The sequence below is a fragment of the Bacillus cereus group sp. BfR-BA-01331 genome, assembly GCF_022663915.1.
Lineage (GTDB): Bacteria > Bacillota > Bacilli > Bacillales > Bacillaceae_G > Bacillus_A > Bacillus_A mycoides.
The window spans coordinates 1-57,671 of sequence record NZ_JAKUGJ010000008.1; the positions used below are offsets into that span (position 1 = coordinate 1).

A 57,671-nucleotide genomic window follows, 5' to 3' on the forward strand; every position below is an offset into this window, starting at 1 on the left:
ACGTCATCTCGTATGCGTCTTCTGGCGGCGCTGCCCATGGATCTTCTAAAATTCCACATTCGTTGCTGCGTCCCCATAAGTTTTGATCGATTGAAAACGGGCTATCTAAATTAATTGGAATCGGTATATCATTTTCTTTTGCATATGCAATTTCTTCTTCACGTGACCATTTCCATTCACGTACGGGCGCAATAACTTCTAAATATGGATTCAACGCTTGAATAGAAACTTCAAAACGAACTTGGTCATTCCCTTTCCCTGTACATCCATGTGCAACTGCACTTGCGCCTTCCTGCTCTGCAATTTCTACTAATTTTTTTGCAATAAGCGGACGAGATAATGCAGAGACAAGAGGATATTTCCCTTCGTATAACGTGTGAGCTTGCATCGCTATCAATGCATATTCATTCGCATATTCTTCTTGAACATCAATCATATATGATTTAATTGCACCTACTGAAAGTGCTTTTTCTTTTACAAACGCTAAGTCTTTACCTTCCCCTAGATCTAAGCAAAGCGCGATAATATCATAATTCTTTTCTTGTAACCATTTAATCGCAACGGAAGTATCAAGACCTCCAGAATATGCTAACACAACTTTTTTCTTCTCCATTTTGCATCCCCCTAAAGAATAAATATTCATTTTATCTTATAATAATCCAAACTTTAACACCTTTCATAAAATGAATCAAGGGGAATCCATAAATTTTTTTCAAACAATTTCGTCGAATTTCTTTCTTTTTTTATGTAAAATAGAGGCAGGAAAATGGAGGGGTTTCTATGAAAAAGTATTTTATATACAATGAACATCTAGGGATTGAATTGCCGAACATACAAGAAAAATGGGAAGACATCTCTGAACAAGCGCAGCATTCTATTTTATTAAAATGGGAGCAAGTTCGCGGAAAAATACCTGATCGTATACAAGAGCTTGAACGTCATATTAATCAAAAACAACATTGCTTAAATAACGAAGAGAATTTCGAAATTTCCTGTAGGCTTAATTCAGAAATTGCCGATCTTGCTTCAATTATTAATGATCTTTGGCTTTGGTATCGTCTAACCCAAAACGTATCTGAGGGAAAAGCACACCAATGAAAAAAGCATGCCCCTCAATTACTTTGGGTCATGCTTTTTTGTCGTAACACGATTTACAATATATTTCTTGTGCTGTTTTCGCCAAACACACATCAAACGGACCAACTAATATACTTCTTTCTTTTGGCAACTTTACAAAAGCAACTAGCTCTTCTTCATATTGAATCTTTTTCTGACATGAAACACATTTTAATTCTTTTCTTTTAAACATGTCTTTTAGCATATCTCCATTCTCCCCTTCATCTATCTATATTAATATACTCTCATAATAGTTAGAGCTTGTAAAAAAATGGCACATTCCGAAACAAATTATTCATATACTATGTACAAAAGGAGGTCTCAAACTTATGCGAGCTTTCATTATTATCGCTTTAACTTTTTTAAGTATCATTAGCTGGGATGCATTTTTTAAAGATAAAAGTGATGAGAACAATACAATTGAATAAAAACCCTTCTTTTCTTACTTATTGGACAAACTTCTAAAAGTTGTCCAGTTCTACGAAATAACTTAGGCTTTTCTACAAAAATATTTAAACATAACATTTTTTGTAGATTCCCTCCGGTTATTGTCGGTTTCCATCCGCATGCATTTTTTGAAAGTATGATATAATAATATAAATCTTGAAGGAAGGGATTTTGATATCATGATCGCTCGAAGGAGCATGTGGCATCGTATTGACGAATCATACACGTAGCGTATTTTTCAGCTCAGATACTTTAGTCTAGCGAAAAAAATACGAGAGTGGGGAAATTATGATTGCCCGAAGGATAATTTGGCAAAAAAAAGACTCTTCTTACACATAGCGTTTTGTTTAGGACTTAATTGTTACTAGCTAAACAAAACAAAGAAGAGCAGGATTGCTAAATGAAGAATCCTACTCCACGTTTTGTTTAGTCGTTTTAAGACTTAAACTAAAACGAAGGTAGGGAGAATTGATGGACGAGAGGATTATTCGTTATTTCTTCAGCGACATATAGCGTAGTTAGTTTTTTTCGTAAACTAACTGAAAGCTACATGTGAGCTCGTAGTTAGTTTACAACACAACAAGGACTACTAACTACGGAAAGAAGGAATAACGATGAGGAACATCCAAAGTCGACAAATTATTAAAGAAGTTTTTATGGTTTTAATCGGTTCATTTATTTTAGCAGCAGCGCTATATCACATTCACTTCCAAAACCACTTAACAGAAGGTGGCTTTGTAGGTATTGCACTATTTATCCAAAATTTTTATGATATTTCACCATCCATTTCAACTGTAGTAATGGATATCCCTATTATTTTACTATGTGCTTCATTTTTAGGTAGAAAAATGGTTGGCTACTCATTCCTAGGTTCGATTTCATTCGGAGTATTTTATTCTTTTATGGAAAATTATTCTCCATTTACGGTCGATTTATCAAATAATTTATTTATAGCTGCAGTAGTTGGCGGTGCGTTAGCTGGTATTGGACTCGGTTTTATATTGCGATTTGGCGGTGCAACCGGCGGAGACGATATTTTAACAATTATATTAAGTAAACGAACTCGGTTTACAATTGGGCAAATTTTCTTCGTCTTTGACGCGATTGTTCTTGCGCTTTCATTATATTATTTAAATTGGACAGAAATTGCTTTTACTATTCTTTCGATTGCCGTACAGGCAAAAACATTGGATTTAATTTATTATCCAAAAGCAGAAAAGAAAGCAGAAAAGCAACCAGTATCTATTCCAATGTCCAAAAAGCATGCAACAAATTAAAAAAGCGAAAGGCCTCGGCCTCTCGCTTTTTTTATGCTCTTTTTTCCTTCTCGACTATGTGGCGCACTTGATAAAATCTATTTGCAAATTCAGTAACGCTTCTTGTTAAACGATAGTTCACTGTAGACCCAATTGCCATTCCAATGACCGGAATACCTTGGAATAATTTACGACGAAGAGCATAAATCGAAAATGTCTTCAAAATTTGTTTTAACACAACCTCAGTAGAAGCTGGCTTTAACACCTCTTCGTCTCCTTCATAAAAGAATGAATCTTTTTGCTCAAGTTCTCTCAGTAAATTGTACCATGCATATTGCTGAAGTCTCGCCGGCAATAATGCTGCGTGGAATACCTTTAACGCAAGCATCATTTCATACGGCTTGTTCACATCATGTCCAAATGATGTTGCAATAAGTTGAACAGCTTTCAAATTTAACGCGATCATAACCGGAAAATCAGCTGTTAATAATAATACCCCCCCAGCACCCGTTGCTCCGCCTTGTACGAATGAATATAGGCGATGTCTTGCTGTTTGCTGCTCTGCTATGTATGTTAATTGATCAATAGATAACGCCTTCAAATCTTCAAGTTGCTCAATTGATTCATCAAATAATCTCGATGTTCCTAAAATGCGATTACGTGCATCTAACTGTGATTGTGAACTTTGAATAAGTGCATGCAAATGAAAGAGCCATCCATCTGCTTTCGTAAAGAAATCTTTTCGTTTTTTCTCAGGCAATTTCGCAATTGTAGTATGTACCCATTTATCAAACATTTTTTGAAAATCGGTCGCTTCTTGCTCAACTAATTGCGATTCCCATTCTTTTATATTGTCTAAAATGGCTTGTTCTCGCTTCGATCGCATCGCAACAACCACCTCGTTCGATTTTTTTCTATTGTAACATATTTCCGCTTGTTCTTTACAAATATGCTTGTCTATCTTTATTCACATACCATTTTTTAGTGACATAAAATATTAGCAAAAAGGACGAGATGAATCACATGAATCTATCCAATATAAAAAAAGAATATAATGCAGTATTCAGCTTAGGACAAAACTGCTGGCCTGCTTGGGCTTTATATCAATTCGAATTATCACCATTTTTTGGTGTTATCGATTTTATGCTAAGCCCTTCATTAGAAAAAGTGAATTTATTATTACAAAATCGATTTGACCGTTTTTTACAGTTCGAAAACTTATCCTTCATCTCATTTTGGGATGATGATGCGAAATTAAGACTACGTGACAGCCTATATGAAATCGACTCCTGTCACGACTTTAAAACAGATGTAAACACACCAACATCCTGGCCTTCTTATACAGAAATTAAGTTAAACTATGAGCATCGAATTAATCGCTTTCTAACTACAATCGAAACGGCAGAATCCACATTGTTTATTCGGACGGGAGGAACATACGAAGAAGCACGTTCCTTGGAACAAATTTTATCTCAAATAGTTAAACATACATTCTCTGTCCTATTACTCATCCCTGAAGATGTACCAACTATCGCCCAAGAAGATTGGGGATTACAAAACATTTGTGTTATAAAATGCCCTATTATGGATGTATATCAGTACAATGAAGCATTTTGGAATGACTTATTTGATGGAATCACGATTCGGCCAAACGCTTAAATACAGGTCACCTTTTATCACACCCTGCCTTATAATCATCCTTATACAAAATAAATAAGGAGTGATTATATATGTATCCACGTGCAAAAGCTTTTGGCATTGCTATACATCACGGTCGCCTTCTCGTACAAGAATATCATACAGGCGATGAAACATATTACCGACCTCTTGGCGGATCAATTGAACTTGGTGAAAAATCAGCACATACTGTTATTCGCGAATTTCAAGAAGAGCTTCACACAGAAGTGGAAATCACCAATTATTTAGGCTGCTTAGAAAATATCTTTCATCTTGATGGAGAAATTGGTCATGAAATCATTCAGCTATATTCTTTACGCTTATTAGACACATCACTATATGAAATGGAAAAAATGAATATACAAGATGAGCAAACCGTATCGTATGCGAAATGGATTCCCATTACAGCTTTCATTCAGAAGGGAAAAGTGCTATATCCAGATGGAATTTTAAACTATATCCAAAAGAAAAAAGACGAAATCCTATAGGATCTCGTCTTTTTTTATATAGTATATTAACCAATATCTCCAAGACGTAATACGTCACGAGCAATCATAACTTCTTCGTCAGTTGGAATTACGATAATTTTTACTGGAGAGTGTGGGAAGCTAATGAATGCTTCTTCACCGAATACGTTATTGCGTTTTACGTCGAAGTATACGCCCATGTACTCAAGGCCTTCTAATACGCGCTCACGAATAATTGCACTGTTTTCACCTACACCAGCTGTAAAGATGATAGCGTCAACGCCTTTCATACGAGCTGTGTAAGAACCGATGTATTTATGGATACGGCTCACGAACACGTCAAGTGCTACTTTCGCACGGTGGTCGCCTTCTTCTTCTTTCGCAATGATGTCACGTAGGTCACTAGAGTAACCAGTAAGACCTAACATACCACTCTTCTTGTTTAATACGCTAACTACTTCTTCTACAGTTTGGCCTGTTTTTTCCATGATGTATGGAATTAACGCAGGGTCAATGTTACCAGAACGTGTACCCATTGTTACACCAGCAAGTGGAGTGAAGCCCATAGAAGTATCGATAGACTTACCGCCTTCTACTGCTGCGATACTTGCACCGTTACCTAAGTGACAAGAAAGTAGGCTTAAGCTTTCAATTGGACGACCTAATAATTCAGCCGCACGCTCAGTTACATATTTATGAGAAGTTCCGTGGAAACCGTATTTACGGATGCCAAATTTCTCATAGTACTCATATGGTAAGCTGTATAGGAATGCAGATTCCGGCATTGTTTGGTGGAATGCTGTATCGAATACTGCTACTGCTGGTACGTTTGGTAGTACTTCTTGGAATGCTTTAATACCAACAAGGTTTGCTGGGTTGTGAAGTGGTGCTAAATCGCTTAATTCTTCGATATCAGCTAACACTTCAGCATCAATTAAAACAGAATCAGCAAATTTTTCGCCGCCGTGTACAACACGGTGACCGATACCGCCAATCTCATCAAGAGATTTTACGATTCCGTTTTCAGTTAATTTCTTAAGAAGCATGTTAACTGCTACTGCATGATCTGGGATGTTTGTAATTTCTTTTTGTTTTTCGCCATTTACAGTAATTGTGAAGATACTATCTTCTAAACCGATACGTTCTACTAAACCTTTTGTTAATACTGTTTCACTTGGCATTTCAAATAATTGGAACTTTAACGAAGAGCTTCCTGCGTTAATCGCGATGATTTTTGACATCTAGTCTTTCGCCCCTTTTTCTCTTGGTAGTTGTGTGGATCATTCCACAAACCGCTCGATTTTATCTAATTAAATTCACTCATTATGAAAACGTTTCATCATTAGTAAATTTTATACTCACGATTTTAATTTAAACATCGTCCGACATATATTTCAAGTGAAAAAATTGTAACACCAAGAAAAAAAATATATTACAGATTTCAAAAAAATTCAGTTAAATCTTGTATATATTAAAAAACATTACATATCCTATAAAACTGTACTACATTAATTACTAACCCTGTTACATATATATCGTATTATTTATGTGTTGCAAACCAAGTATTCAATTGATCCATAATGTTCTCCATAGCCTTCATGTTAGAGAATTTAGGTAATTCCACTAGTAGTGCCTGTTTCGGCATTGTTACACCTTGGCCTTTCTTTTGGAGAACAAATATACTTTTTGCATTTTTCTCGTTTTTAAACATGGAAACAGGAAGCTGTAATAATCCTTGAATAAAACATGTCTCTTTAATGAATGCATGTAGCTTTGGCGCTTGATCACTTTCAAAAATGAAGTTTGGTACTAAGAAGAATAAATACCCGCCTTCTTTCGTATGTTTCACACTTTGTTCAATAAATAAGTGATGTGCATATGACATTCCTTCATTTGCTTTTAATGTATATTCACTTGCAACAATTTCATTTGGATAATAACCAATTGGTAAATCTGAAACGACTGCATCAACTGGATCAATATAAAGTGGTGCTAGTCCATCTTGGTGGAAGAATTCGATTGCATGCTTTTGTAAATTTGCATTTACTAAAGCAAGTTTAATTAACACCTCATCCACTTCTACACCAAATCCACTCATTGTTAGTTCTTCTTTGGCGCTATTAAACAATGTAGTCATTAAGTTACCAGTTCCAATTGCAGGGTCCAAAACAGTAATTTCTTTTTGACCTTGCATAAATTTATGGAATAAGTAGCTCATGAACATTCCAACTGCATCTGGCGTCATTTCGTGATTCGCTTGTACGCCCTCTTTCATTCCTTTTAAAATGGCTAGCTGAAATGCTTTACGAATTTCTTCCCCTTTATATGTTTCTTCATTAAACGTACTATATTCACGATTCAACCTTTCAATTGTTGATTCGGATAATTCCTCTTGTAAAATCGCTCCTTCAAACAAGTTATCACCTGTTTCTACAAGCGCCTCTAAATATGTTACATCTAATTCTTTACGTAAAACTACCGTAGAAGAATCAAAAATAGAAAATAATGTTTCTACTGCCTGACTCACGTACATTCCTCCTTCTCTCTTTTACACATAACTTATATCATACCATAATCTAAATTTTTCCCAAAAGAAAAAGCGACCTCTTGCAAAGAGCTCCCCTTCAAGTTGTTTATGATGTAACGTCTTTTCTCATATATTGGTTCGGTTAACAATACATGAGAAAAGACGACCTCTTCTAAAGTAAAACTTTAATGAGAGGTCGTCTTCATTTACATTACTTCGCAGATTTAGCTGCTTCTAATGCTGCTTCATAGTTTGGATGGCTTGTACCTTCGCCTACGTATTCTGCGTAAACTACTTTGTCATTGCTATCTACTACGAATACTGCACGAGCAAGTAAACGAAGTTCTTTCATTACTAAGCCGTAAGCTTCACCGAATGAAAGGTCACGGTGATCAGAAAGTGTCACAACATTTTCTAAACCGTTTGCTGCACACCAGCGTTTTTGAGCGAATGGTAAATCAGCGCTAATTGTTAATACTTTCGCGTTTTCAATACCTGCTGCATCTTCGTTAAAACGACGAGTTTGTGCATCACATACACCTGTGTCGATTGAAGGTACAACACTAATTAATTTCACTTCACCTTTGTATGTTTCTAAACTTACTGGAGATAAGTCATTTGCTAATACTTGGAAGTTAGGCGCTTGATCGCCAACTTTAACTTCTGTTCCAACTAAAGTCATTGGGTTACCTTTAAAAGTTACATTTGCCACTTAAAAATCCTCCCTTATTTTAAACAAAATATGTACAATGTAAATGATAGTTTGTCCCTATCGATAATGCAAATAAAATCGCTTTATTTACAAAAAAATTAAAGAAGCTAATCCACTGATCAGCTTCTTTATTCGTTAAATTTGAAATTCAGGATCATCTTCTTTTCGTTTATCCATCATTTCTTTCACTTTATCAACAGCTTGTGGCGCTAATTCAATTATTTTATCGATGACGTGTGTTTGCTTATCTAAGTGTAATACTTTCACACCTTCTCCATTTATAACAAGAAAGGCAACAGGATTAATAGAAACTCCTCCACCACTTCCCCCACCAAATGGATGACGGCCTGAATGTTCTACTTTACCAAATTCACTTCCACCAGCAGCAAATCCAAAACTGACTTTCGAAACTGTAAGAATTACACTTCCATCTGCCGCTTTAATTGGGTCACCAACAATTGTATTTACATCAGTCATTTGTTTCAAATGCTGCATTGCGGTTGTCATTAAACCTTGAATTGGATGGTCCATTCTATATCCCCCCTATGCTTGAACAGATTTTTCTGTCATACCAGATCTTTGCTTTCTCATAAACATGAGTAATTTTATCGCTGTTTTTACAGTACGTAATATACGAAAAGATGCTGTTAACTCGCATCTTGATGCAAATCCCTTTCCTTGAAAAACAGGAGTAATTTCAAATTCTGGTATGTCGACAATATGCATATATTGTCCTACAACTCCAGCAGCCATTCCTTTTGTCCCCCATGCATATCCAGTGACAATTCCAGTACTAGCCGCGTCGCCTGCTCCAATTTGCGTATGCCATTTCCAACCATTGATTTTCACTCTTTTGAGAAAATCTTTAACAATAGTATGAACGTCTTGAAGCTTTTTTATCAGTTCCCCTATACTATCGAGTTGTGCCATAATTTTATTATCTATTCCGCCGTCCTCTTCAGCTTTTTTAATTTTTTTTCCTGTCTTCTTCTGCTGTTTTTCAATTCTTTCCAATACATCAAACGTATATCGAATCATCCATATTTTCACTTGAAATAAACATTGTTTTTCCATTTCTGAATATAAAAACGTCACCTTAAGCGATATTTTCGATAATAGTATAAGCAAAATAAAAAGTAGAAGAATTATCATTCCAATTACGAGCCACTTCATTCGTACCATCCTTTCACTCCATACCCATTATCGACAAGTTTATTCATCATTAAACAGACTTTGATAAAATTGAATATAAAAATTTTTCTAAAAATAAAAAGGAATTTTGACAATTTATATCGAAATATACTATTTGAACATATCATCCAGAAACATACTCTGACGATATGTAGCACTAAGACTAGAAAATTTAACTGCAGTGGAGGGATACATAATGGCAAATCGTCGCAATTTATTTTTCTTTTATGGTGATGACAAAGTAACGCTCGTTGAAAAAATGAAACCAGTATATCGTATTTTAGAGGAGAATGGATTTACCATATTAGATCATCCAAAAAATGCAAACGCTATCGTCAGCGTTGGAGATGATGGAACTTTCTTACAAGCCGTTCGTAAAACTGGCTTTAGAGAAGATTGCTTATACGCAGGTATTTCTACGAAAGATGAAATTTCTTTCTACTGCGATTTCCACATCGATCACGTTGATACAGCCCTTCAAGAAATTACAAAAAACGAAATTGAAGTGCGAAAATATCCAACAATTAAAGTAGATGTAGATCACGGTACATCTTTCCATTGTTTAAATGAATTCACATTACGCTCTAGTATCATTAAAACATTTGTCGTAGATGTACACGTCGACAATTTACATTTCGAAACCTTTAGAGGTGATGGATTAGTTATCTCCACACCAACAGGAAGTACCGCTTACAATAAATCATTACATGGTGCAGTTGTCGATCCACTTATCCCATGTTTCCAAGTAAGCGAACTAGCATCTTTAAATAACAACACATACCGTACACTCGGATCACCGTTTCTTTTAAATCACGAGCGCACGTTAACTTTAACACTTAAACCAGATGGTAATGATTATCCTGTTATCGGCATGGATAACGAAGCACTTAGCATTAAGCAAGTGGAGAAAGCCGTTGTTCGTTTAAGCGATAAACAAATTAAAACTGTTAAATTAAAAAACAACTCTTTCTGGGAAAAAGTACAGAGAACGTTTTTATAGTATTAAAATAACCGCAGAATTATGGGATTCCATAATTCTGCGGTCTTTTATTTCCCCCGATTGGTGTGGGTAGCCATCTCTTACTATGCAGTCGCCATTATTGTCAGCTTTTGTCGGTAAGTCGATATATTTTAATAATCGCTGATATATTTCAAGTTATGGTCGATATATTTCAATAATCGCTGATATATTTTCACACGTCTTTTCTATAAACAATCTTCCCATCAATGACGGTCATTTCTGCCTGTACTTCTTTTATTTCTTCCGCCTCAATTTCAAAAACATTGCGGTCTAATATCGTAAAGTCTGCTTCATATCCTTTTGTAATTTGTCCTCGCTTTCCTTCTTTTCCAATTGCATACGCACTTCCTGTTGTAAATAAAGAAACAGCCTCATACACCGTTAATCTTTCTTCTGGGATATAACATACACCATCAATAAAACTTCTACGTGTAACAGCACTATATATACCTAAAAACGGATTCACTTGTTCAATTGGAGCATCAGAGCCTCCATTACAGTGTAATCCTGCGTCCAGTAACGTCTTCCAAGCATACGCATAACGAAGACGATGGTCTCCTAGTTTTTCAATCACTGATGGAAAATCCGATGAAACAAAGACTGGTTGAATATCAATAATAGCTGGCAAGTGTTTCATTCTTTCAATCAACTCTTCACGAGCTAGCTGACAATGAATAATACGGTCACGTAATCCTTCTGCTGGTGGATGTAATTCAAGCGCATCAATGACATATTCAAGCGATAAATCACCAATTGTATGAATCGCAACTGGCATATGTAAATCTCGTGCTTTTTTCACTAAACCTGCAAGCTCTTCACGTGAGAAAATGGCAACTCCATTTGTTTCCTTCGCATCTTCATACGGTTCACTTAATAAAGCTGTTCTTCCGCCAAAAGAGCCGTCAGAAAAAATTTTCATCGCACCAAATTCAATATAGTGCTCATTTTCATATTCTTTTCGTTCATTCGCTACTTCATGGTGAACGAGTAAATGCGCTTTAAACCGCATTTCTTTTATAACGTGTGAAAACGCATTGTACGTTTTTTGAAAGCCGCCATAATAATTTAAGTCTTCCGTATGTCCGCCAACGAGTCCGTATTGCCAGCAGTCTGAAATCGCTGTTTGCAGAGCACTTTGCAAATACACTCCATCTATTTCGGGCTGAACATGTTTAATTAACTCTTGTCCTTGCTCATATAAAAGTCCTGTTAAATTATTTGACGCATCACGGCCAATTTTCCCGCCCTTTGGATCTTGCGTCGCTTCTTTTATATTCGCTTCTTGCAATATGTATGAATTCACCCATGTCACGTGACGACAAACACGCTTTAATAAAATCGGATGTTCTTTAGAGATTTCATCTAAATCACGTACATGAACTTGTTTTGTATCTGTAAAATTATTTTCATTCCATCCTTCTCCGATAATCCAAGATTCTTTTGGCGCTTCTTCTACGCGCTTCTGAACAAGAGTAAGCACTTCTTTATAAGATGTACAATTTGATAAATCTAGACGAAGTAACCTCTCCCCATGCCCAATAAGATGCATATGGCTATCAACAAGACCTGGAATCATCGTTTTCCCTTTTAAATCGTACAACTTCACCGCAGAATATCGGTTCTCTAACGCTTCTTTATTCCCCACATCAACAATGACGCCATCTTCGACGTAAACGGCTTCTACTTTTTCATTCTCTTCTCGCATTGTGTAAATGGTGCCGCCATACCAAATTTCTCCCATATGCCCATCCCCTTTTTCCTTTAGTCTACGAAATTAGTACGTATAAAAAAAGCACCATTTCGATTAAAAATGGTACTTTTCCAAAAATTAATTTTGTTCAGTAGGGTTCGTTGTAATTTGCCATTCAATGCTAAATTTATCTTTTAATTGTCCGTATGCTGGGCTCCAGAACGTTTCTTGAAGTGGCATAATAACTTCTCCACCTTCTTGTAACTTATCAAATACTTCTTTCGCTTTTTCTGCATTATTAATTTGAATTGCGATTGTTACTTGAGATCCGATTGCATGCCCTTGACCTGGGAATGTATCAGAAATCATAAGGTCCGTATTACCAACTTTTAAAGTAGCATGTAAAACGCGCTCTTTCGCTTCAGCTGGAATTGGGTATTCTGGATTTTCAGGCATGTCACCAAAAGTTTGCATTACTTCTACTTTTGCGTCTAACGCCTCTTTGTAAAACTGTACAGCTTCTTGCCCACTACCATCTAAAACTAAGTACGGATTAATACCTAAAATCATACGGACACCTCTTTTTTAAATTTATAAAATCGAACTTATGTTCGTTTTTATAATATCATCGTTTTACATTTCATTCAACTATTTACTTCCCTATTTTCAAAATTATTTTGAAGGAAGCTCCATTTCTTGTTTTCTAAGTTCAATACGGCGAATTTTTCCGGAAATCGTTTTTGGTAGTTCATCTACAAATTCAATTTTGCGAGGGTATTTATATGGTGCAGTCAATTCTTTGACGTGTTGTTGGAGCACTGGAATTAATGTTTTTTCGTTCTTGTCTATATTCTCTCTTAATACGATAAATGCCTTCACGACACTTCCACGAATTTCATCAGGGCTTGCAACAACCGCACATTCTCTTACGTAAGGATGTTTTACAAGCGCATCTTCTACTTCAAACGGGCCGATTGTATAGCCAGAGCTAATAATAATATCATCACCGCGCCCTTCAAACCAGAAATAGCCTTCTTCATCTTTTTTCGCTTTATCACCGGTAATATAATAATCACCGCGGAATTGCATCGCTGTGCGCTCATCGTCTTTATAATATTGTTTAAAGAGTGCTGGTGTTTCAATGTGAACTGCAATATCACCAACTTCTCCTACCTGTACAGGAGTTCCTTCTTCATTTACGATATCAACATGGTTGCCTGGCGTCGGTTTTCCCATTGATCCTGGTCTAATGTCCATCCCTTTCATTATCCCAACGAGTAATGTGTTTTCCGTTTGCCCATAGCCGTCTCTTACTGTAATATCGAAATACCTTTGGAACGTTTCAATGACTTCCCTGTTTAACGGCTCACCTGCCGATACAGCGCTATGTAACGCTTCTAAATTGTACTCACTTAAGTTTTCTACCTTTGCCATTAATCTATACTCAGTCGGTGTACAACAAAGTACATTCACCTTATTATCACCTAATAAATTTAAATATGTTTTTGGTTCAAATTTGCCGTTATATACAAATCCTGTTGCACCTGAACCGAGAGTCGCTACAAACGGGCTCCAAATCCATTTTTGCCAACCTGGACTAGCCGTTGCCCATACAACATCTTCTTCTTCGATTCCGAGCCAGTTCGGGGCGCTTGTACGTAAATGAGCGTATGCCCAGGCATGCGTATGAACAACTCCTTTTGGATTCCCTGTCGTCCCTGACGTATAAGATAAAAAGACCATATCTTCTTTATCCGTCTTCGCCATTTCTAACGTATCACTTTCCGTTTCTAATGCTGTTTTTAAATTCGTCCATCCATCTACTGATCGCTCGCTCAGGACGAATTTTTGAAGAGATTCCACCGCTTCTACGCCGTCAAATTGTCCAATATACGGTTCGTAACTTACGATAGCCTTTACTTCTCCGTGCCCAATACGATACTCGATATCTTTTTTACGCAACATTTCTGAGCTTGGAATAACGACAAATCCTGCTTTAATCGCAGCAATATACGTCATGTAAGCTTCAATTAAGCGCGGCATCATAATAAGGAGCTTGTCCCCTTTTTGTAAGCCACTTTTTATAAAAGCGTTTCCAATTCTATTCGCACCTTGCATTAATTCAAAATATGTAATCTCTCGTCTATTCCCTTTATCATCTTGCCAAATTAAAGCAAGCTTCTCTTTATCACTCGTATATTTCTCTATTTCCGAAACTAAATTATAAGACGGCGGCGCTAACAATTCCTCTCTCTTCATATAACATCCTCCTTTATTTCTATGCCTCCCTTATATAATAAAGAATTTTCAGTAAATTTTGAACCCTCTTCTTTTGACAATTTTTTTATATTTATGTCGAATTGATGTATGAATGTATAGCGACGATGTTTTTAACATAACGATTCATCGGCAAATAACGACGAAAACGACAAAAAGAAAGAGCGGGAGAACCCGCTCTTTCTAAGCCATCGTATATGGGATTATTTTTGGTAACCGCCTAATTGTTGCTCAGCTAGTGAAACTAGACGTTTAGTAATTTCGCCACCAACAGATCCGTTAGCGCGAGATGTTGCATCAGCTCCAAGTTGAACACCAAACTCTTGAGCGATTTCGTATTTCATTTGATCTAATGCTGCTTGAGCACCAGATACTGCTAATTTATTTGTGCTTGCCATGTTGTATCACCTCCTTGTGAGTATAGAGTGTGATAAACAACATGACTTCATGCACATTTGAATGTGGTAATTTATGGGTTTAGAAAAGTTCTTCGAATTTTTCTTCTTCAGCCACTACTTCTACTGTTTGTAATACCATTGTTTCTTTGTTCGCTACAGCCTCTTCAATTAACGGCGCGAAATCGTACTTCGCTTCAAAACGATTTGCTTTCTCACGCTTCGGTTTCGTCGATGGACTTGCTGGTGTAAACACTGTACAGCAGTCTTCATATGGACGAAGTGAAATATCATACGTTCCAATTTCTTTTGCAATTTTAATAATTTCTAATTTATCCATCGTAATAAGCGGGCGAATAACAGGATAGTTTGTCACTTCGTTAATCGTATGCATACTATCTAACGTTTGGCTCGCTACTTGTCCAAGACTTTCACCAGTCGTAATTGCAAGTGCATTACGCTCCTCTGCAATACGCTCTGTAATACGCATCATCATACGACGCATAACTGTCATAGAATAGCTAGATGGAATTTCTTTATTAATCGTTTTTTGCACTTCAGTAAATGGAACAAGATGAAGTGTTACACGTTTACAGTATTGCGTTAACTCTTGTGCTAAATCGATTACTTTTTGTTTCGCGCGCTCGCTTGTGAAAGGTGGACTATGGAAGTGAACTGCTTCCACAGATACGCCGCGTTTCATCGTTAAGTACGTTGCTACCGGGCTATCGATACCACCAGAAAGAAGTACCATTACTTTTCCGCCAACGCCAACTGGTAAACCGCCAGCTCCCATGTGCTCACCACACATAATATAGCTGTAACCACTGCGAATTTCTATACGTACATTCACATCTGGATTATGAACATCTACTGTGATATCCTCTGTATTTTCTAAAATGTGCCCACCGATTTCTGGAAGTAACTCCATCGTCTTCATTGGGAAGCGCTTATCAGAGCGGTGCACTGTAATTTTAAATGTTTTCACATCACCTTTTACTTGTAAGAAAGCTGCTAATGCACCTTTTTTAATATCTTCTAATTCTGATGGTACTTTCATTGCTAAGTTAAACTTATGAATACCAAATACATCTTTCAATCTTTCAGAAATTGCTTCATGGTCTTCACCATTTAACTGAATGTACATACGATCATGTGTTGCATCAATTTTAATGTTTGGGAATTTTTTTAATTTGAATTTCACATTATCTTTTAACGTACTTACAAACTTAGAACGGTTCTTTCCTTTTGTCGTCATTTCTCCATAACGAACTAAAATATATTCATATGTCATCATATTTCTTTACCTCATCACTTCATATAATTTTGGCATCGTCTCTTTAACAATACCTTCAAATTGTTTTACTTCTTCCATCGTGTTGTCTGGTGCTAGACTAATGCGAATCGCACTTGTAGCTGCGGCGTGCGGTACTCCCATTGCCACTAGTACTCTGCTCACTTCATTTGCTTTTGAAGAACAAGCAGACTTCGTCGATACATATACACCATGCTCTTCTAAAGCATGAACGACTACTTCTGGTTTTAAACCGACAAATGATACATTTAAAATGTGCGGTGCCGCATATTCAAGTGATGTATTAATCGTTACAGTTTCCATCTCTTTAAAGAAACGGACCAGCTCTGTTTGTAAATTTTGCAAATGAACTATCTTTTCTTTCACTTGTTCCATCGTCATACGAAGTGCTTTCACCATCGCTACAATACCAGGTAAATTTTCTGTACCTGAACGATACTTGAGCTCTTGTTGACCACCTGATAAGATTGGATCTAATCTTACACCATCACGTACGTAAAGAAGACCTGTCCCCTTTACGCTATGAAATTTATGTCCAGATATTGAACAAAGGTCAATATGAGAAGCGTATAAATCAAGTGGTACTTTTCCTATCCCTTGTACATGGTCCACGTGGAATCTTATTTTCGGATAGTTCGTTAATAATGTTCCAATTTCAGCAACGGGCTGAATCGCTCCAGTCTCGTTGTTCACGTGAATAATTGACACAAGAATCGTATCTTCACGAAGTGCTCGTTTTACATCTTCTACCGATACAACACCGTGCTCGTTAACCGGTAAATACGTTACATCAAAACCGAGATCTTCTAATTGTTTATATGCTTCAAACACAGACGCGTGTTCAATATTTGTTGTAATGATATGTTTGCCGCGCGAACGATTCCTCATCGCTATCCCTTTAATCGCAAGGTTATTCCCTTCCGTTCCACCTGATGTGAAAATAATTTCAGCAGGTTTAACGTGAAGGAGCTGTGCCGCAATCGTTCTCGATTGTGTTAATAGACGCTCTGCCTCTCCTCCAAGCGAATGAATAGAAGAAGGATTACCAAAATATTTCCCTGCAACCGTTACGTACGATTGAAGCGCTTCTGGATATGGCTTCGTCGTCGCACTATTATCAAAATAGATCATCGTTCTTCCCCTTTCAGCGCTATCACATCATATAATCATATCACAAATACGTGTAATTACGCTAAGACTACTCAAAGGTTCCGTTTTTATATAAAAGTGTACATTTCCCCCGGCCATTTGCAGGCATACTGAGTGGTGAAGATTAATAATCAGTGGTGGATGAAACCCCATCACTTATGGTTTCACTTTATTTTGAAACGAACAACCTTACTGTATTCCGCTATTCATTATAGCAACATCGACTTCAAAATTACACAAAAAAACAAACCCTTTATTAAAGGGTTTGCTCATTGTCTACATATTCAGCTATTTTTTGAACAACACCAGGTTCAAGTTGCTCTAATATAGAAGCCGCTTGTTCTAAAGCTGCATCGTATTGATATTCACGGAATAATTTCTCCGCATAATTTAAGCTTTCTGCAAGATTCTCATCATGACTGCGGTATCGGTTACCGTATTGAATTAGTTTTTCAACTAAATAAGCTTGTCCAATTAATTCTTCTGTCATTTCAGATACACCATTCACAACTGTGTACGCTTCTTCTAAACTGCTATTTACAGTATTCATATTTAACGGCTTTACTTCTAATTGCTCATATACAGCTTGCATCGCCATTTGCCCTTTTTGTAAATCTTCCATAATACTCTCTGGAAGACCTGGTAAATTCGACTTTTGCATAAAACGTTTCGTCTCAAAAATTGTATTTCGCATTTCTTGTAACTTCTCACGTGCTTCAAATTCTTCTTTGCGCATCGTTTGCAGCATTTCTTTATATTCTGCATGAAGTACTTTTAAAGTTTCACATTGCTCATAAACCTCTTCTAGTTCCTCACGAATGATAGAGAATGCAATATCTTGTTCAGCAACGCGTATTTGTAACACTTCAAAACGTTTCATTAAAATATGCATTTGCTTTTCAATTACTTTTTGTGACTCAATATCTTTGTCTTGTAATTGATAACTTTGTTTCACAAGTTGTGTTTCTATTTTCGTTTCAATTGTTTCTGTACGAATTTCTTCTAAATCTTCATAAACAGACAGTGTTTTTTGCTCCACATAATGTTTCGCATGCACTTCTTGTTCAAGTTGATCATAAAAACTGTCTAAACGAGTTTTTAAGTTCTCTACTTTTTCTGCAGCTTCTGTTATATGAAGTTCCTGTATATCCATTAAACATGTGTGTAGTTGTGTCGTCATATCGCGGACTTCTTTAGGGATTTCCAAATACTCTAATACATAGCCTTGTCTTATCATATCATCATGACCTTGTAATAAATCTTCCAGCTGAACTGGTAATGTCGCTTGACACTCTACCAATAAATCCGGAATTTGATGAATAACGATTTCTAAACTTGCTAAACCTTCTTCTAAACTAATAACAATTTCTCTCGCTTTTAAATAATCACCATTATCTGTTGCCTCTTCAAAAGTTTTGAACTTCTCGGATTCAACATCTAACATCTCTTCAATTTTTTGCTCAGCTGCTCCATACATGTGTCGATGAGCAAGAACGCTCTTTTTCATACTACGATATGTATCACGTAACCCTTCAATTTCCGCGCTATTTTTCTCATGGCTTTCTAACAGTTGCTGTAATTCATTTAAAATGTCTGTAATACGATTATCAGCGTCATCTAGACCACTTATGGATTCTTTCATCGCATGCTTTGCTTTGCGGAAGGAGAATTGCGAGGCGAATTTTCGCGCTTGCCCTAAATCTTTTTCAGCTTTCGGAAGAGTTGTTGATACAATTTCATCCCACTCTTCACGCCATTTACCAAACAGCTCTTCTGTTTGACCTGTCATATTTAAATCTTTTACCCGCTTTAGTTCATCTGCCACAGGTTTATCTTTTATCTCTTGCTTCCACTGCTCCAGTGCTTCAATATCTTTATATGAACGATTTCTTATCACAAGCTCTATCATGAGCAGCACTAGAATAGAGCTTACTACAATGATAACGATCGTCAGGATAGAATCCATGCAAAAAAGCCTCCTAGTTATATCTCTTTTTTTGTCCGTTCCGTTTATGAAATGGAAGGCATTATGTATAAAAAGGGAATTCCCCTATATTTAACAACTAACAATGTTCTAATCATACCATGTAATGACGTGTTTTTGACCTAGTTTTTTTTAAAATTTCATGTTTCTTTACATGTGATTGTAATATTTCTTAATATTCCACTTTTTCCATTATCCGTCCTCAAACGAATGCAATAAAGGTAAGGCTTTTACGGGCAGTTAATGCAGGATAACGAGCTCTCTTTCATATGAGAGACGAAATAAATCTTTCGCATTAGTGGTGGTTCTACAGAAATCGCACGTACGTTACCTTGCATTACGGGTTACTGTAAAGCGGTTTCCGGAAGCAAGGTTATACCAAGTCCAGCTCCTACCATCGCAATCATCGGTTCTGCATAAGATGTTTCAACCGCAATTATTGGTTTCGCGCCCATACATTGAAACACATTCATAATCATTTTCCTTACATCACATATTTCTAGGTATACAATTAGCTGTTCATTAACAATTATTGCGCTAGTATGCAACAATTTATGGCAAAGAAAACAACATATAAAAATCCCCACCTCAGTTCGTTAGGTGGGGATTTTTCACATATGAACAGCTCTTGGTAGTTCATAATACATACTCGCTTTATATAATGTTCGTTCCATCCATTGCTCAATTTCCTTCGTATACATTTCTAAGAAAAACGTCTCAGACGGAAATGAGTGTAGCACCTCAGATATATATTGTGGATATAAAAACGGCATATTCATCATGCCTTTTAATTGTGTCATAAACATTGTAAAAGATACCTTTTTAAATTCTTGATTCATTTGTCCTTGTTTAATGATTTGCTCTATATAATATCTTTCTCTAGAAAAATAAACGGTCATCACTTCACGAATTAATGTCGTATCAAGCGAAAGCTCTCTATAAAAAAAACGTGTCAGTTCTCTATTATCAAATTGATATCGTAAAATCCCGCGCACCATTTGCACCATCACATCTTTAGCCGATAAATATTCTCTCTGTTCAAATGACGTTTCAATTACGTGAATATATCCTTCTAAAAAATCAGTAATAAGCTGTTCTAATAACCCTTGCTTTCCAGCAAAATAATATGAAATATTCGCTACATTCACATCCGCTCGCTTTGCAATTTCTCGCACCGACGTTCCATCATAACCTTTCGTATTAAACAACGATATTGCCGCATCAATTACTTTTTGTTTCGTCTGTTTCATGCGCTCACTTCCTCTCAATGAACAGCTATAGTCTAAATTTCTTGACTTTTAAGACAAATTCCTTTAATTTTCTATCGACAAAGTCATGTGAAATACATCGTATTTTGCTAATATTTTACACATCTCGATAAAAAGGGAGTTGTTTCCATGTTTACAAAAGAAAGTTATGCAGGTTCTCGCGTGCAGCAATACGAGACAGTAATTAAACAACTGGATGCATTATTAACTGGCGAACCGAACTTAGTCGCAAACTTATCAAATGCGTCCGCACTATTAAATCAATTTTTAGATCACGTTAATTGGGTTGGCTTTTATGTAACAGAAGGAAATCAGCTTGTTCTTGGACCTTTCCAAGGAATGCCCGCTTGCGTGCGTATTCCGTTCGGACGAGGCGTTTGCGGCGTTGCAGCTGAAACAAAAACGACGCAGCTTGTAGCAGACGTTCACCAATTCCCAGGACATATCGCTTGCGATAGTGCTTCGAATTCAGAAATCGTTGTACCGATCGTGAAAGAAGGAACTGTCATTGGTGTACTTGATATTGATAGCCCTGAAAAAAATCGTTTTGATGAAGTAGATCAGCGCTATTTAGAAAAGTTTGTGGAAACACTCCTAAAACATATTTAAAAAAGAAAAGAGCGAGTTATCGATTGAGTACATCACGTACGAAACCGATAGCTCACTCTTTTTTATTGATTACTAACAGTAGATATTTTCTTTAGTGCCTGCTCTAAATCAGAAACGATATCCTCCCATGATTCTAAACCGACAGATAAACGTATTAAATTATCGTAAATACCCATTTCTTGTCTTAGCTCAGCTGGAATCGCAGCGTGCGTCATCGTTGCCGGATGCTGAATTAACGTTTCTGTATCACCTAAACTTACGGCAATTGTAATAAAATGCAGGTCATTGATAAACGACTGTGTTTCCTCTTTCACGCCTTTAATTGAAAAAGAAATAACGCCCCCACCTCGTTTCATTTGCCGAGATGCTAGTTCTCCCTCCGGATACCAAACACCTTCTACTGCTTCATGATTTTTCAAAAACGATACAATTTTTTCTGCATTATCACAATGACGATCCATTCTTACTGCTAATGTTTTTAATCCACGTAACAATAACCACGCGTCAAACGGTGCCATAATACCTCCGATATCTTTTCGCATCGGACGGATTTTGTCAGCTAACGTTTTCGTTCTACAAATTGTTACACCCGCTACAACATCCCCGTGACCACCAATATATTTTGTCGCACTGTGAACGACGGCGTCACAACCAAGCTCAAGAGGTCTTTGTAAATAAGGTGAACAAAACGTATTATCGACAATAACAAGCAAGTCATTTCGCTTCGCTACCCCGATCACCTTTTCTAAATCAATTAATTTCATCGTTGGATTAATCGGTGTTTCAACGAAAATGAGCTTTGTATTTGGACGAATTTTATTTTCAATATCAGTCTCTGTCTCCATATCACAAAACGAATGAGTAATCATAAATTTCTCTTCTAATACTTCTAAAAAACCGTAAGTACATCCATATAATCCATTTGAACAAATAATATGATCTCCAGCCTTTAGAAAACCGATTAACGTTGCTGAAATGGCTGCCATACCTGAACCGAACGCCAGCGCTTCCTCTCCACCTTCTAAAACAGCCATACGTTCTTCAAATAATTTCACAGTTGGATTCCCAAGCCTTGAATAAATATAAGATGGATCTTCTCCCGCAAAACTCGCTTCTCCTTGCTGTGCTGTCTCAAACGTAAATGTAGAAGTTTGAAATAAAGGTGGTGTTAAACTCCCTTTATTTTCATTTGATTCATATCCGTGATGAATTAATGCTGTCTCTATATGTTTCTTTTTCATAAAAACATCCCCCTTATGTCTTTATTTGCACATATCCACCAGGAAAAATCTGATGAACGTCTTTACTACATTTTATGTAAGCGTTTTATTTGTGTTTCTATCTTTTCTTTTATATTGTTTTAAATTCCTTCTTGTTAATTTCCAAAATTTATCTGCATAAAACAAAAAGGGAGTCTCTTGACGAAACTGTAAGTAAAAGATATAATAGCGTTTGTGTAAAATAAAAAGGCAGCCTTGTAATGTGAGTTTATCGTTTGTATTTTGTTCCTCTGCGGAGGTGTATCTCGTAACTCCCTGCTGCTGGAGCGAAGGTACATGAAAACAAAATACCCGTAAATATCGATTACGTCTGTTTTTATTTTACGAAAATAAAAACATTTTTAAAGGAGGAGTCAACTATGGCTCGTTATACAGGTCCAGCATGGAAACTGTCTCGTCGTCTTGGAATCTCTCTAAGCGGCACAGGAAAAGAATTAGAAAAACGCCCTTACGCACCAGGTCCTCACGGTCCTAACCAACGTAAGAAACTTTCAGAATACGGTTTACAATTACAAGAGAAACAAAAACTTCGTCACATGTACGGCATGACTGAACGTCAATTCCGTCGCACATTTGACCAAGCAGGTAAAATGCCTGGTAAGCACGGCGAAAACTTCATGATCCTTCTTGAAGCTCGTCTTGACAACTTAGTTTACCGTATGGGCTTAGCTCGCACTCGTCGTGCAGCTCGCCAATTAGTAAACCACGGTCACATCATGGTTGATGGCGCTCGCGTAGATATCCCATCTTACCGCGTTAAACCTAACCAAACTATCAGCGTTCGCGAAAAATCTAACAGCCTTGTTGTTGTTAAAGAAGCGATCGAAGTTAACAACTTCGTACCAGAATACTTAACTTTCGATGCTGATAAGTTAGAAGCTACTTACACTCGTCACGCTGAGCGTTCTGAGTTAGCAGCTGAAATCAACGAAGCATTAATCGTAGAGTTCTACTCTCGTTAATCTCGGTACTCTGCAAAGAGTATTATTAAAAGCCTTAGGAACCTTGTTTATCAAGGGGCCTGGGCTTTTTTTATTTATATAAATGTCGTATGTATAGTAAGATACTTCAAGGAAGTTTTTTCATGAGTTATGGATAATCGTCCTTACTTCTCTTTTATTCATTCCAACGATTGGATTCTCTTTAATACTGGCTCCGTTTATTGTGCAAAATTTTATAATCCATCTTCATTACATGCTGTTATACTTATTCCCTTAAACATATAATCATTTCGTTTTCAGACTACTCCTTTTTTCATTACTTCCAAATTATATCTCAATAGAAAAAGCTACCAAAGAAACTAAAACTTTCTCTCTGGTAGCTTTTATTTATATATTAAAATTATTTATTTTCCTCTTTTTGAACATATACATAAGCATCTTTCTGCTCTTTATGTACATCAACCTTCGTGCTCTCTGCAAGCTGACCAGCGTTTAGCAAAGAAAAAATAATGAGCGCTTCTAGTGACATTTTGTTTTACCACTCCTTTCTATTTGTTATACATTTATCATACCGCTTACATGTGATTTCCGTATGAACTCGAAAAGGAGATTACAACAAAAAGGTTACAGGAATACGAATGCACGCTATAATAACCATTAAATAGGAGGTTGTTTCATTTTGACAATAAATCAAATGGTTCAATTGGGTAGTGCCTGTATGCTTTTTATTACTTCAGCACTTATGAGTTGGTATCAAGGGAGTAATTTAATAGATAATCCTGATGAATGGAAATATAGCGCTAAGTTTACGAATTATTTTAAAGGGTACGTTTCACATTATGACGATATTTATCAAATCGATTTCTTTATATATGCGGCAAAATTTTATCCCGGGGCATTTGTCATTATGCTAATTAGCTTACTTTACATGCTCGTATTAATTCTTCATATTCTATTTAAAAGAAATCATGAGGCAATTTAAATGCATACATAAAAACCCCGAACGATAGACTTTTCAGCCTACCATTCGGGGTACTATTTGTTTTACATTCGTTTCTGATTAGTAACGAATTAAGAAATATTTCTTTTTACCGCGGCGAATGATTGTGAATTTACCTTCGATGCGGTCGTTTTCTGTTACAACGTAGTCTAACGCTTGTGTACGCTCACCGTTTACGTAGATTGCACCGTTCGTTACATCTTCACGTGCTTGACGTTTAGATGGTGAAATTTTGCTTTCTACAAGTAAGTCGATTAATACTGTATCTTCTGCAGTACGTTCTACAGATGGTACGTCTTTGAATCCTTGCTCGATTTCGCTTGCAGTAAGTTCTGCTACAGAGCCACTGAATAATGCAGCTGAAATTTTAATTGCTTGCTCTAACGCTTCTTCGCCGTGAACAAGTTTTGTCATTTCAGATCCTAATGATTTTTGTGCTGCACGTTTTTCTGGTGCTTCAGTTACTTGCTTCTCAAGCTCAAGAATTTCTTCATGAGATAAGAATGTGAAGTATTTTAAGTATTTAACTACATCGCGGTCATCTGTATTGATCCAGAATTGGTAGAACTCGTAAGGAGTTGTTTTCTCTGGGTCTAACCAAATTGCGCCGCCCTCTGTTTTACCAAACTTCGTACCATCAGATTTTGTAACTAGCGGAATTGTTAAACCGAATGCTTTCGCATCTTCTTCTGATTTACGGATTAATTCAAGACCCGCTGTAATGTTACCCCATTGGTCACTACCACCGATTTGTAGACGGCAATTATGGTTTTGGTATAAGTTTAAGAAGTCGTATGATTGTAAAATCATATAACTAAACTCAGTGAATGAAATACCAGTATCTAAACGAGATGCTACTGTATCTTTTGCTAACATATAGTTTAAACCGAAGTTTTTACCGATATCGCGTAAGAATGAAATTACATCTAAGTTACCAAGCCAGTCATAGTTGTTAGCCATCGTTGCTGGGTTGTCCACGTTTTCGAACTCTAAGAAGTTTGAAAGTTGGTTTTTAATGCTTTCTGTGTAGTAAGCAACTGTATCTTTCGTATTTAATGTACGCTCTGCTTTTTTACCACTTGGGTCACCGATCATACCAGTACCACCGCCAACAAGTGCGATTGGTTGGTGACCAGCTAATTGGAAACGACGTAACATTAATACTGGTAACATATGACCGATGTGTAAGCTATCCGCTGTCGGATCGAAACCACAGTATAATTTAACGCTTTCTTTTTCTAATAATTGCTCAAGGCCCTCAGCATCTGTTTGCTGGTTAATTAGACCGCGAAATTCAAGATCTTGTAAAATACCCATATCCTACATACTCTCCTTTAAGTTCATTACTGGCGTGAAGGTTGAAAACATAAAAAAATCGCCCCTTTAAATAAGGGACGATTTTGATCATCGCGTTACCACCCTAGTTGCAGACAAAAAAAGCCTACCACCTTATTTACATAACGGCTTAGCACCGTCTTTTCCCTTTTGAATATAACTCAATCGAAAAAAGATGCTCTAGGGGCGTAATTCGCGATCATCTATGTGCTGATTTCCACCGACCATCAGCTCTCTAAAACAGGGAAATGATCACTACTTCTCCCTTTCCACGCTCAATTATTCATATACTTTTCTTTATACCATCATTTATATAGGCGTGTCAAATAGAGGTATTAGTTCTTTCCCCACCAATCCTTTATAAAGTCGCAAGGAATATCGTAATAAGAGAAATAACTGGAACACCAACTAATAACGACACATGAAACACAACCGATAAATTATTCCCAATCGTCGCTTCCACAGGATCTTTCGCTGGAGAAGCAAGAAATCCAAGTAATCGCTCGAAGCGGCTTACCGTTTTTGGAAAATCCGGTATTTCTACATGATCGCTATCTAAATGCTGCTTTAATTTATATTCATTCTTAAAAGGATTTTCGCTCAATTTCATCCACCTCCAGCAATTGTTTCAATTTCTTTATCCCGTTATGAAGTCTCGACTTCACTGTTCCAACAGGAATATCTAGTACCTCTGCAATTTCTTTTTGCTGCATATCATGATAATAAGAAAGAATCAGGACCGCTCGCTGTTCTTCAGGAACTTTCAAAATTGCTTCTCTTACCGTAAGCCGGTCTTCGTGGGAAAACTCTACCTCTTGCATTGGTACTAAAAACGGTAAGAGCGAACGCCACTTTTTTCTTCTATTTAATTTATTAATCATAAGACGGTAACCGATTTGAAATAAATACGTTTTAATTTTTCCTTTTCGGGTTTCATACATATGTTTCTTACGCTCTAGAGTCAAAAACGTATCTTGAACGAGATCTATACTCAGTTGTTCATCACGATTAAATCGATACAAAAATGTATATAGCGCTGGTTTGATTAAAACATATAGTTTTTCTCCAGCTTGCTTATCTCCATTTTGGTACGCAAGCATGAGCTCCTCCTCAATCCCAATCTGCGCCATTTTTTTTGATCTCCTTTATTCCTTTTAACGTTAATGAAATACGGGAAATTAAATATACACTTGCGACAATGACCCATGCTTGTGACTGATTCGTAAAAAATTGAACATATGGGTTTTGAATCGTATGGCCGGTTGAAACTAAAATATTTAACGCCAGCACACATATACATGCATACACTGCAAGACAGACCGAAATTGTATCAAATACATTCCAACGAAAATATATTTTTGTTTTTGTAAAATCAATTTTATTTCCATTTTTTCGTACAATATACTTCTTATCCAACGGAATAAGGATTGAAAAAATAACAATCATAATAATCCCAAATGTAATCATTGAAATTTTAAATCCAATTGGCATAGGTAATAACATACCACAAGAAAACACAACTATAATTCCAATTAAAGCAAAAGTCAGCATCAATTTATTAGACATAAAAAAGCCTCCCTCATCTATTCTTTCATAAATGTATACAGACGAGGAAGGCGCTTCGTTCAAATATTATTTTATTTTTTTTATGATTCTTGCAGGATTCCCGCCAACTACTACATTACCTGGCACATCTTTCGTTACAACAGCGCCAGATGCGATGACTGCATTGTCTCCAATTGTTACGCCCGGATTAATGATAGCTCTTCCGCCAATCCATACGTTATCGCCAATTGTAACTGCTTTTCCATATTCTGATCCGCTTATACGCTCTACTGGGTCAAGCGGGTGTGTTGCTGTATAAATGTGAACACCTGGAGCTAACATACAGTTCACTCCGATTGTCACCGGACACACGTCTAAAATTGTACAATCAAAGTTTGCGTAAAAGTTTTCACCAACGTGAATGTTATAACCGTAATCACATCTAAAAGAAGATTCAAGATGAATGTTATCTCCTGTCGTTCCGAATAGTTCTTTTACGATTTCGCTACGCTCTTTTAATTGTACTTCTGGCGTTTCATTTAATTTTCTCGTTAATATACGAGCTTGCTCCCTCTCTTGAATCAAAACAGGATCAGCTGGTATGTACATTTCCCCAAGTATCATCTTTTCTTTTTCTGTTTTCATTTCTTTCTCCCCTTTAACTCGTATGTATAAGTTTATGATACCATAAAAAAAGAAAGGTCTGAACATATTACTTGTTCAGACCCTTCCTTCTTAATCTTCCATCGTTGATAAGTCACCTGTTGGTAAGTTTAGCTCCCACGCTTTTAATACGCGTCGCATAATTTTACCACTTCTCGTTTTCGGTAATTTATCTCTAAATTCAATTTGTCTTGGCGCTGCATGAGCTGCTAGGCCTTTCTTTACAAATTGACGAATCTCTTCTTTTAATTCATCAGATGGTTCGTATCCTGCTCGAAGCGCGATAAATGCTTTAATGATTTCTCCGCGCACTGGATCAGGAATACCAATTACACCAGCTTCTGCAACAGCAGCGTGCTCGATTAATTTACTTTCTACTTCAAATGGACCAACGCGCTCACCTGACGTCATAATTACATCGTCAATACGTCCTTGGAACCAGAAGTATCCGTCTTCATCCATATAAGCAGAGTCACCTGATACGTACCAATCTCCCGGCATAAAGTAAGAATCATATTTTTGCGGGTTATTCCAAACCGCACGCATCATAGATGGCCAACCTTTACCAATTGCTAAGTTCCCCATTGTGTATGGAGGCACTTCATTTCCTTCATTATCAACAATCGCTGCTTTCACACCTGGAATTGGTTTCCCCATTGAACCTGGACGGATTTCCATACAAGGATAGTTACAAATAACTTGTCCACCTGTTTCTGTCATCCACCACGTATCATGAATACGAAGTCCAAATGCGCTCATACCCCAGCGAATTACTTCTGGATTTAATGGCTCACCAACACTTAATACGTGACGCACTTGTGATAAATCATATTTTTTAATTGCGTCTTGTCCAGCTCCCATTAACATACGGAACGCTGTTGGCGCGCTATACCAAACCGTTACACCGTAATCTTGCAGTGCTTCATACCACGCTTCCGGACTAAATCTCCCGCCTAAAATAACATTTGATGCTCCCACTAACCACGGTGCAAAAATACCGTAAGCTGTTCCAGTTACCCAGCCTGGGTCAGCTGTACACCAATATACATCATCTTCTTTTAAATCTAATACCCATTTCGCTGTTTGATAGTGCTGAACCATTGCGTTTTGCGCATGAAGGACGCCTTTTGGCTTACCAGTAGAACCAGATGTGTAATGTAGAATTAAACCGTCTTCACGGCCTAACCACTCGATATGTAATTCTTTTGAAGCTTGTTCAAATAAAGGATTGAACGCTACAGTTTTACCGCCTTCTTCTGCATTGTCTCCAACAAGGAAGACTGTTTTTAAAGCAGGTAAATCATTTAATGGTATGCGCTCTAACAATTCAGGAGTTGTAATTAACACCTTCGCTTCGCTATCTTCTAAACGATCGCGAACTGCGCCTTCCATAAATGCTTCAAATAATGGTCCAACAATTGCCCCTAATTTCACTGCACCTAAAAGTGCGAAATATAATTCTGGGGAACGCGGCATAAAAATAAAAACGCGATCGCCTTTCTCAACATCGCCATAGTTTTTCAGGACATTTCCTGCTTTATTAGAAAAATCCTTCATTTCCTTAAACGTATATTTCTCTTTTCGCGATCCATCTTGATAATAAAGTGCTACTTTATTCTTTCGATCGGATTTCGCATGCTTATCAATTGCCTCATACGCCATATTTACTCTTCTTGTTTCATTCCAAGTAAAATTTTTATTAACCTCTTCCCAGTTAAAATTCGCGTATGCCTCTTCATAATTCGGCAAATTATTTTCTCCTTTAATGACAGGAAGCGTTTCCACTTTCATACTTTACATCCCCCTCCTATGTATTCTATTATCTATTATAATGACATTATTTAAAATTTTCAGTATTTTTGTTGATTTTTAGACAAATTTTTAATGACAAAATTCGATTCACATCGCATATATTATAAAGTACGATATTAATAGATTCACAAACCCTCAAGGTGGTGAGCAATAAATTGATTCATAAAAAAATATATAATGCCAGAAACTTAAAAACAGCGAAAGGCACTTTAATTATTGAAGGTCCTGTCTCTACACATAATCTTGAAATGTATGAATTTCATCCAGACTTAATTGCGTTTCGTCCTGCCGAGCAGCAATATAAAGCAATTGTCGAAATTTCTAAGTTACCAGAAGCTCGTCTCATTATTGCTAGACATGACCAAACGATTGTTGGATATGTTACATACTTGTATCCTGATCCGCTCGAGCGATGGTCAGAAGGAAAGATTGAAAACTTAATTGAGCTTGGGGCGATTGAAGTTGTCCCAGCCTTTCGCGGTTGCTCTGTCGGAAAAAATTTATTAGAAGTTTCAATGATGGACGATCATATGGAAGATTACATTATATTAACGACTGAATATTATTGGCACTGGGATTTAAAACAAACAGGCTTAAATGTTTGGGAATACCGAAAAGTAATGGAAAAAATGATGAATGCTGGTGGTTTACAATGGATGGCTACAGATGATCCTGAAATTTGTTCACATCCTGCCAACTGTTTAATGGTCCGCATCGGTAAACGTGTTGATACAGATTCCATTCAAGCATTTGATCGTCTACGTTTTCACAATCGTTTTATGTATTAATAAAGGGGGCAACTGGAATGATTGTAGAAGAAATTATGAATCAAAATGTAGTAACACTACATCCAGATGACACAATCGAAGCAGCAATCCGAACGATACGTACGAAAGGTATTCGGCACATTCCAATTGTCGATCAAAATAATCACGTAGTAGGCATTATTTCTGATCGAGATGTAAGAGATGCAAGTCCATCAATTCTTGATGAACAAGTTTCACTCGATATGCTGAAGCAACCACTTGAACTCATAATGAAACACCCTGTTATGACTTGTCACCCTCTCGATTTCGTTGAGGAAATTGCTACTTTATTTTTTGAAAATAAAATTGGCTGCCTCCCTGTCACAAAGGCTGGAAAGTTAGTAGGAATTATTTCCGAATCTACAGTGCTACACACATTAGTGAAATTAACAGGAGCACATCAGCCTAGTTCACAAATTGAAATTCAAGTGAAAAATGAACCTGGTATTCTCGGAAAAGTAGTTGCTATTTTTAGTGATTTACAAATAAATATTGTGAGCGTTCTCGTCTATCCAGCAAAAGATGAGAATGATAAAGTACTCGTTTTCCGCATTCAAACGATGAATCCTTTAAGGGTGATTGAAGCACTTGAAACAGAAGGCTATCGTGTTTTATGGCCGAATATAATGGGGATGCAAGCATGAGTAGCGCGTTCATTTATTCGGATGACTTTCGGGGCTATTCTTTTAGCCCTGATCATCCTTTTAACCAACTGCGCGTCACACTCACGTATGATTTATTACAAAAGAGCGGTTTTATCTCTCCCTCTCAAGTCATCGCGCCACGGATGGCTACAGATGAAGAGATTGCCTACGTTCATACAGAGGAGTACATAAATGCGGTAAAACGTGCTGGAGAAGGTAAGTTAGAAAAATCAATTGCGATGACATATGGACTTGGAACAGAAGATACACCAATGTTTCCAAATATGCATGAAGCAAGTGCATTACTCGTTGGTGGAACATTAACAGCTGTCGATGCTGTTATTTCCGGAAAAGTAAAGCACGCCCTCAATTTAGGCGGCGGCTTACATCATGGCTTCCGTGGTAAAGCATCTGGCTTTTGTATTTATAACGATAGCTCTATCGCAATGAAATATATTCAGAAGAAATACGGTTTACGCGTTTTATATATTGATACAGATGCTCATCACGGTGACGGGGTACAATGGTCTTTTTACGACGATCCTAACGTATGCACCATCTCATTACACGAAACTGGGCGTTATTTATTTCCTGGAACTGGCGCAGTAAATGAACGTGGACAAGGAAATGGATATAATTATTCTTTTAACGTTCCACTCGACGCTTTTACAGAAGACGCATCGTTTTTAGATTCATATCGAACAGTTGTAAAAGAAGTGGCAGCATACTTTAAACCGGATATTATTTTAACGCAAAATGGTGCTGATGCACATTATTACGATCCACTTACACACCTTTGCGCAACGATGAACATTTACCGTGAAATACCGAAGCTCGCTCGTGAAATCGCTAATGAATATTGCGACGGTCGCTGGATTGCTGTCGGCGGTGGTGGCTATGATCACTGGCGCGTCGTACCAAGAGCTTGGGCACTCATTTGGCTCGAAATGAACAACATCCAAAACATCTCAGGTTATCTCCCTCCAGAATGGATTGACGCTTGGAAAGGACAAGCAGAAACAGAACTTCCCCTCACATGGGAAGATCCAGACAACATGTATCAACCTATCCCTAGAAAACCAGAAATCGAAGAAAAAAATGCATTAACTGTAGCGAAATCTCTCGAAATTATTCGGAATAATATGACAAAATCTTTATATTAAACAGAGAGGAGGCTCGCTTTTTGAATAGCCTCCTTTTCTTTATTGTCGATTTCTGTCGGTAAGTCGATATATTTTAAAAAGCGCTGATATATTTCGAGTTGCGCCGATATATTTTGATAATCGCTGATATATTTCGAGTTGTGGTCGATATAATCTAATAATCGCTGATATATTTTTATCTACTAATGGACTGGCCCAACTCAAATGAGAAAAGGTAGTGACACTATGTGGAAACAACAAATAATCAATACAAAGCGTGGCACATTCGAAATTTTCACTAAAGGCAATGGCGAACCGCTTTGTATTACACATCACTATTCACAATTTAATGACACTGGCGATTACTTTGCGGATGTTTTTACTTCCACACATCGTGTATTCCTCATTAATTTACGTGATGCTGGTAATTCTGTAAAAGCCAATTCAGAAAAAGAATTGACCATGATTGAAACAATTCATGACTTAGAAGCAATAAGAGATGCTTTACAACTTCCATCGTGGCATTTCGCTGGTCATTCAACAGGCGGTATGCTTGGACTTTTATATACCATTACATATCCAACTTCCTTGCAATCATTAGTCATCGCCGGAGCCGCAGCAAGTAACTATACCGAAACACCATTTTGCATTTATCACCCCGAACATTCGCAGTTTCATTATATGCAACAACTCATTGAAAACTTAAAAAGCCCTCACCTTACAAGTGAAGAACGGAAAGAACTATCTACTAAGAGAACCCAATTATCATTGTATAAACCCGAAAACTACAACTCTTATTTTAGTAAACCAATCCAAAAAACAATGTCCGCTAGCCGGATGAATGTTTTCTCTTATGAATATCCGTTATTTGATTTAAGAAAGTACTTACCTTCTATCCACACAAAGACGCTTATTATTTGCGGAAGACATGATGTGCAGTGCCCGATTCAATATTCTATTGAGATACATGAGGGCATTCGTAATTCTATCTTTGTACCATTTGAGTGCAGTAACCATTATCCTTTTTTAGAAGAAGCCAGTCGGTTTACTTCTATTACTCAAGAATTTTTTGGGATTAAAAAGAAAATTAAGGACTCACAAAGGCAATAAGTCTAGGAAGAGAGAACAAGTTTATTAGTGCTGTTTTGCTAAAGGAGGGAAATAGGGTGAAAGAAAAATTATTAAGAGTTGGAACGACTTATATTCCAGTTACCAACGTAGAACTTTCTTCAAATTGGTATGTGAACAAATTGGGAGCAGAGTTGAACTTTAAAGACGAAGACAAAGCTATTATTAACTTTGCAAATCAAAGCTTTTTTCTAGTTAAATCCCAAGATAATCAAACCTTAAATTTTTTTGATTTTCACGGTGAAGAACGCTTTTCTATAACATTCGAAGTTAATGGATTACATACACTAAAATCAATTCATAGTGAATTTATTGAAAAGGAAATTCTAGTTGGAGGGATTGAAAACAGAGGGCATGCTGGGAAGAATTTTGTTTTTTATGATTTAGATGGTAATAAATTTGATGTTTGGAGTGAATTAAGTCCTATTTTCAAAGAAAAACACCTAATATAGAGTGATTTTTTACAATCAGACGCAAGTATTAAATAACACAGAAAGATACGAGGCTTATTCCATTAAAGCCTCGTTAATGAATATATTAACCTTCAAGAAAAATATTTCACACTAGAAACAACTAAAAGAAGAACAACAAAAACTACTAAACCTAAATCAATAAATACTGACTTTTTATCTCCTTCTTTTAAAGTTATCATAAAATTAGAAATTATTTTAATTCCAAAAAAGACCATCATAAATAACCAACCGAAATGATCATTTGTAGAATCTTCATCATAAAACATTTGTATTGCACCGATAATTAATAAAATAAGTACGATATTAGTTCCAATCTTTACAGCTTTGTTTAATTTATTATCCTTTAATTCAGCCCCCAAAATCTAGCACTCCCTCTCAAACTATCGTGCGTGTTGGCACAGATCTTTTATCCCCTTTTAAATTTTAACATAAATTACCTTATATATCCTTTTCCTTACAGTCATAGGCATTCCGACAATAATGATACTCCCTTCATTACAACATGCTCGCGCTCATAACTTTGCAGAAATAGAAAAGATTTTGTTAGAAGGACGTAAGTAAAAAGCTAACTTTTGCCTTCCTCCCCCACCCTATGCTACATTTAACCCGTTACATCAATATTAATAGGGTGGGAATAAATATGAACAAACCTAAAATTGGGATGATTGGACTTGGAAGTATCGCACAAAAAGCCTATCTTCCAACACTTACAAAAGAAACAGATTGGAATTTTGTAGGGGCGTTTACACCTAACGCGGAGAAAAGGAAACAAGTTTGCCAGCAATACCGCATTCAAGACTTTCATTCTATTGAAACGTTAGCTTCGGAATGCGATGCAATCTTCGTTCACAGTTCAACTGCTACACATTATGAAATCGTTTCTGAACTTCTAAAAAAAGGAATTGACGTTTATGTTGATAAACCGCTAGCAGCTACAGTGGAACAAGCTGAGCAACTAGTTGAGTTGAGCGAAAAGCATAAACGAAAGTTGATGGTCGGATTTAATCGCCGATTCGTTCCTATGTATGTTGCTGCCAAAGAGCAAGCTAATGATATTTCATGGATTCGAATTGAAAAGCACCGCACAAATAAGGTGGGGCCATATACGTATGACTTTACTATGTTAGATGATTACTTACATATTGTAGATACTGCTCGCTGGTTAGCTAACGATGACCTTAACATCGTTCATAATATGATGCAAATCAATGAAAAGAACGAACTTCTTTACGGACATCATACATATACAACTCCAAGTGGACTGTTACTTTCTACCGCGATGCATCGCCATGCAGGTACAAACTTAGAACAAATTGAACTTGTAACGACAGGGAAAATTATTCGCGTAAAAAATATGAACACATTTGAAATTGAACAAGAAAACTCCGTTTCGCAAAGCGGTTCACCATCATGGGATACGACGTTAAAACAGCGCGGTTTTGAAGATGCTGTTCATCATTTTATCGAATGTGTTCACGGAGATACAAAACCTGTTGTAGATGGATTAGAAGGATTAAAAACGCAGCAACTGTTGCAATCTCTACTGGAGAATGCAACTAAAAATTAAAACGGATACATTTTTCAGAATTTACTTTCATTCCCATTTTCCCTTTATTTCTGTCGCAAATTTCTATAGAATATGTTGATAGGAATTATAAATTTCATAATGAATCGTGGAAAGGATGGGATTAACACATGTGGAACGAGTTTAAAAAATTCGCATTCAAAGGGAATGTAATCGATTTAGCTGTCGGGGTTGTAATCGGTGCTGCATTCGGTAAAATCGTTAGTTCTTTAGTAAAAGATATCATCACACCATTACTTGGTATGGTACTGGGCGGCGTTAACTTTACAGATTTAAAACTTACATTCGGTAAATCATCTATTATGTATGGTAACTTCATCCAAACTATTTTTGATTTCTTAATTATTGCAGCTGCTATCTTTATGTTCGTTAAAGTTTTCAACAAACTAACATCTAAAAGAGAAGAAGAAGAAAAGAAAGAAGAACTTCCAGAACCAACAAAAGAAGAAGAAATTCTTGGCGAAATTCGCGACTTACTAAAACAACAAAACTCTTCTAAAGATAGAGCATAATTGAACGGATAAAAGGCATGCCCCTCTCGGGACATGCCTTTTTTATATGCTATAACGTTTCTGAATTCATATGAATAAATAAAATAATACCTGCAACCATAAGTACCATAATACTACCTGCAAATAGTGTAATACCCATGAACATTAAACTTGTGCTCATGTCCACTGATACACTTTCAATAAAAATAGAAATTACATACGTGATAAGGGCGATTCCTGCAAGAATACTTCCTGGAACAAATCGCTTTAAGCCATTTTGTTTTAACGTCATATATGCAAAAATAGCAGTCATGCAAAGCGTAATTATCCAAAGAACGATCATCTCTTCTCCCCCCTCACAAGCCTTTTCTTTCTATTATACATGACATTGCCCTATAATAGTTAAATTTGCACTTGTGTGACATATAACAAGGAATCTCCCCCACTGTAGCGAAAGCATTACAACATACACTTACACAATAAGGAGGCTTTCATTTGGAATACACTACCACATGTAATTTGGAGCTATCCGAAAGATTCGATTATGTTACGATTGACTTAGAAAAACAGTTTTTTTGCATCGACGTTGTAAATTTGCAAAGCGATACAGCTGTACTAAAAATATCAATTAACTTGGAAAAAGATGAAACAATGGTAGAGGGAAATATAATTCAGTACGATACTTTGTACATAGACACATTATTACAAGGATTAAAATGTATTGCTCAAACATGTATTGATCGCAATTTAAGAAACCAAGAGGAACTGTTCGCATTTTTAGAAGAAAATTAGCTCCAATGAAAAAATGGTTATTTTTTCTTTTTATTGATATAATTGTTATATAGAAATATTCTTTATAAGGATGTGTTCATAATGATTTGGATTTCACTAATCGTATTAGCCTATTTCATTATTCTCGTCCCAATACAGTACAACTATATTAAGATGCTCAAGGAAAAACAGAAAAAAATGAACGTGTCTCAAAATGAACTTTACGACAAAATGTCTTATGAAGAATCCCAAATACATTACCATTATCAAAGTAACGTATTTACAATACCGGCTTCACTTATCGCGAGTATTGTTTATAAAGTAAAACATTCAGCATAAGGAGACTCTCCCATATGTACGCTGTAAAATTATTATTTGAATCTGTTCATTCAGGTGAGCCTAATCCTAATAAAATTGATGAACATTATGAAGAGAATCACGATACACTCTTTGAAGAAAGTATCATTCTCGTTAAGGCGAACAGTTTAGAGGAAGCTCATGAGCTAGGTGAAAAGATAGCTCTACAGTCTGAAGATACGTACGATAATATGTACGGTGAGCAAGTAACATGGACGTTTAGAAAAGTGTTGCATGTTTTCGAATTAGATGACACACCATTTGAGACAGGAAAAGAATTATATGCACGCTTTTTACATGTTAAGAAAACTGAAAGTGTAGATACAGTAGTTAAACACCATTATCCTGAATATGAATAAAAGCTCACAGCTATCGCTGTGAGCTCTCTTATTCTTACTTCGTTGAATCTCTAAATTGGATACGGTGAGGTAAGATAACTGAGTGATCTTCTACTTTTTCTTTGTTCATATATTTCGTTAGTAGACGCATTGCTACTGCACCGATATCATACATTGGTTGTACAACTGTCGAAAGTTGCGGACGAACCATTAATGCAAGACGTGTGTTGTCAAAACCAAGCACTTCGATATCCGTTGGTACGTTTAATCCTGCGTCTTGTGCTGCGTGGATTACACCTAGTGCCATTTCATCAGAAGATACGAAGATTGCTGTTGGTTTTTCATCCATGCCCCAAAGTCTTTCAAACGCTTCTATACCTGAATCATATGTGTAATCTCCATCAATTATAAGATTTTCATCATATGAAATACCTGCTTCTTCTAAAGCTTTTTTATAACCTTGTAACTTCTTCGCGCTTCCTGCTTTATTAATGAAAGGACCAGAGACGAAACCGATACGTTTATGTCCTTGCTCAATAAAATGCTTCATTGCATCGTAAGCTGCTTGTGTATAATCAATATTTACTGATGACGTTTCATTTTGTTCATCAAATGACGCTGCTAATACAATTGGTACTGGAGATTTTTTGAACTCTTCAACGTGAATATCTGTAATATCTTCACCCATGAAAACAATCCCGTCCACTTGTTTCCCAAGCATCGTATTTAATAAGTGGAACTCTTTCTCTTTGTTCTGGTCAGAGTTACTTAAAATGATGTTATATTTGTACATTGTTGCGATATCTTCAATTCCACGAGCAAGTTCTGCATAAAACGTATTTGAGATATCAGGAATAATAACACCCACTGTAGTTGTCTTCTTGCTTGCTAGTCCACGTGCTACCGCATTCGGGCGGTATCCTAAACGATCAATTGCTTCTAATACTTTCTTTCTTGTTGTAGGCTTTACATTTGGGTTACCATTCACAACGCGTGATACGGTAGCCATTGAAACATTTGCTTCACGCGCTACATCATAGATTGTTACGTTCATCTCTTCGCACACTCCTTCTATTTATGTTATCTATTTTTATGTATCGGTTCACTTGAATGAAAAAAAGACATCAACTCTATTTGCAGATGCCAACAATCGTCCCGAGTTCTTCCTTTTACTAATGATACGCTAAAAACACAGGGTCATACAATATTTTCCCGCAAAAGTTTCGAAAAAATTCGCTTCTTTTCTCGTATTTTCGTATTTTTTATGCAAAAAAGGTCAATTTTTGTAAAAAAGCTATGTAACAAGGGCTACATAGACTAAGAAATCTTTTTATAAATTACTTCCGAATGCTTTTAATTCTTTCATAAACTCATTGAATTCTGGAATACCCATTTGCTGCGCTGCATCTGATAATGCAACCGCTGGGCCTGGATGTACTTCAGCCATAATAGCAAAAGCACCAATTGCCATAGCCGCTTTTGCAAACGGTAAGAGAAGGTCACGTCGCCCTGTAGAATGCGTTACATCGACAACAACAGGTAAATGTGTTTCTTTCTTTTAAATTGGCACAGCGGAAATATCAAGCGTATTACGCGTTGCTGTTTCATATGTGCGAATACCACGCTTTAATAATATTGGTTTATTTACAGCACCAGCTGCCTTTAACAGTTCAAATTTTTGCATATTGCGAGCGCCAATTTGAATAACATCAACATAATCTGACACTTTAAAGAAGGCACTGAAAGAGTCTATTTCATAAGAAAAAAGAGGTCATTCCCTACTATGTACAGGTAATGACCTCCTTTCTTCTTTCAACATCTTTAGGAAATTCGAAATGTTTTTCTCGAAGTATTCACTTTTTCAGTAGCCTCAGCTTAAAAACTGTCTTTTTTTATTATAGGAAAGAAACAAACGGTTTATCGCTGTTCTTCTCTTTTATAATAACAGCCTCGATTTTATTCTCGGACTTTATTTGTAATTGAACTTTAGCATCTTTAGGAAATTGTTCTAACATACTTTGAGCAGCCGTTTGAGAGAGTGCCATTAATTCTGACTTACCGTTATATTTAACGACAATATCCATCTTTAATTTATCCATCTTATTTTGCTTATAAGAAATCTTAGCATTAACAGGGATATAATCTCCTGGAGAAAATGCCTTCATTGCTTCAGAAAATTTCTTTAGCTTATCATTATCTTCTCCATGTGCCCCCCCAAATTCTTGAGAAGGATACGAATACGACTTTTCATCAATAGTATCCCAATTTCCAAGATTAGTCTCGTTCTTTTGAACAGTAGCGCTTGAAATATAAGTACCATTCTTTAAAGAACTTGTACTTTCTTGCTTGAATATAGCAAATGTAATTGGAGATTTGTTATATTTATCATTTTTATTAATAGCTTCTATAAGCCCCTTAGCGACTTCAGTACCTTTAGAAATAGCTTCCTCATTAGATACACTTGAAGACATAGATAAACCAATAACAACACCAGATAAGCTTAGTTCATTTGAATTTTGTTTGCCGAAGTAGTCCTGTTCTATAATATTAGTCAAAACTGGTACTTCTTGTTTCGTAACTAATTCATCAATTGTTTTCTCTGGAATATATTGATTTAATTGTAATACGTAATTTTCTGTATCGAATTGTTTTGAAGCAATATCCATTAAACCATTTTCATATTCTGCTAAATCTAGTTTAGAATTAGTTTTAACATTAACTGTATTAATTACCTTTTGTTCTTTTAAAGGAATAACAGTTCTATAGTAATCCTTAGAAACAGCATTTCTTGGAATCATACTTTTTTCTTTCGTATCTTTCTGTACAACTTCATCCTTCTTCTCAATAGTATTATTGCTGCAAGCCCCCAGTAATAAACTTAAGCTTGCGATGCATAATGCCATTTTCTTCATTGCTTAAAACCCACTTTCAAAAGTCAATTTACTTAGTTTTAAAGTATCTCTAGTGTACCACTAAATATATTGCAACAAAATAAAAAAGAAGCAAGCCCTTCGCTTGCCTCTCCCTATTTTACATTCTCTTCTAAAGCTTCTTTTTTAATATTCCAGTGCGATGTATGCCATACTACCATTCCATCTTTTATGTATAACACTTGCGGAGATTCATGCTTAATGCTGTACTGCTCTGCAACATGGTTCGAAACATCTCTCGCCTCTTGTACGTATAAGTAATATGCTGGCACTTCTCTTTCTTCACCGCAATACGCTTGAAACTCAGTATATGCACCGTGACTAATTGGGCATGTCGTACTATGCTTAAAAAGAACGTAAGGCTCGTTCTTTTCTACTAACGCTTCAAGTTCTTCAATCGTTTCAATCTTCATCATACTCATCGTTACTCACCTCTCATGCGAAGTCTAGAGCGCTTCTCTCTCTTTTCAGCCTTCTGCTCAGCTTTCTCAAGTTTACGCTCTTCTTTTTCAACCCTTTTCTCTTGTCTCGTAGTACGGTAATGGTTGTATACTTCAATTGCTGCGCTGCTCCACTGTACAACTTGTGCTACTTTATCTGCATTATTTTCAATTTCGTCCGTAACAGACTCTGAAACGTTGCGAAGCTTCGTATTTAAAGAGTGAATCGTCGTTCCGATTCCATCCACACCTTCTACTACTTTATTTAGCGACTGTGACTTCTGTTGAATATCATCAGCTAACGCATTTGTCTTATGTAATAATTGCTCCGTCTCTACGCTTATTCCTTGCATTTGCTTTTCTAAACCTTCTAACGTGCTCGCAACGTTTTCTAACGTCTTCTGAACCGATAACAACGTTCTGCATACATACACTACTAATACTGCGAAAGCAACCGCGATAATAGCCGCACTTACATATAGAAGAACTTGCATTTCATCACTTCCTTTATCTTTTTCATACTTTCCCCTATTATACAATCATTTTCCGTTTCGTTCTAATCCCTATCTTTTCATTAGAATTTTCATACTTATTCGTTAACTTTAACATAAATGATTCAACAAATTCCACTAAGTAGGTTACAATAGGAGAGGATACATAATTAGTAGGGAGGCTTTACATATGAAAGATCCACGCATTGAAAAGTTAGCATACAATTTAATTAACTACTCTATTCGTTTACAAAAAGGCGAAAAAGTATTAATTGAAAACTTTGGCTTACAAAAAGAACTTGTAACTGCACTTGTAAAAGAAGCATATGCAGCTGGTGGTTTCCCATTCGTTTCTTTAAAAGATCATCAAGTAGATCGCTCTTTATTAATGGGTGCTACTGAAGAACATTTCGAACAAATCGCTGCATATGAAGCGAGCGTAATGAAAGATATGGATGCTTACATTGGCCTTCGCTCTGGCGATAACATTAACGAACAAGCTGACGTTCCAAGTGAACGTATGAAAGTTCACGGCCAAACAATTGGCAAAAAAGTTCATAGAGACATCCGTGTTCCGAAAACACGCTGGGTTGTTCTTCGCTACCCAAATGCTTCTATGGCGCAGCTTGCTAAAATGAGCACAGAAGCTTTCGAAGACTTCTACTTCGAAGTTTGTAACTTAGACTACGGTAAAATGGATAAGGCGATGGATAGCCTTGTTACATTAATGAATAAAACAGATAAGGTTCGCTTAACTGGCCCTGGAACTGATTTAACATTCTCTATTAAAGACATTCCAGCTATTAAATGCTCGGGTCATTTAAACATTCCAGATGGTGAAGTATACTCTGCACCAGTTCGCGATTCTGTTAACGGTACAGTTTCTTACAACACACCATCTCCTTACAACGGTTATACATTTGAAAATGTACAACTTAAATTTGAGAATGGCCAAATCGTTGATGCAACTGCAAACGATTCAGAGCGCATTAACAAAATCTTCGATACGGACGAAGGCGCACGCTACGTTGGTGAGTTCGCAATCGGCGTAAACCCATACATCTTACATCCAATGGGAGACATTCTATTCGATGAAAAAATCGATGGCAGCTTCCACTTCACACCTGGACAAGCTTATGATGATGCATGGAACGGCAACAACTCTAACATTCACTGGGATTTAGTATGCATTCAGCGCCCTGAATACGGCGGCGGTGAAATTTACTTCGACGACGTATTAATCCGTAAAGACGGACGCTTCGTTGTAACTGAACTAGAAGCTTTAAATCCTGAGAACTTAAAATAATATGAAAAGCGCTCGGATAGAATCCCGAGCGCTTTTTTATTAATACTCTAATAATTTTTTAGCCACATCTTCTGGTACTTTAAAACTATTTTTATTTTTTATTTTATTAATTTTCAATTCAACCTCAACATAAGGGACATCTTTATATACTGTCATAGTACCAATTTCATATAACTCTTTTTTATCTTTACTCGAATCCAATAATTCCGGTGTATCCTCTTGATACATTTTAAACGTTTTCCCTTGCGGAGTATCTAAAGGAGCCGATTCCATTTCCCACTCATCCATTTTGATTGATTCAAACAACTTTGTGATTTCTTTCTTATCAGTAATTGTTTTTTTATCACTCGAATCAATAAGGGATTCTATTTCAATTTTTTGTGCCTTTTCTAAACTAACATCAGACTTCTCTTTCTTCGCACTACATCCTATTAAAAGAATCGATGTCGTTAATAAAAATAAACAGAGCGCACATATTTTTTTCATTCCAAATCCCTCCCTACACTATATAGAACTACTTTCCTCACTTTTTGTTTGCTGAAAATGAAAATAAAATAAAAGCGTCACTGCGATAGTACCTATTAATATTGGAACATATAAGGGCAGATCCCATTTCATATATACTCTAGTGCAACCAACAAGCACAAACAAAATAAAGGTTTTACATATTTCATTTTTACCCTACCATTTCTATTTTTACACTTGGATTCTCTTTTTCTACAAGCGATAAAAACTGCGTCATATGTTGCGGCATCGCGATCATATGTACTTTATATGCATTCGTCGTAATTTCAAGGGATTTCCCAACTTGACGAACAATTATTATATCTTTTAATACAACATCATCATTTAAAATACCGTACTTTAATACGCCATTTTCCACCTTATGTTTTTTAATAAATATTTCCCAAACGATTGGTACATTTACAATGAAGCATAAACCCATTCCAATCAACGCTGACATCCACTGCTCTTTATTTGTGAAAAGCATGACAATTGGATACACAAACATAAAAGCTAACGTGAGACTAACGAAAATTACTGCTGACTTACTTCTTTGAATTGGAAAATCCATACACGCACCCCCTAACTAAATTATACCATTTTTTCCATTTTAGTTCATAAAAAAAAGGCCATTTATGAATGACCTTTTTAAACAGTATACCTATAAAATTTCTTATCTACCTCTAGCACTGGAAAACTTTTTGGTAACTCTTCTATACTCACGCTTTGAAAACCATTCTTTTCGTAGAAACGGTGTGCTGCTAGAAATTTAACTGTTGTTCCTAAATAAATGTCTTCCAAGTTCTTTTCCTTCGCCCAAGAAATTGCTGTTTGAAGTAGCGTATGTGATGCGCCCCATTCTTTTCCGCGGAACTCTTTCTTCACGAACATTTTTCTTAGCGCTACTTGATGCTTTCCAATATCTAATAAAGCTACCGTTCCAACTACTTTCCCATCATAAGTTGCTACCCAAAAATTTCCGTTGTCCCTTTGATAGAACGTTTCTATTTCAAGTAAGTCAGGCTGCTCTTCTTTCGTAATAGGGACATTGTACTCTTTTCGCTGAATATGAACGATGAGATCTACTACTTCCTCTTGAAACATACTTTCATACGGAATAATACAAATCTTCTCGTTCATCGAATCTTTTTCCATTCTGAAGCTAGTAAACTATACACAGCGATATCTTGGAAATGATCGTATAACCATTCTTCATCTCTTAAAATGCCATCTAATTTAAAACCTAAACGTTCTGGAATCGCACGGCTTTTCGCATTTTCAACACCGCAACGAATTTCAATTTTATTCAGCTTTAAATTATCAAATGCATAATGAAGCACAGTCTTCACACTTCGCGTCATAATACCTTTCGCACCAGCATCTTCTGCAAGATAATATCCAAGACTCGTAGCTTTCTTACCCCAGCTCACCGGATGAATACCTACCATCCCAACGAGCTTTCCTTTATAGCGTATACCAGCCTCAAACCCATCTCCCTCTGCAAATTTCTTTAACCACATCGGAAAAATCTCATTATACGCATCAGCTGATTTCGTCCCATCTACCCAAGGGAGCCATCTTCTTAAATGGTTACGGTTTTGATCTAATAATTGATATAATTCCTCTTTATGATGTTTTTCTAATAGTTGTAGTTCGATTTCGTCATCTACTCGGAGTGTGAACATGTTTTTTAGCCCCTTTTTATTTTTCTTATTATTCTAACACTTACAGATACAAAATGTTAAATATTCACACTTTTTTCGGTTTTATATAAGAACAATCACTATATATGATTGATACCTAGATATGAATCATATATAGTTAAAGTATGGAAAAAAATGATAATTTTATAATTCAATTACGTAAAGGTGTTTTTGATCTCGCTATTTTGTCTTTAATAAGTAGACAACCTATGTACGGATACGAAATTACAAGTGCCTTACAAGATATCCCTGTGTTTCATATCCCGAACGGTTCGATTTATCCTATATTAAATCGAATCACGAAAAACAATTGGGCTGTTTCCTATTGGGAAGAGTCCGGTGATGGCCCAAAAAGAAAATATTATCGAATTACAGACGAAGGGAGAGAAATTTTAAATAGTCGCTTACATGATTATGACGCAGTGTATCATGCCCTAATGTTACTAGCTAAAGGAGAGGATAAAAGATGAACAAAGAACAATTCTTTTCAAATGAACTCATAGCTTCTTTCTTACATGATCTTCACAAAGGCTTAATGAACTTACCTACGTCAGCAAGAGAACAACATGTGCTAGAAATCAAATCCGATTTATATGAAAATGCATTAAGTAAAGAAAGTGAAGGGATACCATCAGCAAGTATTCCTTCACAAGTGATTGAAGAATTTCTTCCTCCAAAAGAATTAGCAAAGGAAATTGCAGTAGAATATACAGATGTTATTCAAGATGCACAGCAATCGACAAATACATTTATTAAATATTATTCCGGTCTATCTATCGGTCCACTGGGTGCTCTATCAGTTCCTATCGTATTAGGTTTCATCAATATTTCATCTAATTTACCATTTGTACTAGCATTTATTGCAAGCAACATTTGGTTTATCTGTAGAGAAAATCATTGGAATACAGATTTATTAAAATACTTTAAAACAATTATTTTCATCAGTTCAAGACTGTTAATCGCTCTTCCATTCACCTTTTTCGCGATTCGAATTATAATAACAAAACAATTCGATATGTTTTCATTCTATTATTTAATTGGATATGTACTTTTTAGTTCAATTTATATCGTTTTGTTAAAACAACTATACAAAAAGAATAAACAATACCAACATATCAACGCTTTTTAAATGTATCGAACACAGCAAAAAAGACGCACAGCCAAGCTATGCGTCTTTTCTATTACTTCTCTGCAACTTGAACTTCTTTTACGTAAGCTGCTTCGAATTTTTGGATGTCTCCTGCGCCCATGAAAATAAGAACGCCGTTTTTATGTTTCTTTAACACATCCGTTGTTGTATCTGTAATCAGCTCTGCGCCATCGATACGTTTTTGCAGATCTTCAATTGTTAATTCACCTTTGTTTTCACGTGCTGATCCGAAAATATCACATAAGTATACTTGGTCAGCTTTACTTAAGCTTTCCGCGAACTCATCTAAAAACTTCTCTGTACGTGAGAATGTATGTGGTTGGAATACAGCGACAACTTCACGCTCTGGATGTTTTTGACGTGCTGCTTCAATCGTTGCATTAATTTCTGTCGGATGGTGTGCATAGTCATCAATGATAACTTGTTCTCCCATTGGCTTTTCATTAAAGCGACGTTTTACGCCTTCAAAAGTTGTTAGCTGATGCTTAACTGCTTCTACATCAACGTTTTCATAATGGCAAAGCGCGATTACTGCTAATGCATTTAATACGCTGTGATCGCCGTATCCTGTAATTTTGAACGTGTCATAATACGTATTACGAACGAATACATCGAATATAGTACCATCAGTTCTCTTTTGAATGTTACGTGCTTGGAAATCATTATCTTCTCCAAATCCATAGAAAATAACAGGTACTTTCGCTTGAACTTTTTGAAGTTCTTCATCATCACCACATGCAATAATACCTTTTTTCACTTGCAATGCCATCTCTTGGAATGCATTAAATACATCATTGATGTCTGCAAAATAATCTGGGTGATCGAAATCGATATTTGTCATGATTGCATAGTCTGGATAGTAAGACAAGAAATGACGACGATACTCACAAGCTTCAAATACAAAATACTTACTATTTTCTACCCCATGCCCCGTTCCATCTCCAATAAGGTATGATGTTGGGTGTGCACCTTGCATTACATGGGCTAACAAACCAGTTGTTGATGTTTTTCCATGTGCACCAGTTACAGCAACACTTGTGTACTGATTCATAAGATCACCTAAGAAGTGATGGTAACGATGTACTGGGATATTTAATTCTTTTGCTGCTACGATTTCTTCATGCGTATCAGGAAATGCATTTCCTGCGATAATCACTTGTCCTTCTTTAATATTATTCTTATCAAAAGGAAGGATGGAAATACCACGCTTTTCCAATGCTGTTTGTGTAAAGAAACGCTTTTCATAATCAGACCCTTGAACAGTATGCTTCATGTCATGAAGAATTTGTGCTAATGAACTCATTCCTGTTCCTTTAATTCCTACAAAATGGTAAACTGTCATCTTAAAGAACCTCCAACATTTCGAACTAATACAACGGCCTATCTATAAGACAGTATATGAATCTTTTCTTATTTTGGTAATCATCATACATTTCTGATGCAGTGAATTTCTTTTTATATTCACTTATCAGTGATAAACTCGTACGTACTTCTTTTATGTCCATAACACATTTATTATAGCAAAAAACAAGCCGCTATACTATGATAACAGAAAAACTGATAGGGTCAATCACCTATCAGTTTTTCTCGCTTTTACATATCTTCTTTTGTTTCTAATTGAACACGCTCGAGACGTGAATTTGGACGGTATTTACGACCAGCTTTTGCTTCTGGTTTTCCATTTAATTCTACGTTATCACCAGTAAAACCAATATTCATTTTTAATAAGCTACTTCCTACTCCGTATATATCGACAGGAACATTTTGAGCTTCAAATTCACGAATACGCTTCTCATCAAACCCACCAGTTACAACGATATCTACATGTTGGAACCCTTCCTCATCAAGAGCCTTACGAAGTGCAAATACAAGTGATGGATTTACACCACGTGGATCGAATGTTCCAAGTACTTCTGGATGACGAATGAAGTATTGATCAATCATTGTGCGAGACGTATCGACACGTACACCTTTTAATGTTGATCCAAATTCACGCGCTACGCGAAGTGCATCTGTAATGACATCATTGTTATAATCAATTAGTACGACTAATTCATCTTCTGGGAATTTTTTATGATATGCCTTTGCAGCTTCAACAACATCACCATTAAACATTTGAATTAAAGCGTGAGGCATCGTCCCCATACCACTTCTGCCCCACCATTCATTCATTGCATGCGTCGCTTGCGCGCTCATACCTCCGATGTATGCCGCATAGCCGTCACCAGCTTGTTGCGTATAATGATCGTCACGATCTCCCATGAAAATAACCGGTTTTTCTTTATCTACACTACGTGCAGCTTGGACAACGTTATATACGTTTGTCGCAACTGATGTACGACGAGCTAAAATCCCATCAATTACACCTTCTAAAAAGCCGAAGTATTCATAAGGACCATGAATTGTTAAAACTGTTTCAAACGGACTAATATTATCGCCATCCTTTAAAGAATGAATTTCTAATTCCTCAGGATTTTTGGCAAATGTTTGTAGCAATGCGATTACCTCATCTGCTCCGCAAAGAACTGCATGTTCTTTTTGAAAAAACTGCATTGTTACAACACTTTTCGGGCGAAATTCTTCAATGATTTCTCTAGTTTTTAAAAAGTAAACGGCAGAGAACCAGCCTTCTCCAACACGTTCATCAAATTTAAATGTTTTATTTGTTAGTCGATTTATTTCACCTTTTAATTTTAATTCAATTTCTTTCATGTCGCTTTACTCCCTACTTTACTATCCAACATTTTCTATTAGTATACAGCAAAACCGTTTCCTATACATTTGTTTCCTGCATAGCAGCGAATTCATCCTCAGAAATAAGGACATCTCTCGGTTTCGTTCCTCTTCCTTCAGAAATAATCCCTTGCGACTCCATCTCTTCAATTAGACGTGCCGCGCGATTATAACCTATGCGGAATTTTCTCTGTACAGAAGATGTGGACGCTCCCCCTTGCTCTACAACAAATTGACATGCATCAAAAAATAGTTCATCTTCAGACTCACTCTGCTCTGATTTTGCTAATAAATCCTCTTGCTTAAATAAGTAGTTTGGCTTCATTTGCTTTTTCACATGATCAACTGTTCTTTCAATCTCATCATCTGATACGTATACACCTTGTACACGAACTGGTTTAGATGTGCCGTTTCCTAAAAATAGCATATCACCACGACCAAGTAACTTCTCCGCGCCCCCAATATCGATAATCGTACGCGAATCAACTTGAGATGATACTGTAAACGCAATACGCGTTGGAATGTTTGATTTAATTAAACCTGTAATAACGTCTACAGATGGACGCTGCGTCGCAACTAATAAGTGAATACCACAAGCACGCGCTTTTTGTGCAATACGACAAATCGCTTCCTCCACATCACCAGGAGCAACCATCATTAAGTCCGCTAACTCATCAATGACAATTACAATATACGGTAATGTCTCACCTGGGATTTCTCTACCACTTACAATCGTATTGTAACGAGTTAAATCACGAGCACCAGCATGAGCAAACAATTCATAACGACGTTCCATCTCTTCAACCGCCCACTTTAACGCAGCTGTAGCTGCTTTTACGTCAGTAATAACAGGTGCTACAAGATGTGGAACAGAATTGTATGGTGCAAGCTCAACCATCTTCGGATCAATTAGTATCAACTTCACTTCATGCGGCTTCGCTTTATATAAAATGCTCGTTAAAATCGCGTTAATGCACACACTTTTCCCTGAACCAGTTGCACCCGCAATAAGTCCATGTGGCATTTTTCGAATATCCGTTACAATTGGATCACCTGAAATATCAAGCCCCAGCGCAACTGTAAGCGGTGATTCACTCTTTGTAAATACAGGACTTCTTAAAATTTCACGCAGGAATACTGGCTTACTTTCCTTGTTTGGAACCTCAATTCCAATTGCACTCTTCCCTGGAATTGGCGCTTCAATTCGAATATCTTTCGCAGCTAAACTTAACTTAATATCATCACTTAAATTTGTAATTTTATTTACTTTCACACCTGGGTCTGGTTGTACTTCAAAACGAGTTACCGCCGGCCCTTGTGACACATTAATAACATGTGCTCCAACATGGAAATTATTAAATGTCGTATTTAATAATTCTTCCTGTTCTTCTAGCCACTCCGTATTATCTAATGCTGCCTGCTGTGGAATTGACAACAACGTTAATGGCGGAAGTTCATACTTCGGTGGCGCTTGTAGTACGTTGCGCATATCGTTCTCTTTTTGATTTACAACATATGCTTTCTCTTGTACTTCCGTACTTGAAATTGGCTCTTTTACTTGTCCAGCCACCACTACTTGTTGCATCGGTTTTTCTTCCACTTGCGGTTCCACTTCCACTTGAGCTTCTACCGCTACTTGCTGCATTGGTTTTTCTTCCACTTGTGGTTCTACTACCATTTGCTGCACTGGACTTTCTTCCACTTGTGGTTCTACTACCACTTGCTGCATCGGTTTTTCTTCCACTTGGGCTTCTACTACCACTTGCTGCATCGGTTTTTCTTCCACTTGCGGGTCTACTACCATTTGCTGCATCGGTTTTTCTTCCACTTGGGCTTCTACTACCACTTGCTGCATCGGTTTTTCCGTTACTCGTTCACCGACAGTAGATTGTGTTACGTTCGTTCTTACCGCATGTCTTTCCATTAACTTCTTTCTGTCTTGTTTTAACATGACAACGTTAAATGGAACATGACGCTTTTTCTCGCGTTTCGGCTCTTCTTTTTGTGCTGCAGGCTGTTCTTCGACAACTTGTTTCTTTTCATCAGCTTCTTCAATTAAAACATTCGCAAAGCTTTGAACATCTCTCTTCGTTTGCTCATCTGCTTCTGAAACTGGTACGAATACTTCACTTTCTTCCATGAACTCAATTGTTTCTTGCTGAGAAATCACTGGTTGCTCTGCAACTGGTGTATTTTCCACTAAATCTGTATTCATCGTTTCTTCAATTACTGTTTCTTGAGAAGTTGGTTCTTCTTCCTTAGTACCCTCTAACTCCGCAACTTCTTCTGTCGCTTCCTCTAATTCCACAACTTCTTCTGTCGCTTCCTCAGATTTCTCTAATTCTACAACTTCTTCTGCTGCTTCCTCAGCTTCCTCTAATTCTGCAACTTCTTCTGTCGCTTCCTTAGTTTCTTCTAATTCCACAACTTCTTCTGTCACTTCCTCAGATTTCTCTAATTCCACAACTTCTTCTGCTGCTTCCTCAGCTTCCTCTAATTCCACAACTTCTTCTATTGCTTCCTCAGTTTCTTCTAATTACACAACTTCTTCTGTCGCTTCCTCAGTTTCTTCTAATTCCACAACTTCTTCTGTCGCTTCCTCAGATTTCTCTAATTCCACAACTTCTTCTGCTGCTTCCTCAGCTTCCTCTAATTCTGCAACTTCTTCTGTCGCTTCCTCAGTTTCTTCTAATTCCACAACTTCTTCTGCTTCCTTAGCTTCTTCTTCAAAAGCATCTGGTATTTCTATAGTAATTGTTTCTTCAAGCTTTTCATCTGCTTTTACAATCACTACATCTTCTAAAGTTTCTTCTTCGACTTGATTTGCTGCAACTTCAGCAACAGTTTCTTCTATTTCTGTATTACATTCATTTTCTTCTGTTAATATCGAATACACATGCTCTACTTTAGAATCTATTGACTCTTCTTGTAAAGTTTCTTCGTTATCTTCTGTAGATGATAACGCCACTACATCTTGCTCCTGCTTCAAGGCTTGTACAATTGTAGCCTCTTTTTCCACATGCTGTCCTACTGTTTTATGAAGCAAATCATCACTTAGGCTTTCTTCTAATGAAGGGGCTTGACGTTCAACTTCGTAACCGTTTTTCTCTAACCATGTATCCACAACCGATTTTTCTTCTACTTTATTACTTCGTTCGTTCACTCCGTTCTTAACAGATGAACTTCCTTGTAGAACTCCCGAAAAGTCAGATAATGTATATCCCTTTTTCTCTAACCATGCGTCAACAACAGCTTTTCCTTCAACAGATATTTCAAGATCTTCTCTTTCCTTTTCTTCCTCCTGCACAACCTTCGTTTCTACTGAAGGACGGTTATATCCATAAATCGGAGAAATCATTTCTGTTGGACGAAATGGTCTACGGTTACTTTCTTGCGACGGTACGAATGCTTTTTTTACGACAGGCTCTGGTTCCGGTTCATATTGCAATTCCGGTTCCTCATATGTAGGTGCTTCTGTTTCCACATACGGTCGTCTCCTTCTTTCCACTTTTATTCCTCTTTGAGTAGGCTGTTCTTCATATGCTCCTCTTTGAATAGGTTGTTCTTCAAAGTTAGGCAGTTCTCTTACATCCTCCTCATCGAAGCCATTATCTGGTATTAATGGAAAACGACATTTCCCTGCATTCCGACTTGCCATTTGTGCTTCTCTTGCTTCAGTGTAGTGGTTTACACGAGGAATTTTCGGCTGACTTTCAATTTGTGCCGGTACTTCTTTATTCATCACTGTTTTTTCTTCCTCTTTGTTAAACAGCTTTTTCATCCAATCTAACATGTTTACCACTCTTTCTACTAAATAGTAACATCCTTTATTGTATCAGCATTCGGCAAAAAGTGCAGGTAAAATTAAGCATATTAGTTTTATCCATAATATTCTAATCCACGATTGTTTTTCATATAGAAAAACGAGGTCTTACATGTAAGACCTCGTTTAATCTTTACCCTTCCGATATTCATCCACACTATCCGTTACACTTTGCAATAAAGAATTTACATACTGTGGGTCAGATAATTTTTTGTCTTCTTCAGGGTTTGACATAAATCCAAGTTCTAATAGTACTCCTGGAACTTTTGACCAATTAAATCCAGAAAGATCATCCCTAAATTTAATTCCATTTACTTTCACTTGATGATTCTCTCTCATTTTATTTACTATCATTTGAGAGATTTGAAGACTTTCAGCATAAATCTCTTTCGTATACGGACTTCCTTCTGCCGGTGTCAATACAGCAAATCCACTTTGATTTGGATTTTCAGAACCATCTGCGTGAAGGCGCAAAAATAAATTCGCTTTATGATCATTCGCGAATGTTGCTCGTTCCTTATTACTTATATCAACCTCATGTGACGTTCTCGTCATCAATACTTGTATACCTTTTGCTTCCAGTTTTTCTTTCAATATAAAAGCCATCTCTAATACAAGAACTGATTCCCTCTTTTTCGTTACAACTCCCGCTGTTCCGTCTGTTACTTTATATTTTTGCGTAGTTGCTCCTGGACCAATTGCCTCTAAATTTAAATTCGCTTTTTGTTGATGCCCTGGATCAATAACGACGAGAAACTTTTCTTGTTTTTCATTACTCTCTACTTTTTGTTCATTATTTTGCAGCGGTTGCTCAGTTGGCTGCAGCGGCGTAGTTTCCTCTTTCTTTTCCTCGGTCGGCACTTCCTCCTGCTTATGTTCCACTTTCTCATTCGTTTGAATTGCTTGCGCCTGTTCTGTCTTTTCTTGTTCTTCTTGCTGCTTTTCTACCGGTGCGTCTTCCTTATTATCTTTGTTTTTTTCTTGTATAGAAGATGTTGTTTCTTTTTTCGGCTCTTCTTGCGAACAACCTCCCATATATATTCCAATGACTGCAATAGCGCTCATTATTTTTATATACTTCATTTTTCTCTCCTATCACTTTGCACCGGTCTCAAAGTTTTTCTTATAATTGTTTTATAATTTCATCCATATTTCCAATATGAACGGGTTGCCACGTTTCTGTACCACGCTCTGCGGTATAGACTAGATAAGCATCATCAGCTACATTTACGAAAATAGGATCCCCCATATCCGTTTCATATCCGATAACAATCCATTCCTCTTTCCATTTTCCACTTTCTTCACTTATTAATGAATTTTTATATTTATCATATCGATAACCGATTTGTCCTTTTTCTAATTCATTTTCGCTAAACACATATATTTCATAGGAACCTAGTTCGATATCTTGCTGTTTTGAAGTTTCAATTCGTTTCAGAAGTTCTACAATTTTTGGTTGTTGTTTCATACGTCTACCCCCTTCTTTTTTCTAAATTTTACCTAATCCACTTTTGAAATACAATATAGATTTCGAGAGGAAACGTTACAATCCTAGGAATTTCGCACAAAAAAATAGCCTCACATATGCGAGACTACTTTTTCTAACATCAATTAAAATTTAAATTCTTGTCCAACTTCAAAGCTATCTTCTAATACAAGAATACCTTTTTCTTCTGGAGCATCTGGAAGCTCTAACTCACGTGCAGAGCAAATCATTCCAGAAGAAGGAACACCGCGAAGTTCAGCTGGTTTAATTAACATACCACTTGGCATTACAGCACCGATTTTTGCAACAACAACTTTTTGTCCTGCGTCAACGTTTGGTGCACCACATACGATTTGTAATGTTTCTGTACCGATTTCTACTGTACAAATGTTTAATTTATCAGCATTTGGATGCTTCTCTTTTTCAGCTACATAGCCTACAACAAATTTCGGCGTGAAATCAGCTTCTACTTTTTCTTCAAAGCCATTCTTCGCTAAAATTCCGTTAATTTTTTCAACAAACTCTTTCGTTAATGTAACGTTTCCGTTGTCTGTTACTTCTACATAAGAAGACGCATTAAAGATGTTGAATCCTGCTGTTACGTTGCTTTCACGATCGTATACGCGAGCAACATCTCCTTTGCGGTCAAATGTACGGTTTTCTAAAGTAATATCTTGTAAGGTAACAATTAAAGTGTCACCAATTCCTTCAAGGTTGTAAAAAACGTTCACTTCGTTCATCCTTTCTCTTTTCCATCTGTCTTCTTCCGATTCTTCGCTAAAATAAAGATTGGTTCGAAGTCCCCATCTTCATATACGAATGAAAGTGATGTAATCGGAACATGCCCTTCGGCAAAAAATTTCATTGTCATTTGTGCAATAATATCATAACCGATTTCGTTGACGATATCAGCAATAATTAATACATCTTGGTGAGGAACTGCAACAACCATATCACCAGAGATCTTTTCACGCATCGAGTGTAGTAACGATTCGTTTAAAATACGACTCGCATCGTATCCATCATTTGTGTTTAAAAAGTAGAATGTATTACCTGCTACTGTCTCCTGCTTAAATTCATAGCCTAATGAGCGAGCATTAAATAATGCCATTTCACGTACTTGTTCCTCTGTAAGCTCTAATTTTTGCAATAAGCGCTCATCAATTAATCGATACGTTTTATTAGAATCTAGCGCATAGTAAATACGTGTTTCCGCCGTATGGTCCGTCATAATAAACGGATTTCCTTCTTCTGATTGTTTCGGGAAAGAAGTAGAGCGAATAACAGGTAAAATTTTCGCCGTGCTATTTTCTTCTTTATGCATTGCAATTAGCGCTTCTTGTACGTAATAAGCGACCTCTTCAATTGCTTTTTCTTTGTTCACTTCCCATTTTGCAACTACTCCTGGAAGTGATACGTTAATACCTTTTTTCGAGTCTGTTTGTTCAATACGAAGAACTTCTTTCTCGCTATCATAATGAAAGTCCCATTCTGGTCGAGATAATTTCTTCATTAACTCGTCTTTCATCTTTTTACTTGTCATTTTCATCTCTTTTTCCTCCCTTCCAAAAAAATAACCTCCCCCGCGAAGGTAGAGGTTGTTTTTACAATTCAATTGGCTAATTGTCTTATTTTAAACCTTCAATAAACTCTTCGATTTGCTCTTGTGTTTTACGATCTTTATTTACATAGCGTCCAGTTTCTTCACCTTTATTGTACGCTACAAAGCTTGGAATGCCAAATACGTCTACTTTCACGCATAAATCAATAAATTCATCACGATCTACATAGTAAAATGAGAAATCACTATACTTCTCTTCTACTTCTGGCATAAATGGATCAACGAAACGGCAATCTGGGCACCATTCTGCTGAGAACATGAAGACTACATTCTCTTCATTTTTTAATTCTTGGAATTGTTCCATGCTTTCTAATGATTTCATCTATATTTCCTCCTCTAACGAGTGCACTTTTTCACACTATAATCTTTTCTTTATACTACCATACATCGCGCATGGTGCAAGGTTTATGCTTGCTTTTCATCATACTTATATTGCCCAACAAGTAACTTAACAACGTGTACAAATAATTCCGTTCGGTCGACATAATCATCTGTAAAAATACCGATAGCACCTTCGTGACTACGAATATCTTTTCGCTCTACAAACTCTTCCATCACTTCACTTAGCTCTTTTCCTTCTTCAAGCGGTGCTAAAAAATCGTCTGGTAACTTAATACGCGCCCCGCCCGCAACAAATGTTTTACCTTCAATCGTCGCTAAAGCACCCCAGTTACACATAAATAACCCATGCTCCGTTTTCATAACGCCGCCTTCTAGCCCAATGCCGATATGAGCTGCACCTTCCTGCAATGCTCTCTTCGCTCTATTTACTGCTCCTTGCATCGTCTCTTCATCTGAAAAAGGCTGATTTGCTACTCCTGATGGAACAGAAAGAGATGTAATTTCAGCATCTTCCCAAACCTTCTCCACAGCCCCAACCTTCGTCTTATTCTTCGATCCAACTACTACCTTCATTTCATTCACCTCTATATAAATTCATACTCATATTCCTTCTACATTCAAACTTTTCACTTTCACAACTTCGGGACTCAAACGTTAAAATAGATCATACTCTCACTATCTATTCGGAGTGAGCACCGATTAAGCACTAACCGCTACCACTCATCGCTGGGCCCTCTCTCCCACCTAAAAAAAGAAAGGTTTTCCAAAAACAGCCTTCCTCCCTCTTCCTATCCGGGGTCTTAATACATCATTCGAGCACCAACTAGGCACTGACCGCTCCCATTCATCGCTGGGCCCTCTCTCCCACCTAAAAAAAGAAAAGGTTTTCCAAAAACAGCCTTCCTCTCGCTTCCTATCCGGGGTTTAAACACATCATTCGAGCACCAATTAAGCACTAACCGCCACCACTCATCGCTGGGCCATCTCTCCTACCTAAAAAAAGAAAGGCTCTTCAGCCCTTCTTCCTCTTTACGCGTTATTCTTAATTGTCTCTAACGTCGTTTTGTCCGTCGCTCTCACAAGCTTCGTAATTAATTCCTTCGCTGCCGCATAATCATCAACATGTAAAATAGAAGCATGTGTATGAATGTAGCGTGCACAAACACCAATTACTGCTGATGGGATACCAGAGTTACTTGTATGCACACGGCCCGCATCTGTACCACCTTGTGAAATAAAGTATTGGTACGGAATGTTATGTGTTTCTGCTGTATCTAAAATGAATTCGCGCATTCCTCTATGTGTTACCATTGTGCGGTCATAAATACGAAGAAGAGCGCCTTTTCCTAATTGACCGAACTGCGTCTTATCACCAGATGCATCATTTGCTGGACTTGCATCAAGCGCATAGAAAATATCTGGTTGAATCATATTTGCAGCAGTTTGTGCTCCGCGAAGACCCACTTCTTCTTGTACAGTCGCACCAGAGTATAATGTGTTTGGTAATGTTTCATCTTTTAATTCTTTTAGCAATTCGATAGCAAGGCCACATCCATAGCGGTTGTCCCAAGCTTTCGCCATAATTTTCTTTTCATTTGCCATTGGCGTGAATGGGCAGATTGGAACGATTTGTTGCCCTGGCTTTATGCCAATTTCAATCGCATCTTCATAACTATCTGCACCTATATCAATTAACATATTTTTTATATCCATCGGTTTTGCACGTTGCG

64 protein-coding genes, 3 pseudogenes and 1 other annotated feature (1 of these 68 running past the window's edge) are annotated in these 57,671 nt (G+C 36.8%); of the genes and pseudogenes, 21 read left to right on the forward strand and 46 right to left on the reverse strand.

All coding sequences use genetic code 11. The annotated features are described in order from the left end of the window. Positions 1–613, reverse strand: a 613-nt coding sequence (locus MR155_RS15945) for an argininosuccinate synthase (protein WP_396027167.1), incomplete at its 3' end; no start/stop codon positions are given. Positions 614–780: 167 nt separating this feature from the next. Here MR155_RS15945 and MR155_RS15950 point away from each other — a divergent pair. Beyond that, positions 781–1,098, forward strand: a complete 318-nt coding sequence (locus MR155_RS15950) for a radical SAM protein (RefSeq protein WP_113935732.1) — start codon at positions 781–783, stop codon at positions 1,096–1,098. Positions 1,099–1,126: 28 nt separating this feature from the next. Here MR155_RS15950 and MR155_RS15955 read toward each other — a convergent pair whose 3' ends face one another. After that, positions 1,127–1,321: a hypothetical protein gene (locus tag MR155_RS15955; RefSeq protein WP_002067549.1), complete on the reverse strand. Its 195-nt coding sequence runs from the start codon at positions 1,319–1,321 to the stop codon at positions 1,127–1,129. An 856-nt stretch (positions 1,322–2,177) separates the two neighbouring features. On the opposite strand from MR155_RS15955, the gene MR155_RS15960 reads away from it, so the two are divergent. Then, positions 2,178–2,840, forward strand: coding sequence for a YitT family protein (locus MR155_RS15960; RefSeq protein ID WP_219303674.1), 663 nt, complete (start codon positions 2,178–2,180; stop codon positions 2,838–2,840). A 31-nt stretch (positions 2,841–2,871) separates the two neighbouring features. On the opposite strand, the gene MR155_RS15965 is transcribed toward MR155_RS15960, so the two are convergent. Continuing rightward, positions 2,872–3,705, reverse strand: a complete 834-nt coding sequence (locus tag MR155_RS15965) for an EcsC family protein (protein WP_242310520.1) — start codon at positions 3,703–3,705, stop codon at positions 2,872–2,874. A 137-nt stretch (positions 3,706–3,842) separates the two neighbouring features. On the opposite strand from MR155_RS15965, the gene MR155_RS15970 reads away from it, so the two are divergent. Further along, complete coding sequence (locus MR155_RS15970) at positions 3,843–4,478, forward strand: DUF1796 family putative cysteine peptidase (protein ID WP_002138623.1); 636 nt, start codon at positions 3,843–3,845, stop codon at positions 4,476–4,478. A gap of 71 nt (positions 4,479–4,549) precedes the next feature. Then, on the forward strand, positions 4,550–4,984 hold the full coding sequence (locus tag MR155_RS15975) for an NUDIX hydrolase (protein ID WP_242310522.1): 435 nt from the start codon (positions 4,550–4,552) through the stop codon (positions 4,982–4,984). A gap of 26 nt (positions 4,985–5,010) precedes the next feature. On the opposite strand, the gene ackA is transcribed toward MR155_RS15975, so the two are convergent. The 5 genes from ackA to MR155_RS16000 all read right to left on the reverse strand — a co-directional run bounded on the left by ackA (position 5,011) and on the right by MR155_RS16000 (position 9,384). Beyond that, positions 5,011–6,204, reverse strand: a complete 1,194-nt coding sequence (gene ackA, locus MR155_RS15980) for an acetate kinase (RefSeq protein WP_002015546.1) — start codon at positions 6,202–6,204, stop codon at positions 5,011–5,013. A gap of 299 nt (positions 6,205–6,503) precedes the next feature. Next, entirely contained in the window at positions 6,504–7,490 is a 987-nt protein-coding gene (locus MR155_RS15985; protein ID WP_002015548.1) for a class I SAM-dependent methyltransferase, read from the reverse strand. A 211-nt stretch (positions 7,491–7,701) separates the two neighbouring features. Next, complete coding sequence (tpx, locus tag MR155_RS15990; protein WP_002015549.1) at positions 7,702–8,202, reverse strand: thiol peroxidase; 501 nt, start codon at positions 8,200–8,202, stop codon at positions 7,702–7,704. Positions 8,203–8,337: 135 nt separating this feature from the next. Continuing rightward, positions 8,338–8,733, reverse strand: coding sequence for a GerW family sporulation protein (gene ytfJ, locus MR155_RS15995; protein ID WP_000350005.1), 396 nt, complete (start codon positions 8,731–8,733; stop codon positions 8,338–8,340). A 12-nt stretch (positions 8,734–8,745) separates the two neighbouring features. Beyond that, a complete protein-coding gene (locus MR155_RS16000) occupies positions 8,746–9,384 on the reverse strand; it encodes a DUF2953 domain-containing protein (protein WP_242310523.1) in 639 nt (212 codons plus the stop codon). 205 nt (positions 9,385–9,589) lie between these two features. Here MR155_RS16000 and MR155_RS16005 point away from each other — a divergent pair, with 205 nt between their 5' ends. Beyond that, positions 9,590–10,393, forward strand: coding sequence for an NAD kinase (locus MR155_RS16005; protein WP_002015552.1), 804 nt, complete (start codon positions 9,590–9,592; stop codon positions 10,391–10,393). Between the two features lie 193 nt (positions 10,394–10,586). Here MR155_RS16005 and MR155_RS16010 read toward each other — a convergent pair whose 3' ends face one another. From MR155_RS16010 to refZ, 9 genes and pseudogenes are all read right to left on the reverse strand, one after another. Next, the gene (locus MR155_RS16010) at positions 10,587–12,155 is read right to left on the reverse strand and encodes an amidohydrolase (RefSeq protein WP_242310525.1); all 1,569 of its coding nucleotides are present in this window, start codon (positions 12,153–12,155) and stop codon (positions 10,587–10,589) included. An 87-nt stretch (positions 12,156–12,242) separates the two neighbouring features. Further along, positions 12,243–12,674, reverse strand: a complete 432-nt coding sequence (locus MR155_RS16015) for a VOC family protein (protein ID WP_002129408.1) — start codon at positions 12,672–12,674, stop codon at positions 12,243–12,245. A 102-nt stretch (positions 12,675–12,776) separates the two neighbouring features. Beyond that, positions 12,777–14,363, reverse strand: a complete 1,587-nt coding sequence (gene mbcS, locus MR155_RS16020) for an acyl-CoA synthetase MbcS (protein ID WP_219301249.1) — start codon at positions 14,361–14,363, stop codon at positions 12,777–12,779. A 221-nt stretch (positions 14,364–14,584) separates the two neighbouring features. Then, entirely contained in the window at positions 14,585–14,779 is a 195-nt protein-coding gene (locus MR155_RS16025) for an alpha/beta-type small acid-soluble spore protein (protein WP_000168891.1), read from the reverse strand. A gap of 79 nt (positions 14,780–14,858) precedes the next feature. Beyond that, on the reverse strand, positions 14,859–16,073 hold the full coding sequence (thiI, locus tag MR155_RS16030) for a tRNA uracil 4-sulfurtransferase ThiI (protein WP_242310527.1): 1,215 nt from the start codon (positions 16,071–16,073) through the stop codon (positions 14,859–14,861). A gap of 6 nt (positions 16,074–16,079) precedes the next feature. Next, positions 16,080–17,222: a cysteine desulfurase family protein gene (locus MR155_RS16035; RefSeq protein ID WP_215600748.1), complete on the reverse strand. Its 1,143-nt coding sequence runs from the start codon at positions 17,220–17,222 to the stop codon at positions 16,080–16,082. 274 nt (positions 17,223–17,496) lie between these two features. Next, positions 17,497–19,206, reverse strand: a complete 1,710-nt coding sequence (gene ezrA / locus MR155_RS16040; protein ID WP_002129414.1) for a septation ring formation regulator EzrA — start codon at positions 19,204–19,206, stop codon at positions 17,497–17,499. A 248-nt stretch (positions 19,207–19,454) separates the two neighbouring features. Next, positions 19,455–19,748, reverse strand: a pseudogene (locus MR155_RS16045) (LysR family transcriptional regulator substrate-binding protein); the annotation flags it as partial. 87 nt (positions 19,749–19,835) lie between these two features. Beyond that, positions 19,836–20,474, reverse strand: coding sequence for a forespore capture DNA-binding protein RefZ (refZ, locus tag MR155_RS16050; RefSeq protein ID WP_002164973.1), 639 nt, complete (start codon positions 20,472–20,474; stop codon positions 19,836–19,838). Between the two features lie 147 nt (positions 20,475–20,621). On the opposite strand from refZ, the gene MR155_RS16055 reads away from it, so the two are divergent. Beyond that, positions 20,622–21,101, forward strand: coding sequence for a GAF domain-containing protein (locus MR155_RS16055; RefSeq protein WP_113935740.1), 480 nt, complete (start codon positions 20,622–20,624; stop codon positions 21,099–21,101). A gap of 62 nt (positions 21,102–21,163) precedes the next feature. Here the strand turns inward: MR155_RS16055 and megL are convergent, their stop codons facing one another. Continuing rightward, the gene (gene megL, locus MR155_RS16060) at positions 21,164–22,342 is read right to left on the reverse strand and encodes a methionine gamma-lyase (protein ID WP_219301246.1); all 1,179 of its coding nucleotides are present in this window, start codon (positions 22,340–22,342) and stop codon (positions 21,164–21,166) included. A gap of 398 nt (positions 22,343–22,740) precedes the next feature. On the opposite strand from megL, the gene rpsD reads away from it, so the two are divergent. Then, positions 22,741–23,343 carry a 30S ribosomal protein S4 gene (rpsD, locus tag MR155_RS16065; protein WP_097833087.1) on the forward strand — a complete coding sequence of 201 codons (603 nt, stop codon included), beginning with the start codon at positions 22,741–22,743 and terminating at the stop codon, positions 23,341–23,343. A gap of 379 nt (positions 23,344–23,722) precedes the next feature. Here rpsD and MR155_RS16070 read toward each other — a convergent pair whose 3' ends face one another. After that, positions 23,723–23,851 (reverse strand): hypothetical protein, encoded by a 129-nt coding sequence (locus MR155_RS16070; RefSeq protein ID WP_002015573.1) that lies wholly within the window; start codon positions 23,849–23,851, stop codon positions 23,723–23,725. A gap of 150 nt (positions 23,852–24,001) precedes the next feature. On the opposite strand from MR155_RS16070, the gene MR155_RS16075 reads away from it, so the two are divergent. Further along, positions 24,002–24,304: a YjdJ family protein gene (locus MR155_RS16075; RefSeq protein WP_242310529.1), complete on the forward strand. Its 303-nt coding sequence runs from the start codon at positions 24,002–24,004 to the stop codon at positions 24,302–24,304. A gap of 78 nt (positions 24,305–24,382) precedes the next feature. Here the strand turns inward: MR155_RS16075 and tyrS are convergent, their stop codons facing one another. The 6 genes from tyrS to acsA all read right to left on the reverse strand — a co-directional run bounded on the left by tyrS (position 24,383) and on the right by acsA (position 29,656). Beyond that, positions 24,383–25,639: a tyrosine--tRNA ligase gene (tyrS, locus tag MR155_RS16080; protein ID WP_002015575.1), complete on the reverse strand. Its 1,257-nt coding sequence runs from the start codon at positions 25,637–25,639 to the stop codon at positions 24,383–24,385. A 70-nt stretch (positions 25,640–25,709) separates the two neighbouring features. Beyond that, positions 25,710–25,938 (reverse strand) — a binding site (T-box leader). Positions 25,939–26,015: 77 nt separating this feature from the next. Continuing rightward, a complete protein-coding gene (locus MR155_RS16085) occupies positions 26,016–26,261 on the reverse strand; it encodes a hypothetical protein (protein WP_002138639.1) in 246 nt (81 codons plus the stop codon). Further along, complete coding sequence (locus MR155_RS16090) at positions 26,242–26,787, reverse strand: RNA polymerase sigma factor (protein WP_016120899.1); 546 nt, start codon at positions 26,785–26,787, stop codon at positions 26,242–26,244. The genes MR155_RS16085 and MR155_RS16090 overlap by 20 nt, the downstream gene beginning before the upstream one ends. Beyond that, positions 26,768–27,223, reverse strand: coding sequence for a hypothetical protein (locus MR155_RS16095; protein ID WP_098635269.1), 456 nt, complete (start codon positions 27,221–27,223; stop codon positions 26,768–26,770). The genes MR155_RS16090 and MR155_RS16095 overlap by 20 nt, the downstream gene beginning before the upstream one ends. Positions 27,224–27,289: 66 nt before the next feature. Continuing rightward, a complete protein-coding gene (locus MR155_RS16100; RefSeq protein ID WP_242310531.1) occupies positions 27,290–27,847 on the reverse strand; it encodes a maltose acetyltransferase domain-containing protein in 558 nt (185 codons plus the stop codon). 90 nt (positions 27,848–27,937) lie between these two features. After that, positions 27,938–29,656, reverse strand: a complete 1,719-nt coding sequence (acsA, locus tag MR155_RS16105; protein WP_242310533.1) for an acetate--CoA ligase — start codon at positions 29,654–29,656, stop codon at positions 27,938–27,940. 176 nt (positions 29,657–29,832) lie between these two features. On the opposite strand from acsA, the gene acuA reads away from it, so the two are divergent. The 5 genes from acuA to MR155_RS16130 all read left to right on the forward strand — a co-directional run bounded on the left by acuA (position 29,833) and on the right by MR155_RS16130 (position 33,849). Beyond that, on the forward strand, positions 29,833–30,465 hold the full coding sequence (gene acuA / locus MR155_RS16110; RefSeq protein ID WP_002112293.1) for an acetoin utilization protein acetyltransferase AcuA: 633 nt from the start codon (positions 29,833–29,835) through the stop codon (positions 30,463–30,465). A 17-nt stretch (positions 30,466–30,482) separates the two neighbouring features. Continuing rightward, the gene (locus tag MR155_RS16115; RefSeq protein ID WP_242310535.1) at positions 30,483–31,127 is read left to right on the forward strand and encodes an acetoin utilization AcuB family protein; all 645 of its coding nucleotides are present in this window, start codon (positions 30,483–30,485) and stop codon (positions 31,125–31,127) included. Continuing rightward, positions 31,124–32,290, forward strand: a complete 1,167-nt coding sequence (gene acuC, locus MR155_RS16120) for an acetoin utilization protein AcuC (protein ID WP_242248631.1) — start codon at positions 31,124–31,126, stop codon at positions 32,288–32,290. Before MR155_RS16115 ends, acuC begins: the two co-directional genes overlap by 4 nt. A 225-nt stretch (positions 32,291–32,515) precedes the next feature. Continuing rightward, positions 32,516–33,379 (forward strand): alpha/beta fold hydrolase, encoded by an 864-nt coding sequence (locus tag MR155_RS16125; RefSeq protein ID WP_219301241.1) that lies wholly within the window; start codon positions 32,516–32,518, stop codon positions 33,377–33,379. Positions 33,380–33,435: 56 nt separating this feature from the next. After that, entirely contained in the window at positions 33,436–33,849 is a 414-nt protein-coding gene (locus MR155_RS16130) for a VOC family protein (RefSeq protein WP_242310537.1), read from the forward strand. A 92-nt stretch (positions 33,850–33,941) separates the two neighbouring features. Here MR155_RS16130 and MR155_RS16135 read toward each other — a convergent pair whose 3' ends face one another. Beyond that, positions 33,942–34,229, reverse strand: coding sequence for a hypothetical protein (locus tag MR155_RS16135; protein WP_113935749.1), 288 nt, complete (start codon positions 34,227–34,229; stop codon positions 33,942–33,944). Between the two features lie 281 nt (positions 34,230–34,510). On the opposite strand from MR155_RS16135, the gene MR155_RS16140 reads away from it, so the two are divergent. Together MR155_RS16140 and mscL are read left to right on the forward strand one after the other, a co-directional pair. Continuing rightward, positions 34,511–35,437 carry a Gfo/Idh/MocA family protein gene (locus MR155_RS16140; protein ID WP_219301239.1) on the forward strand — a complete coding sequence of 309 codons (927 nt, stop codon included), beginning with the start codon at positions 34,511–34,513 and terminating at the stop codon, positions 35,435–35,437. Between the two features lie 128 nt (positions 35,438–35,565). Next, positions 35,566–35,967: a large-conductance mechanosensitive channel protein MscL gene (mscL, locus tag MR155_RS16145; protein ID WP_002015591.1), complete on the forward strand. Its 402-nt coding sequence runs from the start codon at positions 35,566–35,568 to the stop codon at positions 35,965–35,967. 49 nt (positions 35,968–36,016) lie between these two features. Here the strand turns inward: mscL and MR155_RS16150 are convergent, their stop codons facing one another. After that, positions 36,017–36,289: a DUF3917 domain-containing protein gene (locus MR155_RS16150; protein ID WP_000636592.1), complete on the reverse strand. Its 273-nt coding sequence runs from the start codon at positions 36,287–36,289 to the stop codon at positions 36,017–36,019. A gap of 152 nt (positions 36,290–36,441) precedes the next feature. On the opposite strand from MR155_RS16150, the gene dhp61 reads away from it, so the two are divergent. From dhp61 to MR155_RS16165, 3 genes are all read left to right on the forward strand, one after another. Then, complete coding sequence (gene dhp61 / locus MR155_RS16155; protein ID WP_242310538.1) at positions 36,442–36,738, forward strand: protein Dhp61; 297 nt, start codon at positions 36,442–36,444, stop codon at positions 36,736–36,738. A gap of 81 nt (positions 36,739–36,819) precedes the next feature. Next, the gene (locus tag MR155_RS16160) at positions 36,820–37,056 is read left to right on the forward strand and encodes a DUF3949 domain-containing protein (protein WP_002138662.1); all 237 of its coding nucleotides are present in this window, start codon (positions 36,820–36,822) and stop codon (positions 37,054–37,056) included. Between the two features lie 14 nt (positions 37,057–37,070). Further along, positions 37,071–37,433, forward strand: coding sequence for a DUF4288 domain-containing protein (locus tag MR155_RS16165; RefSeq protein ID WP_242310540.1), 363 nt, complete (start codon positions 37,071–37,073; stop codon positions 37,431–37,433). 34 nt (positions 37,434–37,467) lie between these two features. Here MR155_RS16165 and ccpA read toward each other — a convergent pair whose 3' ends face one another. From ccpA to MR155_RS16190, 5 genes and pseudogenes are all read right to left on the reverse strand, one after another. After that, positions 37,468–38,466: a catabolite control protein A gene (gene ccpA, locus MR155_RS16170; RefSeq protein WP_002034370.1), complete on the reverse strand. Its 999-nt coding sequence runs from the start codon at positions 38,464–38,466 to the stop codon at positions 37,468–37,470. A gap of 276 nt (positions 38,467–38,742) precedes the next feature. Continuing rightward, positions 38,743–39,141, reverse strand: a pseudogene (locus MR155_RS16175) (bifunctional 3-deoxy-7-phosphoheptulonate synthase/chorismate mutase); the annotation flags it as partial. A gap of 166 nt (positions 39,142–39,307) precedes the next feature. Beyond that, positions 39,308–40,324, reverse strand: a complete 1,017-nt coding sequence (locus tag MR155_RS16180) for a CamS family sex pheromone protein (protein WP_012261839.1) — start codon at positions 40,322–40,324, stop codon at positions 39,308–39,310. A gap of 113 nt (positions 40,325–40,437) precedes the next feature. Continuing rightward, the gene (gene ytxJ, locus MR155_RS16185) at positions 40,438–40,764 is read right to left on the reverse strand and encodes a bacillithiol system redox-active protein YtxJ (RefSeq protein WP_002067603.1); all 327 of its coding nucleotides are present in this window, start codon (positions 40,762–40,764) and stop codon (positions 40,438–40,440) included. Positions 40,765–40,766: 2 nt separating this feature from the next. Beyond that, positions 40,767–41,276, reverse strand: coding sequence for a DUF948 domain-containing protein (locus MR155_RS16190; RefSeq protein ID WP_049946680.1), 510 nt, complete (start codon positions 41,274–41,276; stop codon positions 40,767–40,769). A gap of 187 nt (positions 41,277–41,463) precedes the next feature. Here MR155_RS16190 and MR155_RS16195 point away from each other — a divergent pair, with 187 nt between their 5' ends. Further along, positions 41,464–42,579 carry an aminopeptidase gene (locus MR155_RS16195; RefSeq protein ID WP_002067601.1) on the forward strand — a complete coding sequence of 372 codons (1,116 nt, stop codon included), beginning with the start codon at positions 41,464–41,466 and terminating at the stop codon, positions 42,577–42,579. Positions 42,580–42,618: 39 nt separating this feature from the next. Here MR155_RS16195 and MR155_RS16200 read toward each other — a convergent pair whose 3' ends face one another. From MR155_RS16200 to MR155_RS16215, 4 genes are all read right to left on the reverse strand, one after another. Then, positions 42,619–43,065, reverse strand: a complete 447-nt coding sequence (locus tag MR155_RS16200) for a hypothetical protein (RefSeq protein ID WP_242310542.1) — start codon at positions 43,063–43,065, stop codon at positions 42,619–42,621. A gap of 190 nt (positions 43,066–43,255) precedes the next feature. Then, a complete protein-coding gene (locus tag MR155_RS16205; RefSeq protein ID WP_113935754.1) occupies positions 43,256–43,654 on the reverse strand; it encodes a PH domain-containing protein in 399 nt (132 codons plus the stop codon). A 77-nt stretch (positions 43,655–43,731) separates the two neighbouring features. Continuing rightward, entirely contained in the window at positions 43,732–44,223 is a 492-nt protein-coding gene (locus MR155_RS16210; RefSeq protein WP_002138670.1) for a GNAT family N-acetyltransferase, read from the reverse strand. After that, positions 44,220–44,768 (reverse strand): GNAT family N-acetyltransferase, encoded by a 549-nt coding sequence (locus MR155_RS16215; RefSeq protein WP_242310544.1) that lies wholly within the window; start codon positions 44,766–44,768, stop codon positions 44,220–44,222. Before MR155_RS16215 ends, MR155_RS16210 begins: the two co-directional genes overlap by 4 nt. A gap of 143 nt (positions 44,769–44,911) precedes the next feature. On the opposite strand from MR155_RS16215, the gene MR155_RS16220 reads away from it, so the two are divergent. Further along, positions 44,912–45,256, forward strand: a complete 345-nt coding sequence (locus tag MR155_RS16220) for a PadR family transcriptional regulator (RefSeq protein ID WP_242310546.1) — start codon at positions 44,912–44,914, stop codon at positions 45,254–45,256. Then, entirely contained in the window at positions 45,253–45,915 is a 663-nt protein-coding gene (locus MR155_RS16225; RefSeq protein WP_242310548.1) for an HAAS signaling domain-containing protein, read from the forward strand. Before MR155_RS16220 ends, MR155_RS16225 begins: the two co-directional genes overlap by 4 nt. A 52-nt stretch (positions 45,916–45,967) precedes the next feature. Here MR155_RS16225 and murC read toward each other — a convergent pair whose 3' ends face one another. The 10 genes and pseudogenes from murC to MR155_RS16280 form a co-directional block, all read right to left on the reverse strand. Further along, the gene (gene murC / locus MR155_RS16230; protein ID WP_002015598.1) at positions 45,968–47,278 is read right to left on the reverse strand and encodes a UDP-N-acetylmuramate--L-alanine ligase; all 1,311 of its coding nucleotides are present in this window, start codon (positions 47,276–47,278) and stop codon (positions 45,968–45,970) included. A 251-nt stretch (positions 47,279–47,529) separates the two neighbouring features. Then, positions 47,530–48,648: a nicotinate phosphoribosyltransferase gene (locus MR155_RS16235; protein ID WP_002015597.1), complete on the reverse strand. Its 1,119-nt coding sequence runs from the start codon at positions 48,646–48,648 to the stop codon at positions 47,530–47,532. Positions 48,649–48,709: 61 nt separating this feature from the next. Beyond that, positions 48,710–52,462, reverse strand: a pseudogene (locus MR155_RS32445) (DNA translocase FtsK). 156 nt (positions 52,463–52,618) lie between these two features. Continuing rightward, a complete protein-coding gene (locus MR155_RS16250) occupies positions 52,619–53,575 on the reverse strand; it encodes an N-acetylmuramoyl-L-alanine amidase (protein ID WP_242310552.1) in 957 nt (318 codons plus the stop codon). 40 nt (positions 53,576–53,615) lie between these two features. After that, positions 53,616–53,960 (reverse strand): thiamine transporter, encoded by a 345-nt coding sequence (locus MR155_RS16255; protein ID WP_219301230.1) that lies wholly within the window; start codon positions 53,958–53,960, stop codon positions 53,616–53,618. Between the two features lie 143 nt (positions 53,961–54,103). Beyond that, positions 54,104–54,718: a YtpR family tRNA-binding protein gene (ytpR, locus tag MR155_RS16260; RefSeq protein ID WP_002089041.1), complete on the reverse strand. Its 615-nt coding sequence runs from the start codon at positions 54,716–54,718 to the stop codon at positions 54,104–54,106. Beyond that, complete coding sequence (locus MR155_RS16265) at positions 54,715–55,527, reverse strand: DUF1444 domain-containing protein (RefSeq protein ID WP_002129459.1); 813 nt, start codon at positions 55,525–55,527, stop codon at positions 54,715–54,717. The genes ytpR and MR155_RS16265 overlap by 4 nt, the downstream gene beginning before the upstream one ends. A 79-nt stretch (positions 55,528–55,606) precedes the next feature. Continuing rightward, positions 55,607–55,921, reverse strand: a complete 315-nt coding sequence (locus MR155_RS16270; RefSeq protein ID WP_002015619.1) for a thioredoxin family protein — start codon at positions 55,919–55,921, stop codon at positions 55,607–55,609. An 83-nt stretch (positions 55,922–56,004) separates the two neighbouring features. Next, the gene (locus MR155_RS16275; protein WP_002089045.1) at positions 56,005–56,514 is read right to left on the reverse strand and encodes a DUF84 family protein; all 510 of its coding nucleotides are present in this window, start codon (positions 56,512–56,514) and stop codon (positions 56,005–56,007) included. Between the two features lie 456 nt (positions 56,515–56,970). Continuing rightward, positions 56,971–57,671: the 3' portion of a M42 family metallopeptidase gene (locus tag MR155_RS16280; RefSeq protein ID WP_002089046.1), read on the reverse strand. It continues 373 nt past the right edge of the window; 701 of the gene's 1,074 nt are visible here — the last part of the coding sequence; the start codon falls outside the window, past its right edge — the gene reads right to left on this strand; its stop codon occupies positions 56,971–56,973.

Bases quoted from the DNA above. Each gene is read 5' to 3' on its own strand.
- MR155_RS15950 (WP_113935732.1), top strand. From the start codon at position 781: ATGAAAAAGTATTTTATATACAATGAACATCTAGGGATTGAATTGCCG.
- MR155_RS15955 (WP_002067549.1), bottom strand. From the start codon at position 1,321: ATGCTAAAAGACATGTTTAAAAGAAAAGAATTAAAATGTGTTTCATGT.
- MR155_RS15960 (WP_219303674.1), top strand. From the start codon at position 2,178: ATGAGGAACATCCAAAGTCGACAAATTATTAAAGAAGTTTTTATGGTT.
- MR155_RS15965 (WP_242310520.1), bottom strand. From the start codon at position 3,705: ATGCGATCGAAGCGAGAACAAGCCATTTTAGACAATATAAAAGAATGG.
- MR155_RS15970 (WP_002138623.1), top strand. From the start codon at position 3,843: ATGAATCTATCCAATATAAAAAAAGAATATAATGCAGTATTCAGCTTA.
- MR155_RS15975 (WP_242310522.1), top strand. From the start codon at position 4,550: ATGTATCCACGTGCAAAAGCTTTTGGCATTGCTATACATCACGGTCGC.
- ackA (WP_002015546.1), bottom strand. From the start codon at position 6,204: ATGTCAAAAATCATCGCGATTAACGCAGGAAGCTCTTCGTTAAAGTTC.
- ytfJ (WP_000350005.1), bottom strand. From the start codon at position 8,733: ATGGACCATCCAATTCAAGGTTTAATGACAACCGCAATGCAGCATTTG.
- MR155_RS16000 (WP_242310523.1), bottom strand. From the start codon at position 9,384: ATGGTACGAATGAAGTGGCTCGTAATTGGAATGATAATTCTTCTACTT.
- MR155_RS16005 (WP_002015552.1), top strand. From the start codon at position 9,590: ATGGCAAATCGTCGCAATTTATTTTTCTTTTATGGTGATGACAAAGTA.
- MR155_RS16010 (WP_242310525.1), bottom strand. From the start codon at position 12,155: ATGGGAGAAATTTGGTATGGCGGCACCATTTACACAATGCGAGAAGAG.
- MR155_RS16015 (WP_002129408.1), bottom strand. From the start codon at position 12,674: ATGATTTTAGGTATTAATCCGTACTTAGTTTTAGATGGTAGTGGGCAA.
- mbcS (WP_219301249.1), bottom strand. From the start codon at position 14,363: ATGAAGAGAGAGGAATTGTTAGCGCCGCCGTCTTATAATTTAGTTTCG.
- MR155_RS16025 (WP_000168891.1), bottom strand. From the start codon at position 14,779: ATGGCAAGCACAAATAAATTAGCAGTATCTGGTGCTCAAGCAGCATTA.
- thiI (WP_242310527.1), bottom strand. From the start codon at position 16,073: ATGATGACATATGAATATATTTTAGTTCGTTATGGAGAAATGACGACA.
- MR155_RS16035 (WP_215600748.1), bottom strand. From the start codon at position 17,222: ATGATCTATTTTGATAATAGTGCGACGACGAAGCCATATCCAGAAGCG.
- ezrA (WP_002129414.1), bottom strand. From the start codon at position 19,206: ATGGATTCTATCCTGACGATCGTTATCATTGTAGTAAGCTCTATTCTA.
- refZ (WP_002164973.1), bottom strand. From the start codon at position 20,474: ATGAAACAGACGAAACAAAAAGTAATTGATGCGGCAATATCGTTGTTT.
- MR155_RS16055 (WP_113935740.1), top strand. From the start codon at position 20,622: ATGTTTACAAAAGAAAGTTATGCAGGTTCTCGCGTGCAGCAATACGAG.
- megL (WP_219301246.1), bottom strand. From the start codon at position 22,342: ATGAAAAAGAAACATATAGAGACAGCATTAATTCATCACGGATATGAA.
- rpsD (WP_097833087.1), top strand. From the start codon at position 22,741: ATGGCTCGTTATACAGGTCCAGCATGGAAACTGTCTCGTCGTCTTGGA.
- MR155_RS16070 (WP_002015573.1), bottom strand. From the start codon at position 23,851: ATGTCACTAGAAGCGCTCATTATTTTTTCTTTGCTAAACGCTGGTCAG.
- tyrS (WP_002015575.1), bottom strand. From the start codon at position 25,639: ATGGGTATTTTACAAGATCTTGAATTTCGCGGTCTAATTAACCAGCAA.
- MR155_RS16090 (WP_016120899.1), bottom strand. From the start codon at position 26,787: ATGGCGCAGATTGGGATTGAGGAGGAGCTCATGCTTGCGTACCAAAAT.
- MR155_RS16095 (WP_098635269.1), bottom strand. From the start codon at position 27,223: ATGTCTAATAAATTGATGCTGACTTTTGCTTTAATTGGAATTATAGTT.
- MR155_RS16100 (WP_242310531.1), bottom strand. From the start codon at position 27,847: ATGAAAACAGAAAAAGAAAAGATGATACTTGGGGAAATGTACATACCA.
- acsA (WP_242310533.1), bottom strand. From the start codon at position 29,656: ATGAAAGTGGAAACGCTTCCTGTCATTAAAGGAGAAAATAATTTGCCG.
- MR155_RS16115 (WP_242310535.1), top strand. From the start codon at position 30,483: ATGATTGTAGAAGAAATTATGAATCAAAATGTAGTAACACTACATCCA.
- acuC (WP_242248631.1), top strand. From the start codon at position 31,124: ATGAGTAGCGCGTTCATTTATTCGGATGACTTTCGGGGCTATTCTTTT.
- MR155_RS16125 (WP_219301241.1), top strand. From the start codon at position 32,516: ATGTGGAAACAACAAATAATCAATACAAAGCGTGGCACATTCGAAATT.
- MR155_RS16140 (WP_219301239.1), top strand. From the start codon at position 34,511: ATGAACAAACCTAAAATTGGGATGATTGGACTTGGAAGTATCGCACAA.
- mscL (WP_002015591.1), top strand. From the start codon at position 35,566: ATGTGGAACGAGTTTAAAAAATTCGCATTCAAAGGGAATGTAATCGAT.
- MR155_RS16150 (WP_000636592.1), bottom strand. From the start codon at position 36,289: ATGATCGTTCTTTGGATAATTACGCTTTGCATGACTGCTATTTTTGCA.
- MR155_RS16160 (WP_002138662.1), top strand. From the start codon at position 36,820: ATGATTTGGATTTCACTAATCGTATTAGCCTATTTCATTATTCTCGTC.
- MR155_RS16165 (WP_242310540.1), top strand. From the start codon at position 37,071: ATGTACGCTGTAAAATTATTATTTGAATCTGTTCATTCAGGTGAGCCT.
- ccpA (WP_002034370.1), bottom strand. From the start codon at position 38,466: ATGAACGTAACAATCTATGATGTAGCGCGTGAAGCAAATGTTTCAATG.
- MR155_RS16180 (WP_012261839.1), bottom strand. From the start codon at position 40,324: ATGAAGAAAATGGCATTATGCATCGCAAGCTTAAGTTTATTACTGGGG.
- ytxJ (WP_002067603.1), bottom strand. From the start codon at position 40,764: ATGAGTATGATGAAGATTGAAACGATTGAAGAACTTGAAGCGTTAGTA.
- MR155_RS16190 (WP_049946680.1), bottom strand. From the start codon at position 41,276: ATGCAAGTTCTTCTATATGTAAGTGCGGCTATTATCGCGGTTGCTTTC.
- MR155_RS16195 (WP_002067601.1), top strand. From the start codon at position 41,464: ATGAAAGATCCACGCATTGAAAAGTTAGCATACAATTTAATTAACTAC.
- MR155_RS16200 (WP_242310542.1), bottom strand. From the start codon at position 43,065: ATGAAAAAAATATGTGCGCTCTGTTTATTTTTATTAACGACATCGATT.
- MR155_RS16205 (WP_113935754.1), bottom strand. From the start codon at position 43,654: ATGGATTTTCCAATTCAAAGAAGTAAGTCAGCAGTAATTTTCGTTAGT.
- MR155_RS16210 (WP_002138670.1), bottom strand. From the start codon at position 44,223: ATGAACGAGAAGATTTGTATTATTCCGTATGAAAGTATGTTTCAAGAG.
- MR155_RS16215 (WP_242310544.1), bottom strand. From the start codon at position 44,768: ATGTTCACACTCCGAGTAGATGACGAAATCGAACTACAACTATTAGAA.
- MR155_RS16220 (WP_242310546.1), top strand. From the start codon at position 44,912: ATGGAAAAAAATGATAATTTTATAATTCAATTACGTAAAGGTGTTTTT.
- MR155_RS16225 (WP_242310548.1), top strand. From the start codon at position 45,253: ATGAACAAAGAACAATTCTTTTCAAATGAACTCATAGCTTCTTTCTTA.
- murC (WP_002015598.1), bottom strand. From the start codon at position 47,278: ATGACAGTTTACCATTTTGTAGGAATTAAAGGAACAGGAATGAGTTCA.
- MR155_RS16235 (WP_002015597.1), bottom strand. From the start codon at position 48,648: ATGAAAGAAATTGAATTAAAATTAAAAGGTGAAATAAATCGACTAACA.
- MR155_RS16250 (WP_242310552.1), bottom strand. From the start codon at position 53,575: ATGAAGTATATAAAAATAATGAGCGCTATTGCAGTCATTGGAATATAT.
- MR155_RS16255 (WP_219301230.1), bottom strand. From the start codon at position 53,960: ATGAAACAACAACCAAAAATTGTAGAACTTCTGAAACGAATTGAAACT.
- ytpR (WP_002089041.1), bottom strand. From the start codon at position 54,718: ATGAACGAAGTGAACGTTTTTTACAACCTTGAAGGAATTGGTGACACT.
- MR155_RS16265 (WP_002129459.1), bottom strand. From the start codon at position 55,527: ATGAAAATGACAAGTAAAAAGATGAAAGACGAGTTAATGAAGAAATTA.
- MR155_RS16270 (WP_002015619.1), bottom strand. From the start codon at position 55,921: ATGAAATCATTAGAAAGCATGGAACAATTCCAAGAATTAAAAAATGAA.
- MR155_RS16275 (WP_002089045.1), bottom strand. From the start codon at position 56,514: ATGAAGGTAGTAGTTGGATCGAAGAATAAGACGAAGGTTGGGGCTGTG.